A 56,583-nucleotide genomic window follows, 5' to 3' on the forward strand; every position below is an offset into this window, starting at 1 on the left:
AGACACATTCTCCACGGCGATCTCCTGTTGAGTGAGTGGTTCGATGCAGCCTCACCCTGACAGAGCGCCGGCCGCCGTTCACTCCTCATGGGATCTAAAGCCGGCAAAGACGGGCCGCCCGTGAACAAGGACGAGGTCGACGACTTGTGGGGACATCGCTGATATCTGTCGACATTCTAGGCTATCGCGATTTTGATGTCGGCAGGACAGTGGAAGGGGGCGAAGGAACGCCGCGTAACGGCTTTTCTACCGGTAGCTATTGCCGACAGGAACGGTCGACCATCACCGCCGACCGGCTCCCCCAGAAGCCCTACTTCCCCAGCTCTATCGACCGCAGCCGCGCCGCTTCCACCGCCTCGGTGAGCAGGCGCGTCAGCCGGTCCTCGCCCATCAGTACTGCAAGGGCCGCAGCCGTGGTGCCGTTGGGGCTGGTCACCTGCTGCCTGAGCACGCCCGGCTCCTCGCCGCTTTCGGCGGCCAGCGATGCGGCGCCGTAGACCGTCTGCATGGCCAAGAGCTTGGCAGTCCCGGTCGGCAGGCCGGCTTTCTCGGCGGCCACGGTCAGCCCTTCGATGAAATGGAAGATATAGGCCGGCCCCGACCCGGAGACTGCCGTCACCGCATCCATCAGGGCCTCGTCGTCGATATCGGCCACTTGCCCGCTTGCCGAAAGCAGGTCGGCGACGAAGCGTTTGGTTTCGTCGGAAACCAGCCTGTTGGAAAACACCACCATCATGCCCTTGCCGATCGCCGCCGGCGTGTTGGGCATGCAGCGCACGATCGGCGCGCGGTCGCCGAGAATACCTTCAAACGTGGCGACCGGTGTCCCGGCCGCGATGCTGAGGAAGGTGGTCCGGCCATCGTTGAAGCGGATGTAACCAGCCGTCACGTCGCGGATCACCTGCGGCTTCACCGCAATGACGACGAGAGCCGGCACGGCGTCAGCCGGGATGGCGCCGGCATCGGCGCCAACACCGCAGCCCAGTGCTTCGGCACGCTTGCGCAAGTCGGCATTGGGCTCGACCACGAACACCGCAGTCGGAGCGAGCTTGCCGGCTTTCAGCCAGCCCGAGAGCATGGCGTAGCCCATATTGCCGCAACCGGCGAGAACAAGCCTGATCGTCATCGAAAGCCTCCCATAGAGATGGCTTCCCCATAGACGTTCGCGGCAGGGCGGGGAAGCCCTGTTGGGACCGTGATCGGGCGGAAACCCCGACCTTGCGGTTGGGATGCGCATGTAGTCGCGCAGTCGCGCGGCGACCAAATTAACCTTTTATTTCCTATGCCTGTTTAGCATCGCTTAAGCAGTGGCGGTCGCTACGCCCCAGCCCGAGGGGAAGGCTCCAGAAACCATGGCTTATAGGAAAAATCGTGAACACTGGAGGAACCAGCAGTCCTTGCTGTCGCTCGTCGAGGCGGTGCGCGGCGAGGACGAAGCATCGCTGGTTTCGCTAGAGGACCGCGCAGGCCCGTCATGGCGCGAGGATGCCGCCACACGCCATCGTCTTGCCCGCTCGCGCCGCGAAGCGTGTGCCAGTCCGATCCTGTTGGCAGCCGCCGGCATAAGCCAGCCCGATCCTGATGAGCCAAAGGCCGGCACCATACTGATGGAAGAGGCTGCAGCGGCCGATGGGTTTTTCGACCCCGCTGGCCCCCTTGGCGGCCCCGATGCCGGTTCCGCCGATCACGCAGCATACCGGGCAGCGCCGCCTCCCGCTTCGCCGGTCGAGGTCGCGCGCCCAGGGCCGATCGGTGCCGTGTTGTCGGCGCTGCGCAGGCTCATGCCCGGCAGCGCGCCGGAGGAGGTGGCGTCCGGCGAGACTTCTGCCGCCACAAATTCCGGTGCAGCCATGCCGCCCGCCTTCCCTCCACAGCCGCTCTATGCCGGACAGGCACCTTATCCGCAGCAACCCGCGCCGCCGCATCCGACCTATACTCAGGCCCGGTCGAGGAAGGCAAATCAGGCCTCGGAAGCCGCCGATCAGCAAAGCCAGATCGAGGAAATCCGCGCCAGCCTGCGCGAATTCCGCGAGGCGGTTCGCGAGCTCACCGAAAACCGCACGCATCGCCGCTATTTCTGAGCGTCGAATAAAACATGCCGGTTTCGAGTTAACGGCATGGGACGGCGCATTGACGGGATTGCCCGGCTCGATTTTCGTGAAAATGCCGCGCTGCATGTCCGCCCGCAGCACATGGTTCTGGGCAACGGCCTGCATAAAAGATATCTGGAGCGCGCCGCATGGATGTTTTAACGCGGCAGGCTTACGCGATAGGCGTCGAGGGTGGTTCATGGCTGAGTTGATTGACGGAAAAAGCGTCGCCGAAGACGTGGTGCGGCGGGTCAAGGCCCTGACCGCCGAACTGGCGGAAAAGGGCGGACGGCAGCCCGGTCTCGCCGTGGTCATCGTCGGCGAGGATCCGGCGAGCCAGGTCTATGTCGCCTCCAAATCCCGCACCGCCAAGGAATGCGGCTTCCATTCGGTTCAGCACACGCTGCCGGCCGAAACCTCCGAGCCGGACCTGTTGAAGATCATCGGCCAGCTCAACGCCGATCCGGCCATCAACGGCATCCTCGTGCAGCTTCCGCTTCCCGGCCATATCGATTCCGGCAAGATCATCCAGACCATCGCGCCTGAGAAGGATGTCGACGGCTTCCACTTCATCAATGTCGGCAAGCTCGGCACCGGCGAGCTCGAGACCGCCTTCGTGCCTTGCACGCCGGCCGGCTCGATGCTGCTGATCGAACGGGTGCGCGGCAAGGACCTGTCCGGTCTCAATGCGGTCGTCGTCGGGCGTTCGAACATCGTCGGCAAACCGATGGCCAATCTTCTGCTTGCCGCCAACTGCACCGTCACCATCGCACACAGCCGGACCAGGGACCTGCCGGCGCTTGCCCGCACCGCCGATATTCTGGTCGCCGCCGTCGGCCGGTCTGAAATGGTCCGCGGCGACTGGGTCAAGCCTGGCGCCACCGTCATCGATGTCGGCATCAACCGCGTCGTCGCACCTGAAAAGGGCGAAGGCAAGACGCGCCTCGTCGGCGACGTCGCCTTTGCCGAAGCAGCGAAAGCGGCCGGCGCCATCACGCCGGTGCCTGGCGGCGTCGGACCGATGACCATTGCCATGCTGATGGCCAACACGCTAGCTTCCGCCTATCTCGCAGCCGGATTGAAACGGCCTTCCTTCTGACCAGAAAGCAGCGTCCTTGCCGAACCTCACTGTTCCCTTAGAACGGCCGGTCACCAATGATCCCGTTCAGGGCGGGCGGCAGTTCGGGTTTCTGTTGGTCGACAAGTTCTCCATGTTCTCGCTGGCCGCGGCAATCGACACGTTCCGGTCGGCGAACCGGCTGCTCGGCCGCGATTTCTATGGCTGGACTACGGTGTCGGCCGACGGCGACGCCGTCATGGCGTCCAACGGCCTGCCGCTCAAGATCGACTACGCCGTTGCCGATCTGCCGGCGGTCGATATCCTGTTCGTCTCGGTCGGGCTGACGACGGAATTTCCCGGCAAGAGCAAGGTGCTGGCGGCGCTGCGCAGCTGGGGCCGGCGCGGCAATGCGCTCGGCGCGCTTTCGGTTGGCTCTTACCTGCTTGCCGAAGCAGGCCAGCTCGATGGCTATCGCTGCACCATTCATTGGGAAAACCGCGCCGGCTTCCTCGAACGCTTTCCGGACATCAACTGCACCGGCAACGTCTTCGAGATCGACCGAAAGCGCTACACCTGCGCCGGCGGCACCACATCGATCGACCTGATGCTGGAGATCGTGCGCGGTGATTTCGGCTCGAGCCTCGCCAATGGCGTCGCCAACCAGTTCCAGCATGAGCGCATCCGCTCGGCCGGGGACCGCCAGCGCGTCGGCCCGGAACGCGACCTGACCGGCAAGTCGGAGAAGCTGCGCCGCATCGTCGAGCTGATGGCCGACCATCTCGACGAGCCGCTGTCGGCGGTGCAGCTCGCCAAGTCGGCGGGCCTGTCGGTGCGCCAGGTCGAGCGCCTGTTCCTGCGCCATCTCAGCGTGACGCCCGGGCGCTATTATATGCGGCTTAGACTCGAGCGGGCGCGCGAACTGCTGCGCCAGACCAACATGCCGATCCTCGACGTGGCGATCGCCACCGGCTTCACCTCGCATTCCTATTTTGCCCAGAGCTATCGGCTCCAATTCGGCCGGCCGCCTTCCGAGGAACGCCGCACGACCTATTGAGGGTTGCACAGAGGTGGCGCAGCTTCGTACTCCACCCGGGCTTGTGTCGCGACGCAGCGTCAAATAGCTTTCCGGCGCCGAGCGGCGGCGACTGACGGGGGGATTTTTGATGACGGGATTTGTGCAGAGCGTCGCTGCGGCGGCCCTGTTGCTGTGGACGACAGGGTTCGGCTTCGCCGCCGATCGCGTCATCGTCATTCTCGATGCCTCCGGCTCGATGTGGGCGCAGATCGACGGCAAGCCCAAGCTCGAAATCGCCCGTCAATCGCTGCGGAACGTGCTGCAATCGGTCCCGGCCGAGGAGGAAATAGGCTTCATGGCCTATGGCCATCGCGAGAAGGCCAGTTGCGACGACATCGAACTCATCGTGCCACCGCAGGCAGGCTCGGCAAGTGCGATCTCAGCCGCGGCCGACAGCTTGAAATTTCAGGGCAAGACGCCGTTGACCGCCGCGGTCAAGCAAGCGGCGGAAGCATTGAAATACACCGAGGACAAGGCGACGGTCGTGCTCATCACCGATGGCATCGAGACATGCAACGGCGATCCCTGTGCGCTCGGCAAGGAACTGGAGGCTGCTGGCGTCGACTTCACCGTCAATGTCGTCGGCTTCGGCCTGACGGCGGCCGAAGGCAAGCAGATCGGTTGCCTCGCCGACAATACCGGCGGCAAATATATCGAAGCGTCGGATGAAAAGGCATTGCAGGACGCCCTCGTCGAGACCGTCGCGCCTCCGCCACCCGCCCCTGAACCGACTCCCGCCCCGCAGCCTGCTCCCCAGCCGGCGCCCGCTCAGCCGGCGGAGTCCAATTTCGTGCCCACCGTCGTGCTTGCCGAGGGTGGCGATCCCGTCACCGACGGCAATGCCTGGGAGATCTACAAGGCGAATTCCGACGGCACGCGCGGCGATCCCGTCACCACCGAATATGGCACCTACAAAGGCAATCTGGAGCCGGGCGACTATATCGTCGTCGCGCGTGCCGGCGAGGCCAGGGCCGAACAGAAGATCACAATAGAGCCTGGCCAGGTCGCCAAACCGCACTTCAACTTGAATGCCGGCACGCTGGTCATCCACCCCAGGCCGAGCGAAGGAGCGGACGTTGATGACGGCGCGGCTGTCGTAATCGGCTATCCCGGCGTCGACACCCCGCCGACCTATTACGGTGACACGAAAGTCGTGCTGCCGGCCGGTGACCAGAAGGTGACGGTCACGATCGGCCAGGGCATGGTTATCGAGACGATCCCGCTTGCCGCCGGCAGGGTCATCGACAAGGACATCATCGTCGGCGTCGGGCGTGTCGTCGCCAACGCCTATTATGCTGCCGGCGGCGACAAGGCCGAGGGTTCGGGCATCGGCTTCAAAGTGCTCCAGGCGAAAAAGAACGTCGACGGAACCAGGCAGGAGGTGACTTATGCCTACGGTCCGGACAGCAAGTTCGATCTGCCGCCCGACGATTATGTAATGGTCGCGACGGTCGACCTTGCGGTGGCCGAGCAGCCGTTCAGCGTCAAGGTTGGCGACCATCAGGATCTGAAGATCGCGATGAACGCCGGCATGCTGACGATAACCGCGCCAGGAGCCTCGAAGATCGAGATATTCGAGGCCAGGAAGGCCATCGACGGAACCCGCAAGTCGGTCGGCTACGCCTATGATCAGAAGTATGAAGCCACCCTGTCGGCCGGTGACTACGCGGTGGTTTCGGAGAAATCGGACAACAGCTCGAAGGAAGGCACGGTAACGGTCAGAGCCGGCGCGCGAGCCGAACTGACGGTTCAATAAATCCAGTGGAGAGCAGCCATTAGCCGCTCTTACTTATTGCCGAAAAAATCACGCCGTACCGAAGGCGCTGGCGCCATGGTCGGCGCGTCCCACCAACTGCCGGAACCCGGCGAAAAGCTCGCGGCCGAAGCCGAATTCATTGCCTATGAGGTCGCTGTCCGCGGGCCGGCGCAGTGCGAAATCGCCGGCTGGCACCAGTACCTCCAGCGTCCCGGCCTCGGCGTCGAGCCTGATGATATCGCCGTCATGGATCCTGGCGATAGGCCCGTCCTCCGCCGCTTCCGGCGTCACGTGGATCGCCGCCGGCACCTTGCCTGAAGCGCCCGACATGCGGCCGTCGGTGACCAGCGCCACATGCTGGCCGCGGTCCTGCAGGATGCCGAGCACGGTGGTCAGCCTGTGCAATTCCGGCATGCCGTTGGCCTTCGGACCCTGGAACCGAATGACGGCGATGAAGTCGCCGGTCAGCGACCCCGCCGTGAACGCCTCGTTCAGGCCTTGCTGGCTGTCGAACACCTTGGCCGGCGCCTCGATGATGCGCCGCTCCGGCTTGACCGCCGATGTCTTGATGACGGCGTGGCCGAGATTGCCCGAAAGCACTTTCAGACCGCCGCTCGGCTGGAACGCCTTCTTGAACGGCGCCAGCACCTTCTCGTCCCCGCTCTCGCGCGGCGAAGCCTCGCGCACGACGCCGCCGTCGGCGCCGAGCCTGGCCTCGACCGCGTAGGGGCGCAGCCCTTCGCCCCACACCGTCTGCACATCCTCATGCAGGATGCCCGCGTCGAGCAGTTCGCGGATCAGGAAGCCGAGCCCGCCGGCGGCATGGAAGTGGTTCACATCGGCAAGGCCGTTCGGATAGACTCGCGCCAGCAGAGGCACGGCTTCCGAGATGTCGGAAATATCCTGCCAGGTAATGGCGATGCCGGCCGCCGCTGCCATGGCGATCAGGTGGATGGTGTGGTTGGTCGAACCGCCGGTGGCGTGCAGGCCGACGATACCGTTGACGATCGAGCGCTCGTCGATCATCCGCCCGACCGGCGTGTAGGCGTTGCCGAGCGCGGTGATCGCCAGCGCCCGCTTCGTCGCCTCCCTGGTCAGTGCGTCGCGCAACGGCGTGCCGGGATTGACGAAGGAAGCGCCAGGCGTGTGCAGGCCCATGATCTCCATCAGCATCTGGTTGGAATTGGCGGTACCGTAGAAAGTGCAGGTTCCCGGCCCGTGATAGGATTTTGATTCCGCTTCGAGCAGTTCGGCCCGTCCCGCCTTGCCCTCGGCATAGAGCTGGCGGATCTTGGCTTTTTCGTCGTTCGGAATGCCGGTCGTCATCGGCCCGGCCGGGATGAAGACCGCCGGCAGATGGCCGAAGGTCAGCGCCGCGATCACCAGTCCAGGCACGATCTTGTCGCAGACGCCGAGATAGACGGCGGCATCGAACATGTTGTGCGACAGGCCGATTGCCGCGGCCATGGCGATCACGTCGCGCGAGAACAGCGACAGCTCCATTCCGGGCTGGCCCTGGGTGACGCCGTCGCACATCGCCGGCACGCCGCCGGCCACCTGGGCGATGCCGCCGGCCTCGCGCGCCGCATCCTTGATCAGCCTCGGAAACGTCTCGAAAGGCTGATGCGCCGACAGCATGTCGTTATAGGAGGTGATAATGCCGAGATTCGGCACCCGGTCGCCGCCAAGCGCCACCTTTTCGGAAGGGCTGCAGACGGCAAAGCCATGGGCCAGGTTGCCGCAGGACAGCACGGCCCGGTTGGCGGTGCGGTTCGAGGCTTCGGCGATGCGGCCGAGATAGGCCTCGCGACCGGGCTTGGAGCGCTCACGGATGCGCTGGGTGATGGCTTCGATATCGCGTCTTGCGGTCATGGCGGTCGGTCCTTTCAGGCGAGGTCCCGCAAACACCTTCCGGCTGTTGCCGGGACCTGCAGCCAAGTTGAGATCAGGGTGCCCAGAAAACCTCTACGGGCTTTTGAGTGGCATCGAGCACGGCGCGAATGGGCTTTCGTGTTCCAGTTCCAAGCGCGGCCTCGAATGCGCTGCGTTTTTCCGCGCCCTCGATATGCAGCGCGATGAAGGCGGCTTTGATGATCCGCGCCAGTGACAGCGTCAGCCGTGGCTCGCCGGCGCTTGCCGCATGAACCGGAAGCACGACCCTTTGCGACGACGGATCGAGCAATCTTGCCAGGTTCTCGGCATCCGGAAAGAACGAGGCGGTGTGGCCATCAGTTCCCATGCCGAGCACAACGACGTCGAGTGGCCAGGGCAGCACTTGCAGCGCCTCGCTGTCGGAGACCGCTGCACCCTCGATACTTGCCGCGGCGTGGTAGAGCGGCACGAAATTCGCGGCGGCGGCCGCGTTCTGCAGCAGGTTGGCGGCAACCAGGCCGGCATTGGAGCGCGGCGATGAGGGCGGCACGAAGCGCTCGTCGACCAATGTTATCGTCACCTTTTCCCAGGCGATCGGAACGGTCGAAAGCGCCGCGAAGAATTTCGCCGGCGTCGTGCCGCCCGAGACCGCAAGCAGCGCCGTGCCGCGCTCGGCGATCGCCTTTGACAGACGGCCGGCGACGTGGCCGGCAAGCGCTGTGGCCAACTCCTGGCGTCCGGCAAATTCGTGCCAGTTGTAGGCGCCGCCTAATTGCTCTCGTGCCATGTCCGCCCGTCGCGTTCGATCAGCGCAATCGAGGCCGAGGGGCCCCATGTGCCGGCGGTGTAGCCTTGCGCCTCTTGCCTGCCGCTTTCCCAGGCGTCCTGGATCGGGTCGATCCATTTCCACGCCGCCTCGACCTCGTCGCGGCGCATGAACAGCGTCTGGTTGCCACGGATGACGTCCATGATCAGCCGCTCATAGGCATCGGGGGCGCGGCCGTCGAAGGATTGCGCAAAACTCATGTCGAGCGGAATCTGGCGCAGCCGCATGCCGCCCGGCCCCGGATCCTTGATCATGATGAACTGCTTGACGCCCTCGTCGGGCTGCAGCCTGATGACTAGCTGGTTGGCGGAAATCGGCCCGGCGCTCTCGCCGAAGATCGAATGCGGGATCGGCTTGAATTCGATGACGATCTCCGAAACGCGCGTCGCCAGCCGCTTGCCGGTTCGGAGGTAGAACGGCACGCCCGCCCAGCGCCAGTTGCCGATCTCGGCCTTGAGCGCAACGAAAGTCTCGGTGTTGCTGTTCTTGCCGAGTTCCTCGACATAGCCTTTCACCGGCCCGCCGGCCGAGGCGCCGGCACGATACTGCCCGCGCACCGTGTGCTTCGGCGCTTCGTTGCCGTTGATGCGCTTCAGCGCCCGCAGCACCTTCAGCTTTTCGTCACGGACGGCATCGGCGTCCATCGACGACGGCGCCTCCATCGCGACCAGGCAGAGCAGCTGCAGCATGTGGTTCTGCACCATGTCGCGCAATGCGCCGGCCTTGTCGTAATAGGTGACGCGGTCTTCCAGGCCGACAGTCTCGGCCACGGTGATCTGCACATGATCGACATTGGCGGAATTCCAAAGCGGCTCGTAGAGCGCGTTGGCAAAGCGCAGCGCCATCAAATTCTGGACCGTCTCCTTGCCGAGATAGTGGTCGATGCGGAAAATCTGGCTTTCATGGAAGTCGTCGCCGACCAGGTCGTTGAGCGCGCGCGCCGAAGCGAGATCGCGGCCGATCGGCTTTTCCAGCACGATGCGCGAATTCGGCGTGATCAGCCCGTGCTCCTTCAGCTTGTGCGAGATGTCGCCGAACAGCGCCGGCGCCACAGCCAGATAGAAAGCGCGGATGTGTTCGCTGTCGCCGATCGCCTTCTTCAGCCTGTCGAAGCCGGCACCTGTGGTTGCATCTGCCGGGATATAGGAGAGCCGCGCGAGGAACGTCTTCAGTTCCGTGGCGTCGATATCCTCCGGTTTCACATGATCGGCAATCGCCTGCCTGGCGAACGACTGGAATTCCTCGTCGGTCATCTTCGAACGCGATGTGCCGATGATGCGCGTCGGCGCGGAAAACTGGTGGTCGCGCTGCCGGTGGTACAGCGACGGCAGAAGCTTACGTTCCGAGAGGTCGCCGGTGCCGCCGAAAATGATGAAGTCGAAAGGGTCGACGGGAATGATCTGGCTGGTCATGGTCTGTCCGCTGTGACGCCGGTCGCGATAACGCGGCTGATATAATCTAATCGATTTAAACTTGCCAGTGCCATTGCGTCACATCCGCGTGTGCTCTTGACACCGGCGCTGGCCGGAGGCTTGTCGGCAAGCGATGCTTCCGGAGCCTTCGCAGTTGCAGCATAGAGCCGGATGGCAGCGAAAGCCAAAGGAGAAATCGTCGATGGACGCACATCTTTCGATGGCCTGGCCAAACGCGTCATCGATCGCTTTCAACGATGAGTGAGAAAAGCATGCGCCTCAAAAATAAGGTCGCCATCATCACTGGCGCTGCCTCGGGCTTTGGCGAGGGCATGGCCAGGCGCTTTGCCGAGGAGGGCGCGCGGGTAGTCGTCGCCGATCTGAACGCCAAGGGCGCAGAGCGCGTTGCCGGCGAGATCGGCGAAAAGGCGATCTGGACCCAGACCGACGTCTCGCTGCGGTCCGAATTCGACGACATGGTCAATGCCGCAATGAGCGCCTTCGGCCGCATCGACATCATGGTCAACAACGCCGGTTACACCCATCGCAACGGTGACATGCTGGAAGTCGACGAAGCGACCTTCGACCTGATCACATCAGTCAACATGAAGGCGATCTACCACGCAGCGCTTGCAGTGGTGCCGGTCATGGAACGGCAAGGCGGTGGCGTCATCCTGACGACGGCCTCCACGGCCGGTATCAGGCCGCGGCCTGGCCTCACCTGGTACAATGCATCGAAGGGCTGGGCGATCACCGCGACCAAATCGATGGCGGTGGAACTCGCGCCGAAGAACATCCGCGTCAACTGCCTCTGCCCAGTTGCCGGCGAGACCGGCATGCTCGCGAAATTCATGGGCGCCGACACACTCGAGATCCGCGAGAAGTTCCGCGCGTCGATCCCGCTCGGCCGGCTTTCGACGCCGCTCGACATAGCCAATGCCGCGCTTTGGCTTGCTTCGGACGAAGCGGCTTTCATCACTGGCGTGGCGCTGGAAGTCGACGGCGGACGTTGTATTTGAACGGCCGGGGCCTCCGGCGAAGGACTGGCTGATGGCTAGCGACCCGCAATCACTCTGCCGGCCCTACGCCCCGGTTTTGACGTAGCTCTTGTAAATCCAGCCGCGCTTGCCGTTGTAGACGATCTGGCACCATTGCTTGCAGCTCATCACCTGCACCGAGGTCTTGGCCGGCACGGTGAGAATGGCGGCTGCATTCTTTTTTGGGGCGGTGCGCATGGTGACGGATCTCAGGATGCGTCCGGTACCGGCAGTATTGGCTCTTCCGGAATTTGCCTTGGTGCTGTTGTCGTCTTCGCTCGAAGTCTGCGTCGGCAGTTGCGGCTTGGGCGTGGGGATGGCGGCGGTCTGCGCGCCATCGGGCCCGCTGTTTTTCGTTGAGCTGCCGGGAGCCGCGACTTTGGCAAACAATGCCGCAGCGTCGGGTTTTGCTGCCGGGTCGGCGAATGCCACCGAAGCAGACGATTTATCGGTCGCCTGCTCGGTCTGGCTTGCCAGCTGGTCGGATGCTGCCGTGGCGGCGGCCGATGCCGTCTTTGGCCCTGTCCAGCGCGGATCGTTGGGAGCCAGCGCTGGTATCTCGGCTTCCGCTGCGGCCACCGCTGGGGAAACCGCATCTGCCTTGCCCGTCGTCCGCGGCGCCGCAGCAACCTTGGCAGGCATGATCTTCGTCGTCTTGACCGGGATGGTCGGAACGATCTGCTCAGGACTTGCGGCCGCTTGTCGCTCATTTGCCGGCAATGCCAGCCACAGTGCCACCGCGGCAACGCCGAGCAGTGCGACCGTGCCAAGCGCGGCTATCACCAGATGCGCGTTCGACCGGACCCCGTGCCAGAACGTCGGCCGCATATCGTAGCCGAATTGCATCGCAAGGCGCCGTCGTTCCGGCGCGCCGAAACTGAAGGGCTCTCTCACACTTGCCACCTCCATTTGCGGGCCAATGTTCTTACGACCCATGCCGGAGAGCCGGCATTTCGATCGGCATCGGTCCCAAACCAAAAGCGGGCAGGCCCGCAAAAATTCCCCGTTCAGCTGCCCACGAGCATCATCTTTCGCCCGCGATTGTGGCATCACTGCGCCCTTGGCGGGAATTCTGCGCCCTGGTTAAGGATTCTGCAACGTCTGGTTAGATCCTGTCCCGCAACGCGTACCAGTTGAGCGCAAGGAAGAGCAGTGGCGCGCGCAAACGCCGGCCGCCGGGGAAGGGTGGAATTTTCAGGTCCTCGATCAGCTTCAGCCGGTCGCGGTTGCCGGCGACCGTCTCGGCATAAAGCTTGCCGAAAAAGTTCGACAGCATGACGCCGTGGCCGGAATAACCGCCGATCGAGGTCACATTGGGCATCACTTCGCGCACGAACGGCTTTCTCGGCACGGTGATGCCGACGTAGCCGCCCCAGCCATGAGTGATCTCGACGTCCTTCAGTGCCGGATAGATCTCAGCAATCTGCCGGCGGATGTGGATGTGGATGTCCTTGGGATCGTTGACCGCATAGATCTCGCGCCCGCCAAACAGCAGCCGCCCATCCTTCGATTTGCGGAAATAGCGCACGACGAAGCGCGAATCGTCGACCGCCTCGCCACCCGGCAGTATTTTGGAATCGGCTCCCAGCGGTACCGTCGCGCCGATGAAGGAGCCGATCGGCATAATATGCGCGGCACTCACCGGTTCGAGCGTGCCGCCATAGGCGTTGACCCCGATCAGGCATTTAGCGGCGGTGATCGTGCCCTTCGGCGTCGCAACCCTGACCTTGGCGCCGCCGGAGGTGATGCCGGTCGACGGCGTCTGCTCGAAAAGCTTTGCGCCGGCCTCTGCCGCGACTTTCGCGGTGCCGATCACCAGCTTCAGCGGATGGACATGGCCGGTGCCGGTGTCGCGGGTGCCGCCGAAATAATGCGTCGAGCCGAGCCGCTCGGCAGTCTCCGCGGCATCCATGAATGAGATGTGCGGATAACCGAACCGGTTTGCCATGATCTCGGCATGCGCCTTGTAGTCGTCGACATAGCGCTTCTTGTGCGCCACCGACATCTGGCCGGGCATATAGTCGATCTCGATCTGGTGCATCGCGGCAAAGTCGAGCAGATGCGCCTTGGCCTCTTCGGCAAGGTCGAACAGCGCCTTGGCGCGGGAAAAGCCGTATTCCGCTTCCAGTTCCTCTGCCCAGGCCCGTTGTCCGGTGCCGAGCTGGCCACCATTGCGGCCCGATGCGCCGTCACCGAAACGATGCGTTTCGATAAGCACGACATCCGCGCCTGTCGTGGCGAGATGAGCCGCCGCCGACAGGCCGGTAAAGCCGCCGCCGACAATCACCACATCGCATGTCCGGTCGCCGTCGAGCGCCGGATATTCGGGCCTTGGCCCGGCCGTGTCTTCGTACCAGGAGCGGCCGGGGGAGATTGGGGATTGGTAAGTCATGATGCTCGGCTAGGGCAGTAGGGCAGTAGGGCAGTAGGGCAGTAGGGCAGTAGGGCAGTAGGGCAGTAGGGCAGTAGGGCAGTAGGTGTCTATTCAGCCGACAGCTTGCGGATCAGAAGCCGCAAGAGCTTTCCTACGCTCTCGCTATGGGGCATCAATGACTCGACCGCCTCGCGAGAGGTAATTCCAACCCTTTGCGCGATTAAAAGGTGTGTCTCCAGTTCCTTGAGTGATCCCTGGGCGATCCTGAGAAACTGCTGGTAGGAAGCTCGGCTTTCTCGGCCGTAACCCTCGGCGATGTTGGCGGGCACCGACGTTGCTGCCCGACGCACCTGACCCGTCAGCCCGTAGATCTCGTCTTTCGGCCAAGTCCTTGTCACCTGGTAGACTGCAACTGTTAGGTCCATGGCTTGCTGCCAAACGATCAGATCCCTGTACGATGCGATCTTGTCCGTCATCCTTGCCCTACTGCCCTACTGCCATATTGCCCTACTCCCCTACTCCCCTACTCCCCTACTCCCCTACTCCCCTACTACACATTCAGCAGCAAATACTCCCTCTCCCACGGGCTGATCACTTCCATGAAGGTTTCGAATTCCGCTCGCTTGATCGCCGCATAGGTGGCGGCAAATGACTTGCCGAGCAGCGCGCCGAGTTCTTCGTCTGCCTCGAACAGGTCGACGGCTTCGAGCAGGCTGCGCGGCAGGTCGATCTGGTCCTCGTTGGCGGTCGTCAGAACCGGCGGCTCGGCCTTGATCTTGTTGGTCATGCCGATCAGTCCGCAGGCAAGCGATGCCGCCAGCGCCAGATAGGGGTTGGCATCGGAGGAGGGAATGCGGTTTTCGACGCGCCGCGCAGCCGGGTCGGAGCGGGGCACGCGGAAGGCGGTGGTGCGGTTGTCGTAGCCCCATTTGTTGTTGACCGGCGCCGAGGCCGACTGCGTCAGCCGCCGGTAGGAATTGACGTAGGGCGCAAACATCACCAGCGCGTTCGGCACATGTTTCTGCATGCCGCCGATGAAATGGAAGAAGGCCTCGGTCTCCGAGCCGTCCTCCGCCGAAAAGACGTTCTTGCCGGTCTTCTTGTCGATGATCGACTGATGGATATGCATGGCCGAACCGGGCTGCCCTTGGATCGGCTTGGCCATAAACGTGGCGTAGATCTCGTGCTTGAGCGCCGCCTCGCGGATGGTTCGCTTGAACATGAACACCTGGTCGGCGAGCTCGATCGGATCGCCGTGACGCAGATTGATTTCGAGCTGACCGGCGCCCTCCTCGTGGATCAGCGTGTCGATCTCCAGGCCCTGGCTTTCGGAGAAATGGTAGATGTCGTCGATCAATTCGTCGAATTCGTTAACCCCGGCGATCGAATAGCCGGCGCCGCCGCCGATCGGCCGCCCCGATCGACCTACCGGCGGGGTCAGCGGATAGTCCGGATCGGGGTTCTTGCGCACCAGGTAGAACTCGATCTCGGGTGCCACGACCGGCCTCAGTCCACGCTTGTCATAGGCGGCAAGCACGCGCTTCAGCACGTTGCGCGGCGTGAACTCGACCGAGCGGCCGTCCTGGTGGACGAGGTCGCAGATAACCGCCGCGGTAGGGTCCTCCTCCCACGGCACCACCGTCAGCGTCGAGAGGTCAGGCATCAGCTTGAGGTCGCCGTCGTCCTCCGGATAGTGGAAGCCGTTGCCGTCCTCCGGATAGCCGCCGGAAATCGTCGTCATGAACACCGCCGAAGGCAGCGCCAGCGAGGTGTTGGAGGTGAACTTCTTCGATGGCATCATCTTGCCGCGCGCAACCCCGGCCTGGTCGGGTGTGATGCATTCGATATCTTCGATGCCGCGCCATTCCAGCCAGGCGCTGACTTCCTTCCAGTTCTTGACGCCACGTTGGTTTTTCACGAAGGCAGGCGTGCGGGCGCGTCCTCCGCGGCTCGACGGACGGACTTCCTTTTTTGCAGGCGGCATCAATCACCAGATTTGTTGCAGATTGTGGAGTATAGCCGTTGCCGGCGACGAAAGGGAAGGGGAGCCGGCTGGCGTCCGCCTCGACTAGCCGGGGAAACACAACGACTTCCGGATAAAAACATCCTGGTCTAGGGTCGGCGTCCCGCAACGCCGCAATTGAAGACGTCGAATGCAACACAGCCGCAAACTGACAACGATCGGCTTCGATGCCGACGACACGCTGTGGCAGAACGAACAGTTCTTCCGCATGACCGAGCAGCGCCTCTCCGCGCTGCTCGCCGACCACGCCGAGGAGGATCGGATTTCGGCAAGATTGCTGGAGGCCGAGAAGCGCAACCTCGCGGTCTACGGCTTCGGCATCAAGGGATTTACGCTGTCGATGATCGAGACGGCGATCGAGGTCACCGAAGGCCAGGTGCCTGCCTCAACCATTGCTGAAATTCTCGCCGCGGGCCGCGAGATGCTCAGCCATCCGATCGAGCCGCTTCCGCATGCGCGCGAGACCGTGGAAAAGCTGGGCGGCGCTTACCGCCTGGTGCTGATCACCAAGGGCGACCTGTTCGACCAGGAACGCAAGCTGGCGCAATCCGGCCTGGGCGAGCTGTTCCATGCGGTCGAAATCGTCAGCGACAAGAGCGCGGCCACCTATAGCCGCATCTTCAGCCGCCACGGCGACGGCCCGGAAAAGGGCATGATGGTCGGCAACTCGCTCAAATCGGACGTCGTGCCGGCCATCGAAGCCGGCAGTTGGGGCATCCACGTTCCGCATGAGCTGACCTGGGTGCTGGAACATGTCGAGCCGCCGGTCTCGGCACCACGCTTTCGCCAGATAGCCAATCTCGGTGAATTGCCGGGCTTGATCGAGCGTATCGGCGAGATTGATTGATCAGGTCTGCAGTCGAGGCATAGCGGTCGGCGTCAATTGCGGCTAATTGCGATCAGCCGGTCGATCACCGGCTGCAGCCGTTCGGTGGTGATCGGCTTGACGACCACTGCATCGACGACGCTGGACAAGCCCAGGCTCTCCGGAGTGCCGGTCTTGACTGCAAGCAGGATCACCGACGGAAGCGATCTGCCTGACGCCCTTCGCAGTGCATCGATACCCGACAGCAAGGCGTCGCAGTCCCCGTTCTCCGCACCGCCGTCGAGAACGACAGTCCCGGGAATCAGCGTGTGCAAGGCCTTTGCCGCGGTTTCGGGAGTTTCCGAGATCGGTTTGAGGCCGGACCGCTCCACGATCTTTGAAACCACGACGCGGTTGATCGGTGATTTTCCGACCACCAGCACCCGAGAAAAATCCGGGAGCATCCGCGTCTCCATGTTCCGGCTAACGAAAGGCAGCTGTTTTGCAGTCTCGATATCGCGATTCGCTGGGCACATGGCGGGGCAGGCCGTTGTTCAATGTTTCAATGCAGGGTTGAAACTCGAGAGGTAATTGGCGTGAGATCACTGCTCATGTCAAGCTCAAATGGCATATCAGGAGAATATCGCAAGAAACATTAAAATTAAAATTAAGTGCTTTTCTTTGCCGCCGCCCGAAGGAGAAGTTGCCACCACAACCGGGCAGGCTTCAGCGAAGTTTGGCTTTGCGGCGCGTACGCACCAACTCGCAGCCATAGCCGGGTTGACGAAAGGTTGGATGAAGGCGAGGCAGGTCTGTCGCGAGCTTGTCGTATCGCCTCGCCGGACTACCCTTCCTCGTTGGCTAGGCACGTCTCTTTGATCGGCGGGAGATGACAATGGAACTCGTGACTCACAAGAAATTCAAAAACGGCCGGTTGATGCCATGGGGAAAGGGTACGGTCGTTACCGGCGCAAAGGGATTTGTCTACCTTTCCGGAAACACCGCGACCGCCGAGGACTACGATCCGATCGGCAAAAGCGGCGGCGGCGCCGTCGGCGATGCGGCCGCGCAGTGGCGCGCAATTCTCACCAACATCAAATTAGATCTGGAAGAGCTTGGCACTGGGCTCGAGCATCTCATCCGGCTGACCTTCTTTGTTAAGGGGCCATTTCCCGATGGCGGCGTGCTGAGCTCCCCCAATTTTCGCCTGGACGTCTTGGACGAATTCTTTGCCGTGCACTGCCCGAAGCACTGCAGCTACAACAACCCGCCGCCGTCGGAAGTTATTGGCGTTGCAGCGCTTGCGCAGCCTGATCTTGTCATTGAAATCGTTGCACTAGCAGCTCTGCCGGACTAGGCAGAGCCGCGGCGTGCGAGGTGCAATAGCATGCGTTCAAAAAGGCGCGGTGCGATAGAGTTTATCAGTCGTGGCTCCGCTGCGTGACGATGACCGGGATCAGCAGATCGCCCCAGTTGCCGTCGCCGCCATGGTGCCGTGCCGAGCGCACCAGTTCGACCGAGACGCCGGCCTCGACCGCCTTCATCACCGACTGATTGAGCCTGTGCAGATCGTTCGCCAGCATTCGGATGGTCGCCTGCTGGTCGACATTCATGCTGGTGGCCTGCTCTTCGGCCCGTTCCTTGACGCGGCTTATCGATGCCATTGGTCTTCTCCCTGTGTTGCCATGTCTGTTGTATTGCCATGCCCGTTTGAGCGTTCCCTCGGTCTGTCTGCTATTCCGCTATTCCGCCGCCGGCCTGAATTGGGCGTGCTCGGTCGATCCATGCATGGCCGTGGTCGAAGACTGGCCACCGGTGATCGCCATCGAGACGGCGTCGAAATAGCCGGTGCCGACCTCGCGTTGGTGCTTGGTGGCGGTGTAGCCATTGGCTTCCGCGGCGAATTCCGCCTCCTGCAGTTCCGAATAGGCGGCCATCTGCCGCTCCTTGTAGCCGCGGGCGAGCTCGAACATGCCGAAATTGAGCTGGTGGAAACCGGCCAGCGTAATGAACTGGAACTTGTAACCCATGGCGCCGAGTTCCTTCTGGAACCTCGCAATCGTCGCGTCGTCGAGATTCTTCTTCCAGTTGAAAGACGGCGAGCAATTATAGGCAAGCAGCTTGCCTGGATGATGCTTGCGCACACCCTCGGCAAACGTCCTGGCCTGCGCCAGATCGGGCTTGGAGGTCTCGCACCAGATCAGGTCCGCATAGGGCGCATAGGCGATGGCGCGGGCGATGCAGGGCTCGATGCCGTTGCTGACATGGTAGAAGCCCTCCGCCGTGCGGCCGGCGCCATAATCGACGAAGGGCCGGTCGCGTTCGTCGATGTCGGAGGTCAAGAGCTTTGCCGCTTCAGCGTCGGTGCGCGCCACGACCAGCGTCGGCGTTCCCATGACGTCGGCGGCAAGCCGCGCGGCGTTGAGGTTGCGGATGTGTGCGGCGGTCGGGATCAGTACCTTGCCGCCGAGATGGCCGCATTTCTTCTCCGAAGCCAGCTGGTCCTCGTAATGGACACCGGCCGCACCCGCCTCGATGAATGCCTTCATGATCTCGAAGGCGTTGAGCGGCCCGCCGAAGCCGGCTTCGGCATCGGCGACGATCGGCGCGAACCAGGTGTCGACCGACAGCCCCTTGCCTTCCGAAGTCTCGATCTGGTCGGCGCGCTGTAAGGTTCGGTTGATGCGCTTGACCAGCTCGGGCGCCGCATTGGCGGGATAGAGCGACTGGTCCGGGTACATGGCGGAAGCGGTGTTGGCATCGGCGGCGACCTGCCATCCCGACAGATAGATCGCTTTCAGCCCCGCCCGCACCTGCTGCATCGCCTGGTTGCCCGACATGGCACCCAGCGCGTTGACGAAATCTTCTTCATGGATGAGCTGCCACAGCCGGTTTGCCCCCATTTCGGCGAGGCTCTGCCGGATCTGCACCGAGCCGCGCAGCCGCTTCACCTCCTCCGGCGAATAGGGCCGTTCGATGCCATCAAAGCGGCCTTGCGGCGCCGACGGGACAAGGTTGTAAAAGTCGGTCATTGGTCACTCCAGGCGGTTTTGATGCCGGTTTTCGGAAGGCGTCGCAGAGGAAAAATGCGTGCGCCATGTGTGACATCATTTACATGCCGGCACGACGCAAGCGAGGTAAACCTCCAGGTTAGCCAGAAAATAAGAGAAAACCTGTGTTGCGTTTGACGGATGAGAGCTGTAAATTTGTCATGATTGTAAAACGCCGCCATGCCATCAGCGGATGTAAATTTCTGTCAAGGGCAGTCGATTGGCCGACCACAAAATCTTTGCCGGGCCGCGCATTCGTCGCATCCGCAACGCCAAGGGGCTGACCCAGACGGCGATGGCCGAAGGGCTCGGCATCTCGCCGTCGTATCTCAATCTCATCGAGCGCAACCAGCGGCCGCTGACGGTGCAACTGATCCTGAGACTGGCAACTGTCTACAAGGTCAACCCGCACGAATTGCAAGGCGAGGCGAGGGGGTCGGTTGCCGACTTGAAGGAAGTGTTTTCAGATCCGCTGCTGGCCGGCGAACTGCCGGGCGACCAGGAACTCATCGAGCTTGCCGAGGCGGCGCCAAACGCCTCCGCTGCCGTCATAAAGCTGTTTCGCGCCTATCGCGAGCAGGCCGAGCGGCTATCCGATCTCAACGAACTGCTCGCGCGTGACGGCAAGGCCACCGCCCTCTCCGGTGCCAGGCTGCCGATCGACGAGGTGCATGAGATTTTCGAACGCCGGCCGAACCATTTTGCCGCGCTCGAAGAGGAAGCCGAGGCATTCACGTCGGTGCTCGATCGCGGCGACGGTCTGTTCAGTGCGTTGAAGGCCTGGCTGCGGCGTGAATTCGGCATCGTCGTCAAGGTATTGCCGGTCGCCACCATGCCCAACTGGCGGCGTCGCTATGACCGTCACTCGCAGCGCCTGTTCCTGTCCGAGCGGCTGTCGCCATTCGATCAACTGCGCGAGGTGGCGATGGAGGCCTGCCTGATCCGCATGAGCGTCGCTGTCGCCGCCGAGATCCAGGTGCTGAAGCTGACCACCGACGAAGCCCGCCGGCTGGCGCGTTTCGAGCTCGGCCGCTATGCCGCGCACGCGCTGATGATGCCCTATCAGCCTTTTCACGCGGCGGCGGTCCGCGCCCGCTATGACATCGACATGTTGCGGTCGCGCTTCGGCGTTTCGTTCGAGCAGGCGGCCAACCGGCTGACCACCCTGCAGCGGCCGGGTGCGCTGGCTGTGCCGTTCTTCATGCTCGAGGTCGACAATGCCGGCAATCGCTTCCGCAAGGCGGGCAGCCACGGCTTTCCGCAAAGCCGCTTCGGCGGCGGCTGTCCGAAGCTGCCGGTCCATGCCGCCTTCGCTCAGCCCGGCCAGATCCTGGTCGAGGCAGTGGAAATGCCAGATGGCGCAGCGTTTCTCTGCATTGCCCGCACGCTCGAGGGGCCGCAGGGCTCGTTTGCCGAGCGCCCGCGGCGCACGGCGCTGTTGCTCGGCTGCGACATCGGTTTTCGCGACGAGGTCGTCTATGGAGCGGCATTGCCGGGGCCGGCCGCCATCGGCAAGACCGGACAGAGCGCCGCTGCGCTGGCTACGCCGGTCGGCCCTGCCTGCCGGCTGTGCGAACGCATCGGCTGCCTCGCCCGCGCCGAGCCACCCGTTACACGTCCGCTCGGCCTCGACGAGATGGTCACGGGACTGTCGGCGTTCGATTTCCAGTGATTCGGCTCCAGCAATATTGCGGCTGAATCTTCGACCAAAGGACCTCATCTGTTCCTGCGGCGGCAACCAGTAAGCTGGTTCGCGGTTGCCGGCCAAAATATTGGTTCGGCCAAAATATTGATTCAGCCGAATATTGATTCAGCATTGACGGTACGGTATCAAAAAAAGAACTGCGCAACGGTCGGGGGATCAATGATGGGCAGGACAGTTTTTTGGCTTGGCGCTCGCGTTTTCGGCCGATCCCGCATTGGCTGAAAAGTCCTCGGATTTCTTCAAATCCTATCAACAGTATAATGATGCCGGCAAGGCGTTCCTGGACAAGATCGATCCGAAGACCGGCGCGATAAATCTTGCCGAAGGCGTCCATCTCGACCTCAAGGACAAGTTCTATTTTCTGGACAAGAAGGACACGCTCTCCGTCCTCACCGAAGCCTGGGGCAATCCGCCCGACTCTGGTTCCGATGCCCTCGGCATGATCTTTCCAGTCTCCCATGATCCCATTGCCGACAACAATTGGGGGATAGAGCTGCGCTGGGAAAAGATCGGTTACGTCGACGACAGCGACGCCGCGTCCATCGATTACAATGAACTGCTGCGCAACATGCAGTCAGACACTCTGTCCGGCAACGATCAGAGGGTAAAGGATGGCTATGCGCCCATTACGCTGATCGGCTGGGCGTCGCCGCCGGTTTATGACGCGGCCCACAAGCGCCTGCACTGGGCCAAGGAGCTGCAATTTGGCAACGATGCCGCCCATACGCTCAACTACGACGTCCGTTTCCTTGGCAGGGAGGGCGTCTTCGTGATGAGCTATATCGCGACGGTGGAACAATTGCCGGAGATAAGGCAAAGCCTGGATGAAGTGCTTGGCCTCGCGGACTTCAATACCGGCAAGACATACGCTGATTTCGTGCCGGGCGTCGATACGGTTGCGGCGATTGGCGTCGGTGGCCTGATTGCCGGCAAGCTGGCGGCGAAAGCAGGTTTTCTGGTCGTGGCGCTGATCGCGCTGAAAAAGTTTGGCCTGCTCCTGCTGGTTCCGCTGGCCGGTCTCTGGCGCTTTATCCGCGGCAATAGGGGCACGTCGTAAAGCCATCGTCGACCGGTCGCCTCGGATCATCGCCGGGCGAGGGCGATGCGCCCTCGTCAGTGCGCCAAACGGAACATCGAACTGGATCACGCCCGGCCTTCTGCTTTGCGTTACGCGAATGAGGCACGTCTCTGTCGTCCATTGCACATCGTGCTGCTCCGAATTCGCCGACAGTCATACCCATGACCGATACCGCATCATCTCCGGTTGCCGCTTCGCCGATCGTGTCGCCGCAAGGCGAACGCGTCGGCTTCCTGCTGGTATTCCTGTCGGCGTTGATGTGGAGCTTCGGCGGCAGCATTGCGCGCTTCATCGACAACGCCGACAGCTGGACGGTGGTGTTCTGGCGCTCGGTCTGGGCCGCCGCCTTCCTGCTCTGCTTCATGGTCTGGCGCGATGGCTGGCGTGGCACGCTGAAGCTGTTTCGCGGCATGGGCCTGGCCGGCCTTGCGGTGGCGTTCTGCTTCGCCACGGCGTCGACCTCTTTCGTCGTGGCGCTTGCCTATACCACCGTCGCCAACATCCTGTTGATGCAGGCCGGCGTGCCGCTTCTGGCGGCGCTGTTTGCCTGGGCGCTGTTTCGCGAACGGGTGGCGGTGGCGACCTGGGTGGCGATCGCCGCCGTTATTGTCGGCGTCGCCATCATGGTGTCGGAATCGCTCGATGGCGCGGTGTCGCCAATCGGCGACGGGCTGGCGCTGCTCATCGCTGTCATGTTCTCGATCGCCACCGTCATCACGCGCCGCTTTGCCCATGTGCGCATGACGCCGGCGACCTGCCTCGGCACGATGCTGGCGGCCGCCTTTGCGGCATCGCAGGCGTCGGCGCTGGGCGTCTCCAGCCACGATATGGGCTTCCTCTTTGCCTTTGGCGTGATCAATCTGGGACTCGGTCTCGCCTTCTTCGCCACCGGAGCCCGGCTTGTTCCGGCCGCCGTCGCGGCGCTGCTCGGCACGTTCGAACCGATCCTTGGCCCGATCTGGGTCTGGCTCATCCATTCCGAGGTGCCGTCGGCGCGCACCATCGTCGGCGGTGCGGTCGTGGTCACCGCGCTGCTCGTCCATATCGGGCTCGAGTTCAAACGCCAGACGCGGCCCGCGCGAGCGGGCGTCACCGGTGTGCCGTCACCTAATTGATGCAGTGCGCGCGTCAAAGCGAGATGAACCATTGACAACGTCGCAGCCGCGCGGGCAGGCTGCGATCACGGCAACAACAAGACAGGCGTATCTTGCCAAGTCTCCATGCCGGTCGCATCGAGGCCGGACAATATCGTCGTCTCCCTGCCCGCGCCGTAGCGAAAGCTTCCGACGGCGTCGGAACACCACCAACGCCACGCCAGGTCTTCGCTGTCGGCTCGCCGCCGAACGATAATGGCGCCGGCAATTCGCGCTTGTCGCCTGCCTGCAAGCCCAATACCTTGAAGCAAATGCCCAGCCGCGCGGACGCCGCGACGAGCTGGCGACGGAACACTCATCAAAGGAGAATAGCATGACCCGCAAAGCGCTCTGGCTTTCGGCGACTTCGGCGTTTCTGGCAGTTTTTACCTTGGGCGCGCATGCCGAGGATCGCGTCGTCAACGTCTTCAACTGGTCGGACTATATCGACAGTTCGATCATCGACGACTTCACCAAGGAAACCGGCATCAAGGTCGTCTACGACACTTTCGATTCCAACGAGATCCTGGAAACGAAACTGCTCGCCGGCGGCAGCGGCTACGATGTCGTCGTGCCCAGCGGCAATTTCCTTGCACGACAGATCCAGGCGGGTGTGTTCCAGAAGCTCGACAAATCGAAACTGCCGAATATTTCCAACATGTGGGATGTTATTTCGGAGCGGACCAATGAATACGACCCCGGCAACGAATATTCCGTCAACTATATGTGGGGAACGGTCGGAATTGGCTACAACATCAAGAAAGTGCAGGCGGCACTTGGCTCCGACAAGATCGACAGCTGGGATGTTTTCTTCAATCCAGACACACTGAAGAAGCTCAATGATTGCGGCGTTCATGTGCTGGACTCGCCGGCGGACATGATACCGGCTGCATTGAAATATCTCGGTCTTGACCCGAACAGCACGTCTGCCGACGATATCGCCAAGGCCGAGGAGGCACTGCTCAAGATCCGGCCCTACATCCGCAAGTTCCACTCTTCCGAATACATCAACGCCCTGGCCAACGGCGATATCTGCCTGGCGGTCGGCTTCTCGGGCGACATCTTCCAGGCGCGCGATCGCGCCGATGAAGCCAAGCAGGGTGTCGAAATCGGCTACTCCGTGCCGAAGGAAGGGGCGCAGATATGGTTTGATCAGATGGCGATACCGGCCGATGCACCGCACGTCGCCGAGGCACACGAATTTCTCAACTACATGATGAGGCCGGAAGTGATCGCCAAATCATCAAATGCCGTTCTGTACGCCAACGGCAACAAGGCTTCGCAGCAGTTCATCGACAAGGCGATTCTGGAAGATCCTGCGATCTATCCCGACGCCGCGACTATGCAGAAGCTCTACACCGTTTCGCCTTACGATCCCAAGACCCAGCGCATCATCACCCGCACCTGGACCAAGATCGTCACCGGCCAATAGCAACCTGACCAGGGCCCGGCAGCCGTTGCCGGGCCGCTTTCTCATGAGGCAAGCAGCAGGACGGAGTGGGACATGAAATCGCTTGGCAGCATCCGCAGGGATTTTGCGCCATGGAACGATCCGAACGCCAAGCCATACATCCAGTTCGACAACGTCACCAAGAAATTCGGTGAGTTTACAGCGGTCAACAACCTGTCGCTGACCATTTTCGAACGCGAATTCTTTGCCTTGCTGGGGGCCTCAGGCTGCGGGAAATCGACGCTGCTCAGGATGCTCGCCGGCTTCGAGGAGCCGACCGCCGGCCGCATCCTGCTCGACGGCCAGGATCTGCGCGGCATTCCGCCCTACCGACGGCCGGTCAACATGATGTTCCAGTCCTACGCCTTGTTTCCGCACATGACGGTCGAGAACAACATTGCCTTCGGCCTCAAGCAGGAAGGCATGGCCAAGGCCGACATCGACAAGCGCGTCGCCGAGATGCTGAAGCTGGTCAAGCTCGAGCAGTTCGCCAAGCGCAAACCGCACCAATTGTCGGGCGGCCAGCGCCAGCGCGTTGCACTCGCCCGCTCGGTGGCCAAGCGGCCGAAAGTCCTGCTGCTCGACGAGCCGCTTGGTGCGCTGGACAAGAAGCTGCGCGAGGAGACCCAGTTCGAGCTGATGGACCTGCAGCAGAACCTCGGCCTCACCTTCGTCGTTGTCACCCATGATCAGGAAGAGGCGATGACGATGGCCGACCGCATCGCCATCATCGACAAGGGCGAGGTGATGCAGGTGGCGACGCCGGCCGAGGTCTACGAGGCGCCGGGTTCCCGCTTCGTCGCCGGCTTCGTCGGCAATGTGAATATGTTCGACGGCAAGATCGCGGCTGGCGAGGCCGGCAGCGCGAGCATCGATGCCGGCAACGGCATCACCATCTGGACCGAAAATGCCGGCAATGCCGCGGCCGGGACATCCGTCACCTTCGCCATCAGGCCGGAGAAGATCAAGGTGTCCTCCATAAAACCGGCCGGTGCCGTCAACGCCATCGAGGGCGAGGTCTACGACATAGCCTATCTCGGCGACATGACCGTCTATCACGTCAGGCTGAACGACGGTCAGGTGGTGCGGGCGAGCACCATGAACGCGGCACGTCTCACCGAGGACCCATTGACCTGGAACGACCGCGCCTGGGTTTCTTTCCGCCCCGACGCCGGCGTCGTCCTGACACGGTAGAGACTGATCATGTCCGCTGTCACTGCCGCAACAAGCTCTCCGGCAAGCGCTGCCGGCAAATCCGCCTTGGTCAGGCTGGGAGCGGCGTTCGTTAGCCGGCTCGTCATCATCATCCCCTACCTCTGGCTGCTGTTCTTCTTTCTCGTCCCTTTCATCATTGTCTTCAAGATTTCGCTGTCGCAGACGGCGATCGCCATGCCGCCCTACACGCCGGTGCTTGATTTCCGCAGCGGCATTTCCGGGTTTATTTCAGGATTCGGCGCACTGAATTTCGACAACTATACCTGGCTGACGCAGGATGCGCTTTACTTCAATGCCTATGTGACGAGCGTCATCGTCGCCGCCATCTCGACGGTCCTGACATTGCTGGTCGGCTATCCCATAGCCTATGGCATGGCGCGCGCCCCAGCGACGATTCGCCCGACCTTGCTGATGCTGGTGATCCTGCCGTTCTGGACCTCGTTTCTGATCCGTGTCTACGCCTGGATCGGCATCCTCAAGCCCGAGGGCCTGCTCAACCAGCTGCTGCTCGCCACCGGCATCATCAGCCAACCGCTGATCATCCTCAACACCTATACGGCGATCTTCATCGGCATCGTCTACTCCTATCTGCCGTTCATGGTGCTGCCGCTCTATTCGTCCTTGGAGAAGATGGACCATTCTCTGATCGAGGCCGCCAAGGATCTCGGCTGTCCGCCGACCAGCGCCTTTTGGAAGATCACCTTCCCCCTGTCGCTGCCCGGCGTCATCGCTGGCTGCCTGCTGGTGTTCATTCCCGCCGTCGGCGAGTTCGTCATTCCCGACCTGCTCGGCGGCTCGCAGACGCTGATGATCGGCAGGACGCTGTGGAACGAGTTCTTCGCCAACCGTGACTGGCCGGTGTCGTCCGCGGTTGCCGTCATCTTGCTGCTGCTGCTGATCGTGCCGATCATGCTCTTCCAGCGAGCCCAGGCGCGCGCCCAGGAGCAGGACCAATGAACGCGACCTGGAGCCGCTTCAACATCACGTCGATCGTGCTCGGCTTTGCCTTTCTTTACCTGCCGATCGTCCTGCTCGTCGTGTTCTCTTTCAACGAATCGAAGCTGGTCACCGTCTGGGGTGGCTTCTCGACGAAATGGTACGTGTCGCTGTTCCACAACCGGGGTCTGATGGACGCCACCTGGGTGACGGCCCGCGTCGGCGTCATCTCGGCAAGCGTGGCGACCGTGCTCGGCACGCTGGCGGCGCTCACCTTGACACGCTACACGCGCTTTCGCGGCCGGCTTCTGTTTTCCGGCATGGTGTTTGCGCCGCTGGTCATGCCGGAAGTCATCACCGGCCTGTCGCTGCTGCTGCTCTTCGTCGCCGTCGGCCTCGACCGCGGCTTTCTCACGGTGACGCTTGCCCACACCACGCTAACCATGTGCTTCGTTGCGGTGGTGGTTCAGTCGCGCCTGATCACTTTCGATCGTTCGCTGGAAGAGGCCGCGATGGACCTCGGCGCGCCACCGGTGAAGACCTTCTTCCAGATCACGCTGCCGGTCATCATGCCGGCTATCGTCTCCGGCTGGATGCTGGCCTTCACGCTGTCGCTCGACGATTTGGTTATTGCCAGCTTCACCTCGGGACCCGGCGCCACGACGCTGCCGATGAAGATCTACAGCCAGGTCCGCCTTGGCGTGACGCCGGAAATCAACGCAGCCTGCACCATCTTGATCGCGGTCGTCGCAGTTGGCGTGATCATCGCTTCGCTCGCAAACAAACGCCGCGAGGTGCAGCGCCAACGCGACGAGCAGGCCGCGCAGCGCGGTTGATGCTGCTGCTGCTTACTCTCCCGAAACGCCGCGGCTTATCGGCGAGATGAACGGCGTGCTCCAGGTGCCGCCGACGAAGAACGACGACTGATTGGGTCCCTGGCCGTTCGTCTGCGTGGCAGCCTGGCTCGGCTGGACGATGCCGCCGGACAGCGCCAGCCCGCGTCCGGCATAGGATGCGATGCCGGAAAGCCAGATCTTGTATTGCGCGGAATTCACCTCGGCCTTGTCGATGCGCGCCACGCCGTTCGAAATGCTCGCCTTGAGCTCGGCCCCGTCGATCGGCAGCGTTCCGTCCGAGACGTCGTCCAGCGCGAAGAATCCGCCCTGTTCGGTGTGCTTGAGGAACGCCGGCAGGTTAAGCCGGCTCAGCGCACCCGCGCCGAACGTCGCCGACAGCGAGCCATTGGCGTTTTCGAAAATCGAGTCCCAGGTTCTGCCAGGCCCCTTGAGGATGACCGAAACGGTTCCAGTGCCGATCGGCACCAGCCGCGTCATCCCGGCCGCGGTGCCGAAAGCGCCGCCGTCGATATCGGAAGCAAGCAGCCGGATCTCGACTTCCGTGCCGGCGGGCTTGCGGTCGAAACGGACGCTGCTCTGGACGTTGCCGCCAAAGGCGGATGCATCCGAGATGTCGAAGACGGCAAGGCCGTTCTTGACCTGGGCAGTGGCGGCGACGTCGGCAAGCTGGATGGCGCCGGCGGTGGCATGCGCCGCCGACAGCCTGAGATCGAGATTGATCCGGTCGGCGAAGCTTGTGTCGATTTCGCCCGGGCCGGTGCCGCCGGCGGATGGTACCGGCGTAAAGGCGGAGAGAAATGATCTGAGGTCGAGCGTATCGAAGGCAAGTGTGCCGGAGATCACCGGCAGTGCCTCACCATAGGTGAAGTCCAGCGCACCCATTCCCGGGTTGTTGTCGAGGGTCAGGGCCGTGTTTTCAAATTTGACGCGCCCGGCCGTCGCCGTGATCTTGCTTGAAACCGAGATCGAGCCGATTGCGGCACCGGGCGCGATGCCGGCCTGCGACCATTCGAGCACGCGTCGGAGCGAAGGTGCGGCGAATTTCGCCTGGCCGTCGAAATAGCCGTTCTCCGACATGCTGGCACGGCCGTCGAACGAAAAACTGGCCGGTGCCGCCTTGAAGGAAAATGTGGCCGGTGCTGTGCCGCCACCAAACAGCACGAGCGGGTTCGGCGATGCTGCGTCGATGGCAACACTTTCGCCGCGCCATATCCCGGTCGCCGACAGCGTCGCATTGCTATTCATCGCGGCCCAATTCGCCTGGCCGCTCAGGCTGCTCAATATCTCCTGGTCCTTGCCGCCGATGGCAGCCACTACGCGGCCGTCCCTGAACTCGACTGTGCCGAACGGATCTGTCGGCAGCTTGCCGAGATCCGGCTTGGCTGGATTTGTGTTGATCACCGCGCGGGCAGCATCGATCGAACGCGTAATGCGCCCACCGCTGGGAATCACAGGCAGGAAAAACCCGCTCGCGGTACGCTGAACCCGGATCGTCGGTCGTACCAGCCGCGCCGTCGAAAACACCACATCGCCACGCAGCGCCGCCATCGCTGAGAGGTCGACCTCGACCCGTTCGGCCTCGACCACGGGCGGCGCATCCGTCTCTGTCCATTGCGACAGCGTCACGTCGCTCAGGATCGCCCGGAAATTCGGCCAGACCTCGATACGCGGCGCGCCGTCGATGGTGACCCGGAAACCGCTCCACGCGCTCATTTCCCACGCGATACGGTCGCGTACGATGCGGGTCGAGGCGATCAACGGCAAGGCTGCGACAACCAGCGCGATGACGATGACGGCTGCGCCGATCGCCCATATTCCGCGTCGGATCAAAGGTGATGGCATATCGCCCCGTATGCTTCCATTCCGACAAAATCGCCCGACGGGTGTAACCGACGGCTGACGCATTTCAAGTCTTTATGGCCCGGCGATGGCATTTGCGCACACCCTGACCGGCGCGGTCCAACAAAATCTTGCTCTGCTGCATCGCGATATGCATAAGCGATGCAGCCTACGGAGAAACAATGATGGCTGACGACGCACCGCTCTGGATCCCGACGCAAGAGCAGATCGACGCGGCGCCGATGACCGCCTTCATGAATGCCGCGGCGAACATGGCCGGCAAGGTTTTCTCCTCCTATGCCGACCTGCATCGCTGGTCGATCGATGATCGCGAGACCTTCTGGAGCCTGGTCTGGGACTTTTGTGGCATCGTCGGCGACAAGGGCGAACGCGTGCTGGTCGATGGCGACAAGATGCCCGGCGCGACCTTCTTTCCTGAGGCAAAGCTGAACTTCGCCGAGAATCTCCTCAAGAAAACCGGGCTTGGCGACGCAATCGTCTTTCGCGGCGAGGACAAGGTCGAGCGGCGGCTGTCCTGGAACGAGCTGCATGCGCTGACCTCGCGACTGCAGCAGCTTTTCCTGTCGCTCAAGGTGAAGAAGGGCGACCGCATCGCCGCGATGATGCCCAACATGCCGGAGACCGTTGCTGCGATGCTGGCGGCCGCCTCGATCGGCGCGGTCTGGTCGTCCTGCTCCCCAGATTTCGGCGAGCAGGGAGTTCTCGACCGGTTCGGCCAGATCGAGCCTGTCGTGTTCATCGCGCCGGACGGCTACTGGTACAATGGCAAAGCGATCGAAGTCGCCGACAAGATCGCGGCCGTGGCGGGCAAGCTCGCCACCGTCCGTAAAGTCCTCATTGTCGACTATCTCGGCACCTCGCTCGACGTCGCCGCAACCATCGGCAAGGCGGCTGCGCTAGAAGAGGCGCTGTCACCCTTTGCCGCAAGGCCTGTCGCCTACGAAAGGCTGCCGTTTTCGCATCCGCTGTACATCCTGTTTTCATCGGGCACGACCGGCATTCCCAAATGCATTGTCCATTCGGCCGGCGGAACGCTGATCCAGCACGTCAAGGAAGAACGGCTGCATGCCGGCCTGCTCGACGGCGACCGCTTCTTCTACTTCACCACCTGCGGCTGGATGATGTGGAACTGGCTGGTGTCGGGCCTGGCATCGGGCGCCACCTTGCTGCTCTACGACGGCTCGCCGTTCTACCCGGACGGCAATGCGCTGTTCGACTTCGCCGATGCCGAAAAGATGACCTATTTCGGCACCTCGGCCAAATTCATCGATTCCGTGCGCAAGGCCGGCCTGAAGCCGATCCGCACGCATGATCTTTCCAGCGTGCGCACCATCTCATCGACCGGCTCGCCGCTATCGCCGGAAGATTTCCGCTTCGTCTATGAAGGCATCAAGAAGGACGTGCATCTGGCTTCGATTTCCGGCGGCACCGATATCGTCTCCTGCTTCGTGCTCGGCGTGCCGATCGAACCGGTATGGACCGGCGAGATCCAAGGGCCCGGGCTCGGCCTTGCCGTCGATGTCTGGGCCGATGACGGCCGCCCGCTCCGCCAGGAGAAGGGCGAGCTCGTCTGCACCAAGGCGTTTCCGGCAATGCCGATCGGCTTCTGGAACGACCCTGACGGCAGGAAATACAAAGCCGCCTATTTCGAACGTTTCGACGATGTCTGGTGCCACGGCGATTTCGCCGAATGGACCGTCCATGGCGGCCTGATCATCCATGGCCGTTCCGACGCCACGCTCAATCCGGGCGGTGTCAGGATCGGCACGGCGGAGATCTACAATCAGGTCGAGCAGATGCCGGAAATCCTCGAAGCGCTGTGCATCGGCCAGGATTTCGACAATGACGTGCGTGTCGTGCTGTTCGTGCGGCTGGCGGCGGGCGTTGAGCTCGATGCCGAGCTGGAAAAACGCATCCGCGCGAAAATCCGCACCGGGGCGAGCCCGCGCCACGTGCCGGCCAAGATCGTCGCCGTCAGCGATATTCCGCGAACCAAATCGGGCAAGATCACCGAGCTCGCGGTACGCGACATGGTGCACGGCCGCGCCATCAAGAACAAGGAAGCGCTCGCCAATCCCGAAGCGCTCGAGCTGTTCCGCAACCTGCCGCAGCTTGCCGACTGACCCCGGGATCCAAGGTAGGAGCTGTTTTGAGGTCTCCGGTATCGTTAACAAATTATCTCTTCGGAATTTACCTAGATTTCATGAGTGGTACACATTGGTAAATTTTCCGGCGTGCCGGTAAGGATTTGTTAAGGCCCGGCATCAATAGTCGTGCGTAACTTGAGGGAGAAATCCCGTTCCTCTTAGCCCCGAGAGGATCTGATTCGCTCAAGCCCCGTTGTGACAGCAATCCTATCATTCAAGGCGTCCTGTTGGACGCCTTTTTTCTTTGCGCAACCATAGCTAACCGGCGAGCACGCGGGTCGAGGGAAAGGCGACTTCGACCAGGGTTCCCTCGCCGGGCGTCGAGTTGATGGTGAACCGGGCCCGGTTCGCTTCGACCATCGCCTTGGTCAGCGGCAGCCCAAGACCCGTGCCGTCGCCACGGCCGCGCTTCAGCGCATTGATCTGCTTGAACGGCTTCAGCGCCTGCTCGATCTCGGACTGGCTCATGCCGATGCCGGTATCGCGCACGCGCATGACGACATCGCCGGAGATCTCGTAAGCCGTCGACACGATCACCTGGCCGCCAGCCTGCGTGTAGCGGACGGCGTTCGACAGGATGTTGAGCGCGATCTGCCGCACGCTGCGCAGATCGGCCACCACTTCCGGCAGCCGCGAGGCGAAGCTGGAGCGGATGATGACGCGTTCCCGGTTGGCTTGCGGCTGCATCATCGCCACGGTTTCGGCCAGTGTGTCGTTAAGCGACACCGCCTCATAGGCCATCTCCTGCTGGCCGGCCTCGATTTTCGAAATGTCGAGCAGGTCGTTGACCAGGTCGAGAACGTGGTTGCCCGAACGGTTGATGTCGCGCAGATAGTCGCGATAACGGTCATTGGCCACCGGCCCGAATTTCTCGTCGACCATCAGCTCGGAAAAGCCGATTATGGCGTTGAGCGGCGTGCGGATCTCGTGGCTGATGCGGGCCAGAAAATCGGTCTTCTGCGACGAAGCGCGTTCGGCGACTGCGCGCGCCTGGGTCAAGTCCTCTTCGGCCCGCTTCCACTGGGTGATATCGCGCACCACCGCACAGAAGCCGCTGTCGTTGGGCAGCCTGCCGATAGTCATGAACAGCGGAATGAAACGCCCCTGCGCCTCGCGCCCGATCACCTCGCGGCCATCGTTCATCACGCTTGCAACGCCGGGCTCCGACAACCCCTCGAGATAGTCACGCGCCGCGCGCTGGCTTTCGATCGCAAACAGCGAGACGAACGGTTTGCCGGTCACCTCGTCGCTGTCGAAGCCGAACAGCGCTTCCGCCGGACGGCTAATTGAACGGATCGTTCCGTTACGGCCGATCAGCACGACGCCGTCGGTGGCGGTGTCGATGATAGTGCGCATTTCGGCAATGCGTGCCTTGAGCTCGGAAACATCCGGCTGCGTTTGGTCTTCGGCGGCGCCATGTGGAATGGCTGCTGCCTCGTCGTCGCCGGAACGACGTACGACCAGCATCAGCGCCTTGCCGTTTCCCCAGGGCACGGAGCGTAAAATCGCATCGATCGGAAACTCCTGACCTTCGCGCGTTTTCAGCCGCAGAGCGCGGTCGCCGCCGTCCGAACTGCCGTCGTCGGCATAAGGGTCGGCAAACAGCGCGCCGAGCCCGCCGGCCTCGTCCAGGGAATTGAGCGTCGCATAGCCGGTCAAGCCGAGGAATTCGTCGTTCGCGTAATGCAGCTGATCGCCGGAATGGATAAGCACCGGCACTGGCAGCTTGCCGAGGATCGAGGTATCCGGCCCCGTGTTGTCCTCTCCGGCAAACGCCGACGGCACGAAGCCGTCGAGTTTGAGCGGTGGTGCCTGCGGCCGCTCGACGGGCGGCACCTGGCCGGCAGCATCGGCTGCGGCTGCGCTGTCCTCGGACCAATCCTCGCTGTCCTCGGCGTCACGGAAGTCTTCGGCCGTCATGCTGTCGTCGTCGCCATCCCGCGGCGCTTCGGCGACGATCGTTCGACGGTTCGTGCTGGGCTCAACGCCTTCCTGCGCCTCATCGCTGGGTTCGCGGTCGGCATAGTCGAGCAGCGATCCGGAAACAGGGCGTGTGACGGGTTCGCCGGCTTGCGCCTCTGCTTCCGCCTCATCCGGCTGCTCGCCGTCAAGTCGGGCGAGGTCCTTCTGGTCCTCGGCATCGGCCTCGGGCGGTTCGGCGGCAGCCGCCTCGCTTTCCGGACCTTGCGCCGGCATCTCACCCTTGTCCGCCAGCCCGGCTTCTTTCAGCTTTGGCTCGTCGGCCTTGCCGGCTGCCTCGACTTTCTCAACCGGCTTCTGCTTTCCGGCGCTGGGCTGCTCTTCGGCCGGGGTGCTGTCCTTCTTGAGACGCTCGCCAATCTCGCGAAACGCGCTGCGTTCCAGCGTCGACAGGCCCTTGTCGTTGGCCGGCTGCCGGTGCTCGGCCAGCCGGATCACCTTGTCGGCAAAGCGCCGCTCGGGTTTTGGCACGATGGTCAATGCCGGCACTTCGCCCCTGAACGGATCGGCGGGTTTAGGTGTCTCGGGGAGAGGTTCGACGGCTTTCGGCCCGATGGTCGCGGCAGGTTTCTCCTCGGCGACAAGGGCCATGCCGACGGCATCCGGATCGACCACCGCATCGCCGCTCCTGGCCACGCCGAAACCGCGAAAACCTTCGAAAACGCGGCTGCGGCTGTAAACCGGGAGCGCCGCCAGATCGACGGGTATCTTCAGATCGGTGCCGGCGACCGGCCACAGCACGGAGCGGCCGGACCAGGTGTCGCGCCGTTCGAGCAGGCCGGCAATCTCGCCAGAAGCATCGAGGCCATAGGCGGCCGAAACATCCTCGAAGCGGCGGCCGATCACGTCGGCGGCAGGCTTGCCGACGAGCTCGGCAAATTCCGGCGACAGGGCGCTGAAATGGCCCTCCGCGTCGGTACGCCAGACGAAACGCATGGGCGCGGCGGTGCGATCGATCGCCGAAGCGCGGTGTTCGGCCGGGGAGGCGGCTTTGGTGGCTTTTGCGGCGCTTTCCGGCGAAGTATCCGCGCTGGCTGGGGTCTCGACTTCGCCGGACACAGCTGCCCCGGGCGGGACCTGCGTGTCGTCGCCGGCATTGAAGTACCAATGGTCATGCTGCGTCGGCGTTTCGCCAACCGTGCGGTGATCGTCGGCCGCGTCGGCAGGTTCGTGCTCCGCCGATGCTGAGGTGCCTTCCATCGCTGCAAGGTCGATCTCCGCCGCGCCGCTGCTGGCGATCGGCTGCTCGTTGTCCTGGTCCGTTGGCTGGGGAAGATCGCCACCGCTCGGTGCCGCTGCCGCCTCGGTTTCCCCGCCGGCGCGTTCGCCATCGGGAGCCTCGCCGTCAAGCCGGTCCTCGTCGATCACCACCAGCAGGTGCCGCTCTTCCGTCAGCCGGGCAAGGCCCGCGGGATAGGAGCTGGACCCACCCGGAACCAGGCGCTTGACGATGCGGTCGCTCTCGTTCGCCACGTCGGCGACAAGCGCGGCCAGCGTCTCAGGCCGGATGCCGAGCGCCGAAAAGCCGTCCGATGCGGCGTCGATATTGCCCTTGGCATCGACAAAGGCGATGTAGTGGCCGTCTTCCGTAAAGCCACCGATGGCGCGGTCGGCGATCTCGGCCGCGCTGCGCGAGCCGGTCTGCGCCGCCGGCAGCGCCAGCATGATTGCTTCCTCGCCATCGGGCATGGTCACCGCGCTGGCCAGGAAACCGACGGCGCGGCTGGTCAGGCCGGTCGCCAGCCGGACCGTGATGGCACGGTCGCGGCCGATCTGCGGAAAACCGCTGGTTGCCATGATCTGGCGCCGGGCGATCAGCGGCAACCCTGCCGAGGCGCCGATGATAGCGCCGATGTCCGGATAGCCGAATACCGCCGCGCCGGGCCCGTTGGCCCAGATCACCTGCTCGAGATCTGCCGACAGAATGGCGATCGCGTCGCCTGCGGCGAAGCGCAGGCGGACGGCGTCGAGCACGGCGACGTCAAGGAAGGAGTAGTTTTCAGCCGGCATGCGCTTGGCGACCCTCACAGAGCGGGCAATTTGCGGTTAACGCTTTGTTAATAAAAGCCGACGGCGCGAAGGTCCACAAGTCATAGCGTGCAACCAGCGGAATCTCTAGGCGCGTGGTTAACGCCGCGAACCAAATATTTTATGGTGCGATGCAACAGATATGTTGCAATGCACAAAATTTGCCTTTATATTGCCATGATAGATGAACGAGACGGCATTTTGTCAAAGCCGCTGCCGCTGAAAAGGATGGAAAATGTCCAGGACCAAGACCGCTGAAACGATCGAAAACGTTGAATTCCCGAGCTTCGACGCTTCGAAGGCCACCGACCAGATCCGTGCCTTCGCCGAAAAGGGCGTTGAGCAGTCGAAAGAGGCCTACGCCAAGCTGAAGACCGGCGCCGAGGAGACCCAGAAGGCTCTGGAGTCGACCTATGAGACCGCCAAGTCCGTTTCCAGCGACCTGTCGCTCAAGACCATCGCCGCCCTGCGCGCCAATGCCGAAGCCGGCTTCTCGCATTTCGAAGCGCTGATCGGCGCCAAGTCGCTGTCGGAAGTCGTCGAGTTGCAGACCGCTTTCCTGCGCAAGCGCGTCGAAATGACCGTCGAGCAGGCTAAGGACTTCCAGGCGGTTGCTGCCAAGGCGGCCGAGGACGTATCCAAGCCGATCAAGACCGCCTTCGAGAAGGCCGTGAAAGAAATCAAGATCGCCTAATATTTGCGCACAGTTTGACGATGCATCAAAAGGTCGCATTTCGTCAGACAAATAGATGTGCGATATAGTCGTTCAAGTGAATACCCGGCGGGTGGAACCTCCTCCCTCTGCTCACCGGGGTGACCAGCCAGCACCTCCTCCCGCTGGCTCGTAACAGGAAAAGGCCGGCACCTCCTCCCGCCGGCCTTTTCTTTTGTCCGGCGGAAAATGACTCGATGCCGGAGCGAGCTTTTGCCTTGCCAAAAGCCTTGAATTAAACTCCGATAGCCCGTATGGACGCATCGCCGAACGACAGAGCGGGTCCCGAACGTTTCATCTCGATCCCGCTCAGGCAAACGTGCCGTTGTAGCTCAGATGGTTAGAGCGCCGGATTGTGGATCCGGAGGTCGCTGGTTCGATCCCAGCCAACGGTACCATTCAGCTTTCAGCCAGGTTTCTGACCAATAGCGCCGAGCGTTCACTACGATCCCGTAGCGCTCACCCGCGGTCCCGCGCCTGACGCGCGCCGCGCAGGTGATCCACGAGGGCTCTCAGCTTCGGCGCGATATTTCGTCGGCTTGGGAAATAGAGATAGAAACCCGCAAACGGCGGAAGATAGCCGTCGAGGATTGGCACGAGCTCGCCGCGGTCGAGCCAGGGGCGGAATGTATCGGCCATGCCGAACGTGATCCCGGCGCCCGCAACGGCCAGCCGGATCATCAGCCACATGTCGTTGGTCGTGATCTCGGGCGCGACTGCCACGTCGAACTCGCGCCCGTCCTCGCCGAACTCCCAGCGATAGGGCGAAACTCCCGGCGCCGGCCGCCAGCCGATGCATCGACGTGCCACAAGCTCGCGCGGATGGGCGGGTGCTCCGAACTTTTCGAGATAGCGCGGGGCGCAGACGGCCATCTGTCGCTGATCGCCCGATACCGGCACGGCAATCATGTCCTGCTCGATCACTTCGCCGAGCCTCACTCCCGCATCATAGCCTTCGGCAACGATGTCGAATTCCTCGTCGGTGACCACAATATCCAGATGCACCTCGGGAAATCTTTCTGCAAAGGACGCCAGCAATGGTCCTGACAGAAAGGCCTCTGCGATAGACGAAACCGCGATCCGCAGGCGGCCGCGCGGGCGGTCCAGCAACTCCGTGGTGGCTTCGATTGCCGCGTTCACGTCGGCGATCGCCGGTGCGACGCTCGCCAGCAGGCGCTCGCCCGCTTCGGTCAGGTTGACGCTGCGTGTCGTGCGCTGCAGCAATGCGATGCCAAGGCGCTGTTCAAGCCTGAGGATGCTCTGGCTGACCGCTGAGCGCGTCACGCCCAACCGGTCTGCCGCAGCGCGAAAATTGCGTTCCTCGGCCACGGTGACGAAGACGGCAATTGCATTGAGATCGATGTCCATTGGTTAGCCAAACTTACCATAGAGATTAACGGCGGGCGGCTTATCGCGACAATGCCATGGCTCTATCTCTGTCGCAACGGCAAGAAAGGCTTGATCCCCCGATCCAGGTCGATGCCGGCTGACCAAGGAGATACCCCATGACATCACTGCCTTCCTCCTGGAACCTGGATGGAAAGGTCGCTCTCGTGACCGGCGCGGCACGCGGAATCGGTCGTTGCACGGCGGAGCTGCTGCGTGCGCGCGGGGCCCGGATCGTGGCAAGCGATCTCAGCGACAGCGTACGCGAATTGGAAGCCGAGGATGTGGCAACGCTGGTCGGCGATGTCGCCGACGAGGACCTGGCCAGACGCTCGGTCGAACTCGCCGCGAAGCGCTTCGGACGACTGGATATCGTCGTGAACAATGCCGGTCGCACGCTCAACAAACGACTGACTGAGACCTCGGTCGACGACTATGACCGCATTCTGCAGATCAACGCGCGCGGCAGCTTCGTCACTGCCCGTGCCGCTGTGGAACTGATGGCCGCCGGCGGTGGCGGCGCGATCGTCAATGTCTCGTCGATCTCGGCGGTTGCGGCCTTCGAGACGCAGGCGGCCTATGCCTCGTCCAAGGCGGCTGTCGCACAGCTGACCAAGGTGATCGCGATCGAATACGGGCGCATGGGCATTCGCTGCAACGCCGTTGCCCCTGGCGTGATCGAAACCGACATCATGGAAGGCGTGGTGGAGAATGGCCGGGAGATGCTGCGCAGCTTCGGCGGCGCGCATCCAATCGGCCGGATCGGCCAGCCGCAAGAAGTTGCCGAGGCCATCGCCTTTCTTGCCTCGCCGGCGTCCAGCTTCATCACCGGGGCCTTGCTTCTGGTCGATGGCGGCTACACCGCCCAGTGAGCCCCCCAATAGGGCCGGCGCGCCGCGGGAGCTCACCCGCACCCAATCCCTTCACATCGTGAAAATAATCACAGACCAAAAGGATCATCTCGATGACCATGAACAGAGTTGTTCTGATCACCGGTGCCTCCAGCGGCATCGGCGCTGGCATTGCCCGCGAGCTTGGCGCGGCAGGTGCGAAGCTGATGCTCGGCGCACGCCGCACCGACCGCCTTGAAGCGCTTGCGGCCGAAATCGAGGCATCTGGTGGAACGGTTCGCGTGCGAGCGCTCGACGTCACCAGGAGGGCGGATGTCGCAGCATTCGCCGACGCAGCCCGGGCCGAATGGGGCCAGGTCGATGTCATCGTCAACAATGCGGGCGTCATGCCGCTGTCGGCCATGGCAGCCATGAAGGTCGACGAGTGGGAGCTGATGGTGGACGTCAACATCAAGGGTGTTCTGTACGGCGTCGCGGCGGTTCTGCCCGAGATGACGGCACGCGGCTCCGGTCACATCATCAATATCGGTTCCATTGGCGCACTGGCCGTCTCGCCCACGGCTGCCGTCTATTGCGCAACGAAATACGCTGTCCGCGCGATTTCCGATGGGCTCCGCCAGGAGAGTGACGATATCCGCGTAACCTGCATTCATCCTGGCGTGGTGGAAAGCGAGCTGGCGAACACGATCTCCGACGAAGCCGCTGCCGCCGCCATGAAAAGCTGGCGTGCTATTGCACTGAAACCCGATGCCGTCGCCAGGGCAGTGCGCTATGCAATCGAACAGCCCGACGATGTCGACGTCAACGAGATAGTCGTGCGTCCGACGAAGGCGGCGCATTGATGCGATCCACTTTGGCCGCAGTGCTTACGGGTATTGCCGTTGCTGTAGCTCCAACCGGCCTGACCCTTCCTGCAACTCCAATCCTTGCGGAGGAACCAATGACGCACCAAGCTCATCCCTATGTCGGAATGTGGGTCACCGAGGATCGCCATATCAGGCACGAACTCCTGGCGAACGGCCGTTATGACGAAGCGCGCGGTGACCGCGAAAGCGCCTACCGGGGACGCTATGAAGTGCACGGCAACCACATAGAATACTGGGACGATACGGGCTTCACCGCGGATGGTGAGTTCGTCGAAGGCGTCCTCTATCATGCCGGCATGATCCTTTACCGCCAGCGGTAGAGAGCCACCCTGAGACAAGCACTTCAGGGTTTCCACAAGACGCTATTGCATGCCTTGCATGAGGCGCTCGGCAGCTTGCACGGCAAGGCCCGTCACACCACATATCTCCCAGCAAGCGCGGCGGAAAGAAGCAGGACCGCAAGCAGAGTCGACATTGCAAATGGTTATCACTATATAGCGGCGGCTTTGACGGCTCGCCTCTTACATGGTGCCGGCGAGAGCGCGGTAAATGTGCTAGTCATTGCGACATCTATTGTGATCTAAAACGGCTTGAAAACCGACAAAAAGCAAATAGAAACAATAGCGCGGGTCGAACGAGTTTCCTCGAGAGAATCAGTCCTCAAGAACTAGAACGTGCTCCTTGAACCCTCCATTCCCTTCGGCTCTGTGGACCTCGGACAAGTTCGGCTTGCCGGGCGAAGCCGACTCGGCTCGAATGGCAGCACGCATCTTTTCGAAGATGCCGACGTTTATGATTACCAACCGGCATAGCCGCTAGGGAAACAGCAGTATGAGTGAACACGCAATCGAGTTCTTGCGCGGGTGGATTGGCGAAAAAGTCCACTGCCAGCCCTCGCCAGCCAGGATCGAGAAGCAGGCCGAGACCCTCGCCAGGGAATGTGCGGCCAAGGCCGCCGAAGCCGGCATACCCCTGGAGGATATCCAGGAAGAGGTCGGCGACATTCAGGAGCTCATTGCTTCGAGGCTCGAAGAGGCGGCCGAGGCCGACCAGGACGAGCAGAATTCCAACAAGCCTGCCGGCTGACGGACCGCCCCCCGGCAAAACCTGCCGGGCGAACATTGCCTGTCTGATGCAGTTGCGCGGTCTTATCGCCGCGCAGCTTTGCCAAATCTCTCCTCGAGCCATGCTTCCGGCAACGCTGGCACGAAATTGTCGTCGCGCCCGGTCATGTCTTCATTGGCGACCAGAGCATTGAGGATTGCCTCTTCCACGCTCTGAACGACGGCGTCGAAGAACGGGTTGATGTCGGCATCCGGTATATAGCCGGCGCTGACCAGCTTGCCGGCCGCGCCGCGCGCCGCATCGGCATTGGCCGTGCTGAAGGCCAGAAAAATATCGCCGGATGAATTGTATCCATAGCCGCCGGTCAGCGCGACGCCGAGCGGCAGGCGTTTCGCCAGCCGTTTCAACTGGTGCGGCATGAATGGCGCGTCGGTGGCGACGATCGCGATGATCGAGCTCTTTTCCGCTCGCGGCGTGTTGTCCCGGGTCGCCGGTTCGGCGAGTTCCGCTCCGGCTCTGATGCCACGGATCACGAGGTTCCGCCGTGCACCGAAATTCGACTGGACGAAGCAGCCGATCGTGAAACGCTCTCCATTCCAGTCGACGCTGCGCGAGGATGTGCCGGACCCTGCCTTGAAGCCGAAGGTGATCATGCCTGCGCCGCCGCCGACGCTGCCCTCTTCGATCGGCCCGCTTTCAGCCGTTTCGAGCGCGGAAAACACGTGCTCGAAGCTCACATGGTGGCCGTTGATATCGTTCAGGAAGCCGTCGTAAGTCTCGCCCGCCACCGGCAGCGCCCAGGCGCTGTCGAGCGATTGCGGCAGCACCGCCTGCATCCAGCGCAACGTTGCGTCGCGGCTGACGCCGCAGGAATGCGTGTTGGTGATGGTGATGGGAAGATTGAACGCTCCAAGTTCCTCTATCAGATGCGAGCCGGTCAGTTCGCCATTGCCATTGGCGCTGAACATCCCGGCGAACGCCGGGACGGCCAACTCGCCTCTGGGCCGTGGCAGGATCGCGGTCACGCCGGTGCGTACCGGACCCTTGCCGACGACGAGCGGCCCATCCCCTGAGATCAGTGTCGTATAGCCCACCGTCACGCCAGGCACATCGGTGATGGCGTTGAAGCGGCCCGGCGTTCCATCGAATGGGATCGCGAAGGCGCGGGCGCGCAGTTTGCCCGAGGGCATTGCAAGGTGCGGGTCGGTCATTTCACCCTCAAAGAAGTCTTGGTCACCCTCAGAAGAGCGAACCTTGGCCGCCCGGCGCCTTGAGCTTGGCCGCGGGCTTCGCAACCGTCTTCGGCCGCATCGTGCCACTGATGGCGACTGCATCGGCGGTGCCGTCGGCGAACTCCAGTGAAAGCGCCATCCCCGACACAACTTCTGCCGCGTGCTTGACCACGGCGCCGTCCACATCCTTGACCAGCGCGAAGCCTCGCGCCAGCACGGCCTTGTGCGAGAGCGTCGCCAGCAGCCGGTCGGCCTGCGTCAGTTTTCCACGCAGGCGGTCCAGCCGTCTTGAAATCGCCTGGTCCTGCCGCCGTGTCAGTGCCAGCAGTGCATCGCCTTGCAGTTTCTGCCGTCTGGCGATGGGCGCCGGTGACAGTCTGGTCGCCGTGCGTGAAAGCCGCGCCCGACGCTCGCGCACGATGGCGAAGAAAGCCGCTTGCGCACGGGCGAGGTCGCGGCGGGTCAGCGTGCGGGCTTCGTTCATGCGCCGCGACAAGGTCGCCGGCGTCAGCCGCTGCCCCAGAAGCCTGGCTCGCTTGCGCTCGACGCTGACCGACAGCGCCCGGCCGAGCCGGCTCGTCGCCTCGTCGAAGCGCCGCCGCGGCAGCGCCAGCAACTGGTCGGGCGAGGGCAGCGCCCGGGCGGCCGCGCGTGCCGCCTGCCGCTTGCGTTCGAAATTGCGCGACAGTGCGGTCTTCAACCGCGCGCCAAGGCCGGCAAGCGTCGCTTCGAGGTCGACCTTGACCGGCACGGCGATCTCGGCGGCGCCTGTCGGCGTCGGCGCCCGCACATCCGCAGCCAGATCGATCAATGTCCAGTCGGTCTCGTGGCCGACCGCGGAAATCACCGGAATACCCGAAGCGGCGACGGCCCGGGCGAGCGCTTCGTCGTTGAAGCCCCACAGATCCTCCAGGCTGCCGCCGCCGCGTGCCACGATCAACAGATCGGGCCGCGCGATGGCGCCGTCCCATGGCAGTGCGTTGAAGCCGTTGACGGCAGCGGTCACTTCCGCACCCGCCGTCTCGCCCTGCACCCGCACCGGCCAGACCAGCACGTGCAGTGGAAACCGATCCTTGATGCGGTGGATGATGTCGCGGATGACGGCGCCTGTCGGCGAGGTGACGACGCCGATGACGCAGGGCATGAACGGCAGCCTGCGCTTGCGCGCCGCATCGAACAGGCCTTCGGCCTGCAGCCGGCGCTTGCGCTCGTCCAGCAGCGCCATCAGCGCACCGGCACCGGCCGGCTCGAGATTGTCGATAACGATCTGGTAGTTCGACTTTCCGGGATAGGTGGTGAGCCGGCCGGTGGCGATCACCTCCATGCCTTCCTCCGGACGGAATTTCAGCCGGCTCATTGTGGTCTTCCACACCACGGCGTCGAGCCGCGCGCGATCGTCCTTCAGGCAGAAATAGGCATGGCCGGAGGAATGCGGTCCGCGATAGCCGGAAATCTCGCCGCGCACCCGTACATTGCCGAAGAGGTCCTCGACCGTACGCTTCAGCGCGCCGGAAATCTCGCTCACCGTATATTCGGTAGCGTTGGTGCGTGATTCGGATGCTGCGTCGCTCATCGGCCGATTGGGGGACGATTGCTGGCCGGCGTCAAGGCGGCCGTGTTCGATGTCCGCCCCAATCGCGCGATCACCAGCCCGGCAGGATCTGGTTCGGCTTGGTCCGCTTCATCTTGGCGAAGGCGAGGGCGGCGAAGTCGAACGTGCCGGTCTCCTCGCCGAGTGGCACGGAAATATTGTCGAGGCTCTCCGAAATGTGGCGCGCAAGCGCGTCGACGATCTCCGGCCGCGAGGTCTGACCGCGCATGATGCCGATGCGGCAATCGGGCAGGGCGCCGAAACCATCGGCCTCGCCCAGCACCCGCATGCCGGGCCGCAGGGCGCATTCCGGCAGCACCGAGATCGCCAGGCCGGAAAGCACCGCGGCGGCGATGACGGTGGCAGAGAAGCTGGTGAACAGGATGCGATAGTCGCGGCTCTGCTGATCGAGCACGTCGGCGGCGGCCCGCCGCCAGATGCAGTTCGGCCGGCCGAAGGCCATCGGCAGGATCGGCTGCTCATGCGTCGCATGGTTGGCCGAGGTAACCCACAGCAGCGGTTCGCGCCGCACCACTTCCGACTGGCCGCGCGCGTCGTTGTGCGTCACCAGCGCCAGGTCGAGATTGCCTCGCTTGATGTGTTCGACCAGTCCCGGCGTCGGTTCGCAGATAACGGTCAGTTCGACATGCGGGTTGGAACGGGCAAACCGCGCCATGATCTCTGGCAAGAAGCGATCGGCATAATCGTCCGGCGTGCCGATGCGGATGGTGCCTTCGAGCCGGCGGTCGTCGAAGGCGGCCAGTGTTTCCTTGTTGAGATAGAGCAGCCGCCTTGCGTAGGAGAGCAGTCTGTCGCCTTCCTCGGTCAGCCTGTTGGTGCGGCCGTCTTTTTCGAACAGCGGCTTGCCGATCCGTTCCTCCAGCCGCCGCATCTGCATCGACACCGCAGACTGGGTCCGATGCACCGCTTCCGCCGCGCGGGTAAAGCTGCCGGTGTCGACAATCGAGATGAAGGTCTGCAACTGATCGAGATCGAGCGGCGCTTTCATTGGCCTAATCCATCATTGATGCTGATGCTAAAGATTAGAAACATTCGTTGGATTAATCAATCGCGCCATGGCAAATTCCGATTGTCCACATGAAGCGAATGCATGTCGCCCAAAAGTGGGCACCGGTTTTGGGGCGACGACATGCATCATCTTAGATGAATCGAAGCCGGAATGGCCGCTGTCGCCAGCGCCCGATCGACCGGTTTCGCCCGTTCGAATGTGAAGGAGACCGACATGGCTACGTTTGATTTCGCTACCGAGACCTCGCGCATCACCTCGCGTCCGGCCGTTGCGACGCGCGTGGCCAATGCCGCTGCCAATGTTTACCGCGCCTGGAAAAACCGCCGCGCCTTTTATCGCCTCGGCGAGATGTCGGATGCCGAGCTCGCCGACATCGGCCTGACCCGCGCCGACCTGCACGTCGCTGTCGGTGTACCCTTTGGCCGCGATCCGACAGAGAGGCTTCGCGTCATCGCGGTCGAGCGCGCCGAAACGATCGAGGATATTGCCCGCAAGGTCGTGTGATCGCGTGGGTTTCGCCGTTCGGGCGCGTTGAACCTTTTTGAGGCACGACGCCACCAAGTTACGCAGGCTCCCCACTCCCTGCCGGATCCCCCCCGGCCAGCCTGCGCGCTGCCCGGTCCTCCCAGGACCGGGCTTTCTTTTTTGGGCGGCACTGATGATTGGTTGCCGGTATCTGGTCTAGCGCCGGCCCATGCCCTGCTTGAACTGGTCGAAGATCGACTCCATGCCTTTCTGGTAGTCGTCGCGCTGCTGGGCGCCTGTCTCGAACATCTTGCCGAACAGGTCGTCAAACGGATTTCTCGGCCTGCCGCTCGGATTGGCCTGCGGCTGCGGCGCCTGGGGTTGCTGCGGCGCCTGACGCGGCTGAGACTGCGGTGCGCCACCGCCGAACATGTCCTGCAGTACCTTGCCGAGCGGATTGTCACCATAAGGGTTCTGTGTTTGCTGGGGTTGGTTCTGCGGCTGCTGTGGCTGTGGTGCACCGCCGCCGAACATATCCTGCAGCACCTTGCCGAGCGGATTGTCACCATAAGGGTTCTGCGTCTGCTGCGGCCGGCTTTGCGGCTGCTGCCCGCCGCCGAACATGTCCTGCAGCACTTTGCCCAGCGGGTTGTCGCCGTAAGGGCTCTGCGTCTGTTGCGGCTGCTGTGCGCCGCCGAACATGTCCTGCAACACCTTGCCGAGCGGGTTATCCGTGGGGCCTGCAGGCTGAGGGGCCGGCACCTGGCCGCCGCCGCCCGCCTGCCGCATCATCTGCTCGATGAGCTCGCCAAGCGGATTACCGCCACCGCCTGCCGCATGCATCTGCCCGCCTAGCTGGTTGGTGGTCTGCTTGAACAGCCCGCCCATCATCATCGAGGCGATTGCCGGCAGCATCTGCTGCAACACCTGCTGGCTGACGCCGCTCGCCTGCGCGGCCTGGTTGGCGACGGCCCGCGACAGGTCCTTCGAGCCGAACAAATGGCCGAGAATGCCGTTGCCTTCATTGAGGCCCTGCGGCGAGAAGGCCCGGCTTGCATCGTCGAAATATTTGGCGTGCTGGCCGCTGGCCATCGCCGTCATGAAGGAGCCGAGCCCGTAAGGGTCCGCCGTGTTGCGCTTCAGCCCCTGCGAAAAGGCCGGCAGCAGCGCCGCGACCGCCGCCTGCGTCTGTTGCTGCGAAAGCCCGAACTGCTGGGCCAGCGCCTGCATGCCGTTGCCGTTCTGGGCCTGCGCCAGAATATCGAACAAGGAAGGCATTGATTTCTCCTCCGGGAAAATCCTCGTTGGAGAAGCCTAGTTCGTTTCCATCACCGATTGAAGCGAATTTGCCGGACCATCGGCCAAGCGGATAGCGAAGCGTTAATACGCGTATTCCATGAACACCGGCTCGATCGAGCCGCCCCAGCGTGTGTGGTAGGCCGAGAGCATCTCTTCGGCGCTGGTGGTGCCGCGCGCGACGACCTCGTCCAGCGTGTTGAGGAACGAGGTCTCGTCATAGCCGTCGCGGTTCTTGCGGCCGCGGTTCTTCAGTCCCATGCGCGAGATGACGAGCACGTCGCGGGCGATCTCGCGCAATGTCGTGTTGCGGAAGGGCGCCGAGATGCCCTGTTCCGGCACCGCGTTGCGCATTGCCAGCACTTCGTCGTAGCTCCAGCTCGAGGTCAGCGCCTCGGCCGCGTCGAGCGCAGCCGCATCGTAGAGCAGCCCGACCCAGAAGGCCGGCAGCGCGCAGATGCGCCGCCACGGCCCGCCATCGGCGCCGCGCATTTCGAGAAAGCGCTTCAGCCGCACGTCGGGAAACAGCGTTGACAGATGGTTCGCCCAGTCGCCCATCGTCGGCAGCCCGTCCGGCAGGTCGTTGCGGGCAGCACCCGCCATGAACTGGCGGAAGGTGATGTGCGTCATGTCATGGTACTGGGCGTCGCGGATGACGAAATACATCGGCACGTCGAGCGCCCATTCGACATAATCGGCAAAGCCGAAATCGGGCGAGAAGCAGAATTCGAGCAGGCCGGAGCGCTGATTGTCGGTGTCGCGCCAGATCTCGCCGCGCCAGCTCTGCAGGCCGTTCGGCCGGCTTTCGGTGAAGGGCGAGTTGGCAAACAGCGCCGTCGACAGCGGCTGCAGCTTCAGCGACACCTGCATCTTGCGGCGCATGTCGGCTTCGCTTTCGAAGTCGAGGTTCACCTGGATCGTGCAGGTCCGGTACATCATGTCGAGACCTTTGGTGCCGACCTTGGGCATGTAGCGGGTCATGATCTCGTAGCGCGATTTCGGCATCTTCGGCGTCTCGGCCAGTGACCATTTCGGGCTGCCGCCAAGGCCGAGAAAACGAATGCCCATCGGTTCGGCGATCTCGCGCACCTGCGCCAGATGCGCATTGCCTTCGCGGCAGGTCTGGTGGATCGTCTCCAGCGGCGCGCCGGACAGCTCGAACTGGCCGCCGGGCTCCAGCGAGATCGCGCCCTGGCCGGTCGGCTCGACCAGGCCGATGATGCGGCCGGCATCCATGATCGGGTCCCAGCCGAGTTTGTCCTGCATGCCTTCGAGGATGGCGCGGATGCCGCGCTCGCCGCCATAGGGCACCGGCGCATTGCCGTCGACATAGAACGGGAATTTCTCGTGCTCGGTGCCGATGCGCCATTTGTCGCGCGGCTTGTTGCCTTCGGCCAGATGCTCGACGAGTTCGTCGACGCTTTCTATCGGCCGGAAGTCGGTTGTATCGCGCGCCATAGGAGCCCTCCGCACATGACCCTGAAAATCGGCTTCGATTTTCGGAAGGGATCAGGTGCCCAATCAAATGCTACAGCGTCCTTTACGCGCCCGAAAGGACACGCGGCCACTGCCGGCGCTAGATGGACGAAATGTCAGTAGCCGATCAAGCGAAAAATCCTGAGCCAGCGGGTAATTGGAATTGATCACCAATCGCCGATTGTCGCCTGGATCAGCGCCAGTGCCGCCACCGCCGCCGTATCCGCTCGCAGGATGCGCGGCCCGAGCGGAATCGCGGTAACGAAAGGCAGCGCTCTCAGCATCTTGCGTTCCTCGTCGGAAAAGCCGCCCTCCGGTCCGACCAGCAGACCGAGCTTTCTCTCCCGCACCACCTGCAATGCCGGCAGGGGATTGTTGGTCGATGCATCCTCGTCGCAGAAGATCAGCCGCCGCTCCCGGTCCCAGCCTGCCAGCAGGCGTTCGAATTTTTCCGCTTCGCGCAGCTCCGGCACCGCCAATATGCCGCATTGCTCGGCCGCCTCGACGACATTGGCGCGCAGGCGCTCGATGCCGGGTTTTGCCACTTGTGTATGCTGGGTGATGACCGGCTGCAGGATGCCGGCGCCCATCTCCACCGCCTTTTGCACGAGGTAGTCGAGCCGCCCTTGCTTCAGTGGCGCGAAGCAATAGACGAGATCGGGCAACGGCGGCTGCGGCCGCTGCAATGCCAGCAACTTCAGGCGCAACGCCTTCTTCGACTTCGCCGCGATCGCCGCCGACCATTCGCCGTCGCGCCCGTTGAAGACCAGAATTTCGGCGCCTTCGCCGAGCCGCAGCACGTGCGAGAGATAATGGCTCTGCTGCGGGCCGACGTCGAACTCGATGTCCGGTCCAAGCCCGTCCGGCACGAACAGCCGCTGCATCTTGTAATTGGCGCGCATCGCCGAGGAATGCGGCAACGTCACCCTCGGCGTCAAGCCTCGGCGGAAGGATGCCAGACAGGCTCGTAGCCTTCCTGCAGCACCGAAACAGTTGTCGCTGGCGTGACCAGGCGGATTGGACTGTCGGTAAAACCGCCGAACCCCACCGGTTCGCCATAACCGCCGAAACTCCAGGGCAGCGCGGCGCCGTCAAACAGGACGTACGCCCTGTTTCCTGACGAGATCATCGTGCCGTCCGGCAAGTCCGCAAGCGCTTCCGGTTCCAGTCTCGTCGCCCGCCCGCCCGATGCCAGCCGCTCCTTGTGCAGGCGCTTGTCGAGCTGCGGCGCACGTGGCTCGGCAATGCCGAAGGCGTCGCCGAAACGCCGGACAAAATCCCTGGCCCGCTCGCGCCGGCAGAAGAAGCAGGGACGGTGGCCGGCGGCAAGCGCCGTCACCTCGTCGAGGAAAAACAGCTCGGTCCAGCCGGCCTTGCCGCCAGCCCGGTTGCGCCCCATCGGCTCGCGCCGCACGTTGCCGAATTCGCAGACGCAGATGATCCAGGCTTGCAGCGCCCAGCGCTTCTTCAACAGCGTTCTCGTCTCGGGGTCGTGAATGATGCCGCGATTGCCCATGAACAGGCCGCGCTCCGGCACGGCATGGATGGTGCCGAACGGGTCGATCCGGTTTTGCAGTGGCATAGGCGTTCCCTGTTGGCTGCAATGCTGGCGCCATGATATCGCTCGTTGCATCAATTTCATGTCAGCAGGTTTCGATGCGGGTCTTGGTTGTCCAGAACTTCGACAATGAGGGCCTTGGCCAGATCGGCGCGGCGCTTGTCGAGGCGGGTGCCGCTATCGACCTGCGCCGTCCCTACCGCGGCGACGCGCTGCCGCAAGATAGCGGCGGGCATGACGCCATGGTGGTGCTCGGCGGCGCGCAGAATGCGCTGGACGACGAGCTCTGTCCTTATTTTCCGGGCCTGCTCGACCTGACGCGCGACTTTGCCGAGAGGGATCGCGCGGTGCTTGGTATCTGCCTCGGCAGCCAGTTGGTCGCGCGCGCCTTTGGCGGCGAGAACCAGATCGGCGGCGCATCGGAGTTCGGCTGGCACGAAGTCGCGCTCACCGCGGCGGCGCAGGCCGATCCGGTGCTCGCTGCCTTGCCTGAAAAATTCCCGATCTTCGAATGGCACGACGACACCTTTGTCTTGCCCGAGACTGCCGTGCGGCTGGCCGGCAACGCCGTCGCCGAGAACCAGGCGTTCCGCATCGGCCGCGCCGTCTACGGCTTCCAGTTTCATTTCGAGGCCGACCGGCCGATGGTTCGCGACTGGAGCACGTCCTTCGCACCGCTGATCGCCGAACGCCATCCGGATTGGGCCGTCCGGCTCGACGACGAAATGGCCCGCAACGGACCGCAAGCCGATGCCGCCGGCCTGGCCATCGCCCGCGCCTGGGTGGCGACGATCTGACGGCCCATATAGTCAACGTATTTGGCGACGTTGCATATTTGGCACGCGGCGGCAAATCCGCCGGGGATAACGCGTTTCATCCTTGGCCTGTGTCTGTCCGCCAGCCTAAAAGGCGCGCGCTCTGCATCTTGCGTGCAACCGCGATGAACCTTTCCTGTGACCCGCGCGACACACCGCCGATACAGAACATGCCTAGAAGCGCGAAACCGTCCGACATTTGCGACGTATTTTGCGTTTCAACGCATTGGTAACCCGCTCGTGCATAGATGCAGGAAGCTCAACAAGAGATGACGTCCGTGAAAGCAGCCTTTTTGTCCTTTGTCATGTTGTCGGCTATCGTCTTGTGCGGCCTCGGCATTTATTCCGCCGACGCGGCCAACGACCACAATGCCGTTGACGGCTACGGCGTCACCGCCGCGCTTCGCTAGCCTCTCTGCTCATAATCCGACGCGTTTCCTACGCCCGCTCACCCGTCACTGTCAGGACATGCTTGTCCGCGCCGTCCACCACGAGCGCGGTGAGGTGTCCCGACTGCCAGGCGAGGGTGTCGACATTGACGCGGTTGCCGGTGATTTCGGCCTTGGGCACCGGCGTATGACCGTGCACCACGATCTTCGGATGAAGGCCGGTGTGATCGTGGAAGACCTCGCGGATCCAGATCAGGTCCTGCCGGCTCTGGCTTTCCAGCGCAACGCCGGGCCGGATGCCGGCATGGCAGAAGAAGAAGTCGCCGAACGTCACTGAGAAGGGCAGCGAGCGCAGGAACTCGACATGGTTCTGCGGCACCGCCTCGACCAGTGCGGCGTGCCCTTGCCGCAGTGCCGCATCGGCGCGGCCAAACCAGGCGCTGCTCCCACCGAGCGAGACACCATACGATAGCGCAGTCTGGATGCCGCCATAGCGCATGAACAGCCCGTCCGGATCGGGGACATCGAGAAAATCGAGAAAGCCGAGATCATGATTTCCGGCGAGCATCAGGTGACGCGGATCGCGTCTTTGCGCGTCGATCAGGAAATCGATGACGCCCCTGGAGTCCGGGCCGCGATCGACATAGTCGCCGAGATGGATCACGCGCCAATCGGCCGACAGCCTTTGACCGAGCTCCGCCTCGATCCGCCGGTGCATGGCGGTCAGCAAATCGAGCCGGCCGTGCACATCGCCGATCGCATAGAGGCGCATGCCTTGCGGTCCGCGCGCCTCGTAGAAACTGATGCCGGGCTCCGTCAATGCCTGCGTCGCCTCCATCATCATGCCGTCACGGGACTTTAGCGCCGAAGCTGATCCTTGCCCATGTCGGTGACCAGACGCTTTCCGCACAGAGCCAGCGTTATGTCCATCTCCTTGCGGATGATTTCCAGCGCCTTGGTAACGCCTTCCTTGCCGAGTGCGCCGAGGCCGTACAGGAAAGGCCGGCCGATATAGGTGCCCTTGGCGCCGAGGCACAGTGCCTTGAGCACGTCTTGGCCGGAGCGGATGCCGCCGTCCATATGCACCTCGATCGTGTCGCCGACGGCGTCGGCGATCTCTTCCAGCGCCATGATCGACGACGAGGCGCCGTCGAGCTGGCGGCCGCCATGGTTGGAAACGATGATCGCGTCGGCGCCCGTTCTGGCCGCCATCAGCGCATCTTCCCTGTCGAGTATGCCTTTCAGGATCAGCTTGCCGCCCCAGCGCTCCTTGATCCAGGCGACGTCCTTCCACGACAGATGTGGATCGAACTGCTCCTTCGTCCACGACGACAGCGAGGCGAGGTCGCCGACGCCCTTGGCATGGCCGACGATGTTGCGGAAGCTCCGGCGCTTGGTCCCGGCCATGCCGACGCACCAGCGTGGCCTGGTCGCCATCTGCCAGATGTGCTTCGGCGTCATCCGCGGCGGTGCCGAAAGCCCGTTGCGGATATCCTTGTGGCGCTGACCGAGGATCTGCAGGTCGAGCGTCAGCACCAGCGCCGAACATTTCGCCGCTTTTGCGCGATCGATCAAATCGAAGACGAAGTCCTTGTCGCGTAGCACATAGAGCTGGAACCAGAACGGCTTCCTGGTCACCGACGCGACATCCTCGATCGAGCAGATGCTCATTGTCGACAGCGTGAACGGCACACCGAATTCTTCCGCCGCCTGGGCCGCCAGCATCTCGCCGTCCGGATGCTGCATGCCGGTCATGCCGGTCGGCGCCAGCGCCACGGGCATCGTCACCTTCTCGCCGATCATGGTCGATTCCAGCGAGCGGTTGTCCATGTCGACAAGCACGCGCTGGCGGAACTTGATCTTCTGGAAATCCTCTTCGTTGGCGCGGTAGGTGCTTTCGGTCCAGGCGCCGGAATCGGCATAGTCGAAGAACATCTTCGGCACGCGGCGGCGCGCCAGGTCCTTGAGGTCGGCGATGGTGAGAATGCTGCTCATGGATCTTTTTTCCGCTGGTTCTTCGCTGGTTCGTCGTTGAATTTTCTGGGCGGTGCCTACGGCTGTTTTCTTGCCGGCTCGCCGCCACCGGGCTCGGAGCGCTGCCTGAGCCTCAGCCGCGACACGCGCTGCCAGTCGCCGCTGCGCTCGGCCTCGGCCATCGATCGTTCGACGTAGGAGATGTGGTCCATCGCCGCCTGCCGCGCCGCAGCCGGATCGCCGCCCTTGACCGCGGTGTAGATCGCCCGGTGCTGCGAAAGCAGCGCCTCGCGCGCGCCCGGCACGTTGAACACCAGCCGCCGGTTCTGGAACACGCCTTCCGACAGCAGCCGATAACAGGAGCGCAGCGTGTGCAGCAGGATGATGTTGTGCGCGCATTCGCAGATCGCGTGATGGAACTCGACGTCGATTTCCGCCTCGTCGTCGAAATTGCCGGTCCGGTGCGCCTCGTCCATACGTGCCATGATGCGGTCGAGCAGGGCCAGATCGTCCGATGTGGCACGCCGCGCCGCATATTCGGCCGCCACCGCCTCGATCTCCCGGCGGTACTCCAGATAGTCGGTCACCGCCTTGCGATGCATCGAGATCAGGTCGGTCACCGGCTTGGTGAACAGCTGGCCGATGACATCGGCGACATGGGTGCCGCCGCCTGGCCGTGTCGTCAACAGCCCGCGCCCTTCCAAGGCTTTCAAGGCATCGCGCAGGATCGGCCGCGACACCTCGAACTGGCGCGCCAGTTCGCGCTCGCCCGGCAGCCGGTCGCCGGTGCGCAGGACGCCTTCGAGGATCAGGCTCTCGATCTGCTGCACCACCTCGTCGGCGGTGCGCGAATGCTCGATCCGGGAGAAAATGTCGCTCAAACGGGATGCCTGGGGGTTGAACCGATGTCGCGCAAGATAAAGCCGGCGTCGCCAACTGGTCAAATTATTTATCCAATTCGCCGGGGGCCGGGTCCGTTTCACAGCCGCGGCGCCATATCATCTTCAGCTAAATTGGGCGTTTGCGTCCCCTGACGATTGCCTCTAGAGGGACATCATTGCCAAAGGGCTCACAGAAGCCCGGGGGACCAGCCGTGCCAGACGCCGACCCTTCCAACCTCGAATTCCAGCTGCGCGCCAAAGCCGTGGGCGGCACCGTCATGGGCTTTCCGGCGCATGAAGGTCGGCCGGGCGCGCTCGGCGAGGTCCACGCCCGGCCGCAGCCGCTGGTCGAAAAGCCGCGCGTGCTGGTGCAGCTTTCCTTCATGACCGAAGCTGGATCCGGGATCGATCAGGCCGTGCTTTCCGAATTGTCGCGACGCCTCGGCATCGCCGCGCCCGACCCTCACGCCCGCCACCACGCGATGAAATGGGGCAAGGGCTCGCTGCGCTGGGAACGCCACACGGAATTCTCGACCTATCTCTGGGAAGGCCCGCTCGCCGAAAACGGCAGGGGGCAAGAAGACACACCCTTCGGCAACGGGTTTTCGCCGCCGGGCACGGTGATTTCCGGCATCAGGCTGGAGATCCGCAAATGGACGCCGGCGAACGAAAAACTGATCGCCGGCTTCGACCCGACCAGCCTGTGCTATTCGCTGGTCGAGCGCGGCAACGCGGCCATCGTCACCGATTTCCGTCAGGATGGCGACGGCTTGACCCGCATGCTGGTGCTCGACCGCGGCCTGACCCCGGCGCGCACCGGGGCACTGTCGCAGCGGCTGATCGACATCGAGACCTACCGCACGCTGGCCATGCTTGGGCTGCCGCTGGCCCTGACGCTGTCCGGTCGCGCCCGCCGCATCGAAGACAGGCTGGCCCAGACCACGTTGGAAATGAAGGTCGCCGAGACCCGCGACAGCCAGACGCTGCTTGCCGACTTGACCGAACTGGCCGCCGAGCTGGAGGCCGATGCCGCCTCCAGCCTCTACCGCTTCGGCGCCAGCCGCGCCTATGACGGCATCGTGCGCGAACGGCTGGAGGCGCTCGACGAAGAAGCGGTGCCCGGCTACGACACCTGGGGCGGTTTTCTGCAGCGCCGCGTGGCGCCGGCGATGCGTACCTGCCGTTCGGTCGAGGAGCGTCAGGCCAACCTGTCGACGAAGCTCACCCGTGCCACCACACTGCTGCGCACCTGGGTCGACGTCGAGGTCGAGAAGCAGAACCGCGATCTTTTGGCATCGATGAACAATCGCGCCCGCCTGCAATTGCGGCTGCAGCAGACGGTGGAGGGGCTCTCGGTCGCCGCGGTTTCCTACTATGTCGTCGGCCTCATCGGCTACGTCGCCAAGGGCGCCTCGATCTTCGGCCATGCCTTCGCGCCGGAAATGGTCACCGCCGCCTCGGTGCCGCTCGCGGTCGTGCTCGTCTGGTGGGGCGTGCGCCGCGTCCGCCGCATGCACTCCGAACCAGGCAAGCAGCCGGGCGAGTAGTGTGGGGCGCAGCGGCAGATTGCCGCTGCGGAAGGCTGTCTCGGCCATAGGCCTCTCATCCCGGCCAAAGCGGCATTTGCAAGCGACCACCGTCGCTGGTAAAAGATTTTTACCAGTCGATCGAAGGAGGCTGTCGATGTCCGGCCTTGCCATGCCGAAACCAGACGACGCCACGATGCGCCGGCGCGACGAGATCGTCGCCGATATGCGCATCATGGTGCCGGGCGAGGGCGTCGTCGACGCCGCCAATGCCATGCGCGCCTTCGAGAGCGACGGGCTCACCGCATACCGGCAATTGCCGCTCGTCGTTGTACTGCCGCAAACCGTGGCCCAGGTCTCGCGGGTGCTGAAATATTGCAGCGACCGCAACATCCGCGTCGTGCCGCGCGGCTCCGGCACCTCGCTCTCCGGCGGTGCGCTGCCGCTCGAAGACGCGGTGCTGCTGGTGATGAGCCGCTTCAACCGCATCCTCGAGATCGATTTTCAGAACCGCGTCGTCGTCGCCCAGCCCGGCGTCACCAATCTCGGCATCACCACCGCCGTCGAGCAGGAGGGCTTCTATTACGCCCCCGATCCATCCTCCCAGATCGCCTGCTCGATCGGCGGCAATGTCGCGGAAAATTCCGGCGGCGTGCACTGCCTGAAATACGGTCTCACCGCCAACAATGTGCTCGGCATCGAGATGGTGCTGATGAATGGCGAGGTGGTGCGCCTCGGCGGCAGCCATCTCGACGCGGAAGGCTACGACCTGCTCGGCGTCATGACCGGCTCCGAAGGACTGCTCGGCGTCGTAACCGAGGTCACCGTACGCATCCTGAAGAAGCCGGAGACGGCGCGTGCCCTGCTGATCGGTTTCCCGACCAGCGAGCAGGCCGGCCAATGCGTTGCCGACATCATCGGCGCCGGCATCATTCCGGGCGGCATGGAGATGATGGACCGTCCGGCCATCCACGCCGCCGAGGATTTCGTCCAGGCCGGCTATCCGCTCGATGTCGAGGCGCTGCTGATCGTCGAGCTGGACGGGCCGGGTGTCGAGGTCGACCATCTGATCGGCCTGGTCGAAGCCATTGCTTTTAGGAACGGCTCGACCACATGCCGCACGTCGCAGTCGGAACAGGAGCGGCTGAGCTTCTGGGCCGGCCGCAAGGCGGCGTTCCCGGCGGTCGGCCGCATCTCGCCCGACTACTACTGCATGGACGGCACCATCCCGCGCAAGGAACTGCCGCGCGTGCTCGCCGGCATGCGCGAACTGTCGCAGAAATACGGGCTCGGCGTCGCCAATGTCTTCCACGCCGGCGACGGCAATCTGCACCCGCTCATCCTCTATGACGCCAACGTGCCGGGCGAACTCGACAAGGCGGAGAGTTTCGGCGCTGACATATTGCGGCTCTGCGTCAAGGTCGGTGGCGTGCTGACCGGAGAGCACGGGGTCGGCATCGAGAAGCGCGACCTGATGCCGGAAATGTTCAACCAGATCGACCTCGACCAGCAGATGCGCGTCAAATGCGCCTTCGACCCCAACCATCTTTTGAATCCCGGCAAGGTCTTCCCGCAATTGAGGCGATGCGCCGAGCTCGGGCGGATGCACGTGCATCGCGGGAAAGTGGCGTTTCCGGACATTCCGAGGTTTTGAGCGCGTATGTTAGCGCTTGAACACCCCCCTCTGTCCTGCCGGACTTC

General features: G+C 63.1%; 50 protein-coding genes and 1 tRNA gene. 27 read left to right on the top strand and 24 right to left on the bottom strand.

Features of this window, described 5'->3' with window-relative positions; all coding sequences use genetic code 11:
• Nucleotides 1-310 precede the first annotated feature (310 nt).
• Nucleotides 311-1,126: a pyrroline-5-carboxylate reductase gene (gene proC, locus NKI08_RS27055; RefSeq protein WP_352773922.1), complete on the bottom strand. Its 816-nt coding sequence runs from the start codon at nt 1,124-1,126 to the stop codon at nt 311-313.
• A 226-nt stretch (nt 1,127-1,352) separates the two neighbouring features.
• Between proC and NKI08_RS27060 the strand changes: the two genes are divergently transcribed.
• From NKI08_RS27060 to NKI08_RS27080, 5 genes are all read left to right on the top strand, one after another.
• Nucleotides 1,353-2,081 (top strand): hypothetical protein, encoded by a 729-nt coding sequence (locus tag NKI08_RS27060; protein ID WP_352773924.1) that lies wholly within the window; start codon nt 1,353-1,355, stop codon nt 2,079-2,081.
• Between the two features lie 36 nt (nt 2,082-2,117).
• On the top strand, nt 2,118-2,252 hold the full coding sequence (locus tag NKI08_RS27065; protein ID WP_352472722.1) for a hypothetical protein: 135 nt from the start codon (nt 2,118-2,120) through the stop codon (nt 2,250-2,252).
• Nucleotides 2,253-2,289: 37 nt separating this feature from the next.
• A complete protein-coding gene (gene folD, locus NKI08_RS27070) occupies nt 2,290-3,189 on the top strand; it encodes a bifunctional methylenetetrahydrofolate dehydrogenase/methenyltetrahydrofolate cyclohydrolase FolD (RefSeq protein WP_352472721.1) in 900 nt (299 codons plus the stop codon).
• A gap of 16 nt (nt 3,190-3,205) precedes the next feature.
• Nucleotides 3,206-4,204 (top strand): GlxA family transcriptional regulator, encoded by a 999-nt coding sequence (locus tag NKI08_RS27075; protein WP_352503600.1) that lies wholly within the window; start codon nt 3,206-3,208, stop codon nt 4,202-4,204.
• Between the two features lie 109 nt (nt 4,205-4,313).
• Nucleotides 4,314-5,981, top strand: a complete 1,668-nt coding sequence (locus NKI08_RS27080; protein ID WP_352773927.1) for a vWA domain-containing protein — start codon at nt 4,314-4,316, stop codon at nt 5,979-5,981.
• 48 nt (nt 5,982-6,029) lie between these two features.
• Here the strand turns inward: NKI08_RS27080 and edd are convergent, their stop codons facing one another.
• From edd to zwf, 3 genes are all read right to left on the bottom strand, one after another.
• Nucleotides 6,030-7,853, bottom strand: coding sequence for a phosphogluconate dehydratase (gene edd / locus NKI08_RS27085; protein ID WP_352541754.1), 1,824 nt, complete (start codon nt 7,851-7,853; stop codon nt 6,030-6,032).
• Nucleotides 7,854-7,926: 73 nt separating this feature from the next.
• Entirely contained in the window at nt 7,927-8,640 is a 714-nt protein-coding gene (gene pgl / locus NKI08_RS27090) for a 6-phosphogluconolactonase (RefSeq protein ID WP_352541755.1), read from the bottom strand.
• The gene (gene zwf / locus NKI08_RS27095) at nt 8,622-10,091 is read right to left on the bottom strand and encodes a glucose-6-phosphate dehydrogenase (RefSeq protein WP_352773930.1); all 1,470 of its coding nucleotides are present in this window, start codon (nt 10,089-10,091) and stop codon (nt 8,622-8,624) included. Before zwf ends, pgl begins: the two co-directional genes overlap by 19 nt.
• A 272-nt stretch (nt 10,092-10,363) precedes the next feature.
• Between zwf and NKI08_RS27100 the strand changes: the two genes are divergently transcribed.
• A complete protein-coding gene (locus tag NKI08_RS27100) occupies nt 10,364-11,110 on the top strand; it encodes an SDR family oxidoreductase (RefSeq protein ID WP_352503604.1) in 747 nt (248 codons plus the stop codon).
• Nucleotides 11,111-11,173: 63 nt separating this feature from the next.
• Here NKI08_RS27100 and NKI08_RS27105 read toward each other — a convergent pair whose 3' ends face one another.
• The 4 genes from NKI08_RS27105 to NKI08_RS27120 all read right to left on the bottom strand — a co-directional run bounded on the left by NKI08_RS27105 (nt 11,174) and on the right by NKI08_RS27120 (nt 15,486).
• Nucleotides 11,174-11,974, bottom strand: coding sequence for an SH3 domain-containing protein (locus NKI08_RS27105; protein WP_352503605.1), 801 nt, complete (start codon nt 11,972-11,974; stop codon nt 11,174-11,176).
• A gap of 259 nt (nt 11,975-12,233) precedes the next feature.
• Nucleotides 12,234-13,520, bottom strand: a complete 1,287-nt coding sequence (locus NKI08_RS27110) for an NAD(P)/FAD-dependent oxidoreductase (protein ID WP_352773932.1) — start codon at nt 13,518-13,520, stop codon at nt 12,234-12,236.
• Nucleotides 13,521-13,609: 89 nt separating this feature from the next.
• A complete protein-coding gene (locus NKI08_RS27115) occupies nt 13,610-13,978 on the bottom strand; it encodes a four helix bundle protein (RefSeq protein WP_352773934.1) in 369 nt (122 codons plus the stop codon).
• Nucleotides 13,979-14,052: 74 nt separating this feature from the next.
• A complete protein-coding gene (locus NKI08_RS27120; RefSeq protein WP_352457076.1) occupies nt 14,053-15,486 on the bottom strand; it encodes a glutamine synthetase family protein in 1,434 nt (477 codons plus the stop codon).
• 169 nt (nt 15,487-15,655) lie between these two features.
• Between NKI08_RS27120 and NKI08_RS27125 the strand changes: the two genes are divergently transcribed.
• Complete coding sequence (locus NKI08_RS27125) at nt 15,656-16,372, top strand: HAD family hydrolase (protein WP_352773936.1); 717 nt, start codon at nt 15,656-15,658, stop codon at nt 16,370-16,372.
• Between the two features lie 32 nt (nt 16,373-16,404).
• Here NKI08_RS27125 and NKI08_RS27130 read toward each other — a convergent pair whose 3' ends face one another.
• Nucleotides 16,405-16,794 (bottom strand): ANTAR domain-containing protein, encoded by a 390-nt coding sequence (locus NKI08_RS27130; protein ID WP_352773938.1) that lies wholly within the window; start codon nt 16,792-16,794, stop codon nt 16,405-16,407.
• 431 nt (nt 16,795-17,225) lie between these two features.
• Between NKI08_RS27130 and NKI08_RS27135 the strand changes: the two genes are divergently transcribed.
• The gene (locus NKI08_RS27135) at nt 17,226-17,687 is read left to right on the top strand and encodes a RidA family protein (RefSeq protein WP_352773940.1); all 462 of its coding nucleotides are present in this window, start codon (nt 17,226-17,228) and stop codon (nt 17,685-17,687) included.
• 64 nt (nt 17,688-17,751) lie between these two features.
• Here NKI08_RS27135 and NKI08_RS27140 read toward each other — a convergent pair whose 3' ends face one another.
• Both NKI08_RS27140 and aceA read right to left on the bottom strand, forming a co-directional pair.
• A complete protein-coding gene (locus NKI08_RS27140) occupies nt 17,752-17,994 on the bottom strand; it encodes an SMc00767 family acetate metabolism repressor (protein ID WP_023719402.1) in 243 nt (80 codons plus the stop codon).
• A 78-nt stretch (nt 17,995-18,072) separates the two neighbouring features.
• Nucleotides 18,073-19,362, bottom strand: coding sequence for an isocitrate lyase (aceA, locus tag NKI08_RS27145; protein WP_352773942.1), 1,290 nt, complete (start codon nt 19,360-19,362; stop codon nt 18,073-18,075).
• A 238-nt stretch (nt 19,363-19,600) separates the two neighbouring features.
• Here aceA and NKI08_RS27150 point away from each other — a divergent pair, with 238 nt between their 5' ends.
• From NKI08_RS27150 to NKI08_RS27180, 7 genes are all read left to right on the top strand, one after another.
• Nucleotides 19,601-21,052, top strand: a complete 1,452-nt coding sequence (locus tag NKI08_RS27150; RefSeq protein ID WP_352773944.1) for a helix-turn-helix domain-containing protein — start codon at nt 19,601-19,603, stop codon at nt 21,050-21,052.
• A gap of 217 nt (nt 21,053-21,269) precedes the next feature.
• Complete coding sequence (locus tag NKI08_RS27155; RefSeq protein ID WP_352773945.1) at nt 21,270-22,142, top strand: DUF2167 domain-containing protein; 873 nt, start codon at nt 21,270-21,272, stop codon at nt 22,140-22,142.
• A 182-nt stretch (nt 22,143-22,324) separates the two neighbouring features.
• A complete protein-coding gene (locus tag NKI08_RS27160) occupies nt 22,325-23,278 on the top strand; it encodes a DMT family transporter (protein ID WP_023677450.1) in 954 nt (317 codons plus the stop codon).
• Nucleotides 23,279-23,630: 352 nt separating this feature from the next.
• Complete coding sequence (locus NKI08_RS27165) at nt 23,631-24,728, top strand: polyamine ABC transporter substrate-binding protein (protein ID WP_352773946.1); 1,098 nt, start codon at nt 23,631-23,633, stop codon at nt 24,726-24,728.
• Between the two features lie 72 nt (nt 24,729-24,800).
• Nucleotides 24,801-25,940 (top strand): ABC transporter ATP-binding protein, encoded by a 1,140-nt coding sequence (locus tag NKI08_RS27170; protein ID WP_352773948.1) that lies wholly within the window; start codon nt 24,801-24,803, stop codon nt 25,938-25,940.
• A 9-nt stretch (nt 25,941-25,949) separates the two neighbouring features.
• Nucleotides 25,950-26,918: an ABC transporter permease subunit gene (locus NKI08_RS27175; RefSeq protein WP_352773950.1), complete on the top strand. Its 969-nt coding sequence runs from the start codon at nt 25,950-25,952 to the stop codon at nt 26,916-26,918.
• Nucleotides 26,915-27,733: an ABC transporter permease gene (locus NKI08_RS27180; RefSeq protein WP_352773952.1), complete on the top strand. Its 819-nt coding sequence runs from the start codon at nt 26,915-26,917 to the stop codon at nt 27,731-27,733. The genes NKI08_RS27175 and NKI08_RS27180 overlap by 4 nt, the downstream gene beginning before the upstream one ends.
• 12 nt (nt 27,734-27,745) lie before the next feature.
• Here the strand turns inward: NKI08_RS27180 and NKI08_RS27185 are convergent, their stop codons facing one another.
• Nucleotides 27,746-29,596 (bottom strand): AsmA family protein, encoded by a 1,851-nt coding sequence (locus NKI08_RS27185; protein WP_352773954.1) that lies wholly within the window; start codon nt 29,594-29,596, stop codon nt 27,746-27,748.
• Nucleotides 29,597-29,778: 182 nt separating this feature from the next.
• Here NKI08_RS27185 and NKI08_RS27190 point away from each other — a divergent pair, with 182 nt between their 5' ends.
• Nucleotides 29,779-31,737, top strand: a complete 1,959-nt coding sequence (locus NKI08_RS27190) for an acetoacetate--CoA ligase (RefSeq protein WP_352773956.1) — start codon at nt 29,779-29,781, stop codon at nt 31,735-31,737.
• A gap of 282 nt (nt 31,738-32,019) precedes the next feature.
• Here the strand turns inward: NKI08_RS27190 and NKI08_RS27195 are convergent, their stop codons facing one another.
• Nucleotides 32,020-35,751, bottom strand: a complete 3,732-nt coding sequence (locus NKI08_RS27195) for a PAS domain S-box protein (RefSeq protein WP_352773958.1) — start codon at nt 35,749-35,751, stop codon at nt 32,020-32,022.
• A gap of 253 nt (nt 35,752-36,004) precedes the next feature.
• Between NKI08_RS27195 and NKI08_RS27200 the strand changes: the two genes are divergently transcribed.
• Nucleotides 36,005-36,463, top strand: coding sequence for a phasin (locus NKI08_RS27200; RefSeq protein WP_254819298.1), 459 nt, complete (start codon nt 36,005-36,007; stop codon nt 36,461-36,463).
• Nucleotides 36,464-36,802: 339 nt separating this feature from the next.
• Nucleotides 36,803-36,879, top strand: a tRNA-His gene (locus NKI08_RS27205).
• 61 nt (nt 36,880-36,940) lie between these two features.
• On the opposite strand, the gene NKI08_RS27210 is transcribed toward NKI08_RS27205, so the two are convergent.
• Nucleotides 36,941-37,849 (bottom strand): LysR family transcriptional regulator, encoded by a 909-nt coding sequence (locus tag NKI08_RS27210; protein ID WP_352616690.1) that lies wholly within the window; start codon nt 37,847-37,849, stop codon nt 36,941-36,943.
• Nucleotides 37,850-37,986: 137 nt separating this feature from the next.
• Between NKI08_RS27210 and NKI08_RS27215 the strand changes: the two genes are divergently transcribed.
• From NKI08_RS27215 to NKI08_RS27230, 4 genes are all read left to right on the top strand, one after another.
• A complete protein-coding gene (locus tag NKI08_RS27215; protein WP_352616693.1) occupies nt 37,987-38,739 on the top strand; it encodes an SDR family NAD(P)-dependent oxidoreductase in 753 nt (250 codons plus the stop codon).
• A gap of 92 nt (nt 38,740-38,831) precedes the next feature.
• Nucleotides 38,832-39,560, top strand: a complete 729-nt coding sequence (locus tag NKI08_RS27220; protein ID WP_352773961.1) for an SDR family oxidoreductase — start codon at nt 38,832-38,834, stop codon at nt 39,558-39,560.
• A complete protein-coding gene (locus NKI08_RS27225; RefSeq protein ID WP_352472700.1) occupies nt 39,560-39,904 on the top strand; it encodes an Atu4866 domain-containing protein in 345 nt (114 codons plus the stop codon). Before NKI08_RS27220 ends, NKI08_RS27225 begins: the two co-directional genes overlap by 1 nt.
• Nucleotides 39,905-40,415: 511 nt before the next feature.
• Entirely contained in the window at nt 40,416-40,670 is a 255-nt protein-coding gene (locus NKI08_RS27230; protein ID WP_023719384.1) for a DUF768 domain-containing protein, read from the top strand.
• Nucleotides 40,671-40,732: 62 nt separating this feature from the next.
• Here NKI08_RS27230 and NKI08_RS27235 read toward each other — a convergent pair whose 3' ends face one another.
• From NKI08_RS27235 to NKI08_RS27245, 3 genes are all read right to left on the bottom strand, one after another.
• The gene (locus NKI08_RS27235; RefSeq protein WP_352616697.1) at nt 40,733-41,860 is read right to left on the bottom strand and encodes a DmpA family aminopeptidase; all 1,128 of its coding nucleotides are present in this window, start codon (nt 41,858-41,860) and stop codon (nt 40,733-40,735) included.
• Nucleotides 41,861-41,888: 28 nt separating this feature from the next.
• Complete coding sequence (xseA, locus tag NKI08_RS27240) at nt 41,889-43,454, bottom strand: exodeoxyribonuclease VII large subunit (protein WP_352541773.1); 1,566 nt, start codon at nt 43,452-43,454, stop codon at nt 41,889-41,891.
• Between the two features lie 70 nt (nt 43,455-43,524).
• Nucleotides 43,525-44,481: a LysR substrate-binding domain-containing protein gene (locus NKI08_RS27245; RefSeq protein WP_023680469.1), complete on the bottom strand. Its 957-nt coding sequence runs from the start codon at nt 44,479-44,481 to the stop codon at nt 43,525-43,527.
• Between the two features lie 234 nt (nt 44,482-44,715).
• Here NKI08_RS27245 and NKI08_RS27250 point away from each other — a divergent pair, with 234 nt between their 5' ends.
• Nucleotides 44,716-45,006 (top strand): DUF1127 domain-containing protein, encoded by a 291-nt coding sequence (locus tag NKI08_RS27250; protein ID WP_352616701.1) that lies wholly within the window; start codon nt 44,716-44,718, stop codon nt 45,004-45,006.
• A gap of 177 nt (nt 45,007-45,183) precedes the next feature.
• Here the strand turns inward: NKI08_RS27250 and NKI08_RS27255 are convergent, their stop codons facing one another.
• The 4 genes from NKI08_RS27255 to NKI08_RS27270 form a co-directional block, all read right to left on the bottom strand.
• Nucleotides 45,184-46,245: a DUF937 domain-containing protein gene (locus NKI08_RS27255; protein ID WP_352616703.1), complete on the bottom strand. Its 1,062-nt coding sequence runs from the start codon at nt 46,243-46,245 to the stop codon at nt 45,184-45,186.
• A 102-nt stretch (nt 46,246-46,347) separates the two neighbouring features.
• A complete protein-coding gene (locus NKI08_RS27260; RefSeq protein WP_352773963.1) occupies nt 46,348-47,721 on the bottom strand; it encodes a glutamate--cysteine ligase in 1,374 nt (457 codons plus the stop codon).
• A 185-nt stretch (nt 47,722-47,906) separates the two neighbouring features.
• Nucleotides 47,907-48,641 (bottom strand): 16S rRNA (uracil(1498)-N(3))-methyltransferase, encoded by a 735-nt coding sequence (locus NKI08_RS27265; RefSeq protein ID WP_352472734.1) that lies wholly within the window; start codon nt 48,639-48,641, stop codon nt 47,907-47,909.
• A 32-nt stretch (nt 48,642-48,673) separates the two neighbouring features.
• Nucleotides 48,674-49,321 (bottom strand): hypothetical protein, encoded by a 648-nt coding sequence (locus NKI08_RS27270; RefSeq protein ID WP_352616707.1) that lies wholly within the window; start codon nt 49,319-49,321, stop codon nt 48,674-48,676.
• A 74-nt stretch (nt 49,322-49,395) separates the two neighbouring features.
• Here NKI08_RS27270 and NKI08_RS27275 point away from each other — a divergent pair, with 74 nt between their 5' ends.
• Entirely contained in the window at nt 49,396-50,094 is a 699-nt protein-coding gene (locus tag NKI08_RS27275; protein ID WP_352472693.1) for a type 1 glutamine amidotransferase, read from the top strand.
• A gap of 287 nt (nt 50,095-50,381) precedes the next feature.
• Entirely contained in the window at nt 50,382-50,522 is a 141-nt protein-coding gene (locus NKI08_RS27280) for a hypothetical protein (protein WP_292664785.1), read from the top strand.
• Nucleotides 50,523-50,550: 28 nt separating this feature from the next.
• Here the strand turns inward: NKI08_RS27280 and NKI08_RS27285 are convergent, their stop codons facing one another.
• From NKI08_RS27285 to NKI08_RS27295, 3 genes are read right to left on the bottom strand one after another with little or no spacing between them, the layout of a single operon-like run.
• On the bottom strand, nt 50,551-51,321 hold the full coding sequence (locus tag NKI08_RS27285) for a metallophosphoesterase (protein ID WP_352616719.1): 771 nt from the start codon (nt 51,319-51,321) through the stop codon (nt 50,551-50,553).
• A 38-nt stretch (nt 51,322-51,359) separates the two neighbouring features.
• Nucleotides 51,360-52,496: an alpha-hydroxy acid oxidase gene (locus NKI08_RS27290; protein ID WP_352773966.1), complete on the bottom strand. Its 1,137-nt coding sequence runs from the start codon at nt 52,494-52,496 to the stop codon at nt 51,360-51,362.
• A 56-nt stretch (nt 52,497-52,552) separates the two neighbouring features.
• Complete coding sequence (locus NKI08_RS27295) at nt 52,553-53,356, bottom strand: FadR/GntR family transcriptional regulator (protein ID WP_352541779.1); 804 nt, start codon at nt 53,354-53,356, stop codon at nt 52,553-52,555.
• 212 nt (nt 53,357-53,568) lie between these two features.
• Between NKI08_RS27295 and NKI08_RS27300 the strand changes: the two genes are divergently transcribed.
• Both NKI08_RS27300 and NKI08_RS27305 read left to right on the top strand, forming a co-directional pair.
• A complete protein-coding gene (locus tag NKI08_RS27300; RefSeq protein WP_352472690.1) occupies nt 53,569-54,903 on the top strand; it encodes a DUF3422 family protein in 1,335 nt (444 codons plus the stop codon).
• 136 nt (nt 54,904-55,039) lie between these two features.
• Nucleotides 55,040-56,536, top strand: a complete 1,497-nt coding sequence (locus NKI08_RS27305; protein ID WP_352472689.1) for an FAD-linked oxidase C-terminal domain-containing protein — start codon at nt 55,040-55,042, stop codon at nt 56,534-56,536.
• Nucleotides 56,537-56,583 lie beyond the last annotated feature (47 nt).

The sequence above is a fragment of the Mesorhizobium sp. M0768 genome (genome assembly GCF_040320195.1).
Taxonomy (GTDB): Bacteria; Pseudomonadota; Alphaproteobacteria; order Rhizobiales; family Rhizobiaceae; genus Mesorhizobium.

Excerpts from the sequence above, each read along its gene's own strand:
- proC (WP_352773922.1), bottom strand. The coding sequence starts at position 1,126 with ATGACGATCAGGCTTGTTCTCGCCGGTTGCGGCAATATGGGCTACGCC.
- NKI08_RS27060 (WP_352773924.1), top strand. The coding sequence starts at position 1,353 with ATGGCTTATAGGAAAAATCGTGAACACTGGAGGAACCAGCAGTCCTTG.
- NKI08_RS27065 (WP_352472722.1), top strand. The coding sequence starts at position 2,118 with ATGGGACGGCGCATTGACGGGATTGCCCGGCTCGATTTTCGTGAAAAT.
- folD (WP_352472721.1), top strand. The coding sequence starts at position 2,290 with ATGGCTGAGTTGATTGACGGAAAAAGCGTCGCCGAAGACGTGGTGCGG.
- NKI08_RS27080 (WP_352773927.1), top strand. The coding sequence starts at position 4,314 with ATGACGGGATTTGTGCAGAGCGTCGCTGCGGCGGCCCTGTTGCTGTGG.
- edd (WP_352541754.1), bottom strand. The coding sequence starts at position 7,853 with ATGACCGCAAGACGCGATATCGAAGCCATCACCCAGCGCATCCGTGAG.
- pgl (WP_352541755.1), bottom strand. The coding sequence starts at position 8,640 with ATGGCACGAGAGCAATTAGGCGGCGCCTACAACTGGCACGAATTTGCC.
- zwf (WP_352773930.1), bottom strand. The coding sequence starts at position 10,091 with ATGACCAGCCAGATCATTCCCGTCGACCCTTTCGACTTCATCATTTTC.
- NKI08_RS27100 (WP_352503604.1), top strand. The coding sequence starts at position 10,364 with ATGCGCCTCAAAAATAAGGTCGCCATCATCACTGGCGCTGCCTCGGGC.
- NKI08_RS27105 (WP_352503605.1), bottom strand. The coding sequence starts at position 11,974 with ATGCAATTCGGCTACGATATGCGGCCGACGTTCTGGCACGGGGTCCGG.
- NKI08_RS27110 (WP_352773932.1), bottom strand. The coding sequence starts at position 13,520 with ATGACTTACCAATCCCCAATCTCCCCCGGCCGCTCCTGGTACGAAGAC.
- NKI08_RS27115 (WP_352773934.1), bottom strand. The coding sequence starts at position 13,978 with ATGACGGACAAGATCGCATCGTACAGGGATCTGATCGTTTGGCAGCAA.
- NKI08_RS27120 (WP_352457076.1), bottom strand. The coding sequence starts at position 15,486 with ATGCCGCCTGCAAAAAAGGAAGTCCGTCCGTCGAGCCGCGGAGGACGC.
- NKI08_RS27125 (WP_352773936.1), top strand. The coding sequence starts at position 15,656 with ATGCAACACAGCCGCAAACTGACAACGATCGGCTTCGATGCCGACGAC.
- NKI08_RS27130 (WP_352773938.1), bottom strand. The coding sequence starts at position 16,794 with ATGCTCCCGGATTTTTCTCGGGTGCTGGTGGTCGGAAAATCACCGATC.
- NKI08_RS27135 (WP_352773940.1), top strand. The coding sequence starts at position 17,226 with ATGGAACTCGTGACTCACAAGAAATTCAAAAACGGCCGGTTGATGCCA.
- NKI08_RS27140 (WP_023719402.1), bottom strand. The coding sequence starts at position 17,994 with ATGGCATCGATAAGCCGCGTCAAGGAACGGGCCGAAGAGCAGGCCACC.
- aceA (WP_352773942.1), bottom strand. The coding sequence starts at position 19,362 with ATGACCGACTTTTACAACCTTGTCCCGTCGGCGCCGCAAGGCCGCTTT.
- NKI08_RS27160 (WP_023677450.1), top strand. The coding sequence starts at position 22,325 with ATGACCGATACCGCATCATCTCCGGTTGCCGCTTCGCCGATCGTGTCG.
- NKI08_RS27165 (WP_352773946.1), top strand. The coding sequence starts at position 23,631 with ATGACCCGCAAAGCGCTCTGGCTTTCGGCGACTTCGGCGTTTCTGGCA.
- NKI08_RS27170 (WP_352773948.1), top strand. The coding sequence starts at position 24,801 with ATGAAATCGCTTGGCAGCATCCGCAGGGATTTTGCGCCATGGAACGAT.
- NKI08_RS27175 (WP_352773950.1), top strand. The coding sequence starts at position 25,950 with ATGTCCGCTGTCACTGCCGCAACAAGCTCTCCGGCAAGCGCTGCCGGC.
- NKI08_RS27180 (WP_352773952.1), top strand. The coding sequence starts at position 26,915 with ATGAACGCGACCTGGAGCCGCTTCAACATCACGTCGATCGTGCTCGGC.
- NKI08_RS27185 (WP_352773954.1), bottom strand. The coding sequence starts at position 29,596 with ATGCCATCACCTTTGATCCGACGCGGAATATGGGCGATCGGCGCAGCC.
- NKI08_RS27190 (WP_352773956.1), top strand. The coding sequence starts at position 29,779 with ATGGCTGACGACGCACCGCTCTGGATCCCGACGCAAGAGCAGATCGAC.
- NKI08_RS27195 (WP_352773958.1), bottom strand. The coding sequence starts at position 35,751 with ATGCCGGCTGAAAACTACTCCTTCCTTGACGTCGCCGTGCTCGACGCC.
- NKI08_RS27200 (WP_254819298.1), top strand. The coding sequence starts at position 36,005 with ATGTCCAGGACCAAGACCGCTGAAACGATCGAAAACGTTGAATTCCCG.
- NKI08_RS27210 (WP_352616690.1), bottom strand. The coding sequence starts at position 37,849 with ATGGACATCGATCTCAATGCAATTGCCGTCTTCGTCACCGTGGCCGAG.
- NKI08_RS27215 (WP_352616693.1), top strand. The coding sequence starts at position 37,987 with ATGACATCACTGCCTTCCTCCTGGAACCTGGATGGAAAGGTCGCTCTC.
- NKI08_RS27220 (WP_352773961.1), top strand. The coding sequence starts at position 38,832 with ATGACCATGAACAGAGTTGTTCTGATCACCGGTGCCTCCAGCGGCATC.
- NKI08_RS27225 (WP_352472700.1), top strand. The coding sequence starts at position 39,560 with ATGCGATCCACTTTGGCCGCAGTGCTTACGGGTATTGCCGTTGCTGTA.
- NKI08_RS27230 (WP_023719384.1), top strand. The coding sequence starts at position 40,416 with ATGAGTGAACACGCAATCGAGTTCTTGCGCGGGTGGATTGGCGAAAAA.
- NKI08_RS27235 (WP_352616697.1), bottom strand. The coding sequence starts at position 41,860 with ATGACCGACCCGCACCTTGCAATGCCCTCGGGCAAACTGCGCGCCCGC.
- xseA (WP_352541773.1), bottom strand. The coding sequence starts at position 43,454 with ATGAGCGACGCAGCATCCGAATCACGCACCAACGCTACCGAATATACG.
- NKI08_RS27245 (WP_023680469.1), bottom strand. The coding sequence starts at position 44,481 with ATGAAAGCGCCGCTCGATCTCGATCAGTTGCAGACCTTCATCTCGATT.
- NKI08_RS27250 (WP_352616701.1), top strand. The coding sequence starts at position 44,716 with ATGGCTACGTTTGATTTCGCTACCGAGACCTCGCGCATCACCTCGCGT.
- NKI08_RS27255 (WP_352616703.1), bottom strand. The coding sequence starts at position 46,245 with ATGCCTTCCTTGTTCGATATTCTGGCGCAGGCCCAGAACGGCAACGGC.
- NKI08_RS27260 (WP_352773963.1), bottom strand. The coding sequence starts at position 47,721 with ATGGCGCGCGATACAACCGACTTCCGGCCGATAGAAAGCGTCGACGAA.
- NKI08_RS27265 (WP_352472734.1), bottom strand. The coding sequence starts at position 48,641 with ATGCGCGCCAATTACAAGATGCAGCGGCTGTTCGTGCCGGACGGGCTT.
- NKI08_RS27270 (WP_352616707.1), bottom strand. The coding sequence starts at position 49,321 with ATGCCACTGCAAAACCGGATCGACCCGTTCGGCACCATCCATGCCGTG.
- NKI08_RS27275 (WP_352472693.1), top strand. The coding sequence starts at position 49,396 with ATGCGGGTCTTGGTTGTCCAGAACTTCGACAATGAGGGCCTTGGCCAG.
- NKI08_RS27280 (WP_292664785.1), top strand. The coding sequence starts at position 50,382 with ATGACGTCCGTGAAAGCAGCCTTTTTGTCCTTTGTCATGTTGTCGGCT.
- NKI08_RS27290 (WP_352773966.1), bottom strand. The coding sequence starts at position 52,496 with ATGAGCAGCATTCTCACCATCGCCGACCTCAAGGACCTGGCGCGCCGC.
- NKI08_RS27305 (WP_352472689.1), top strand. The coding sequence starts at position 55,040 with ATGTCCGGCCTTGCCATGCCGAAACCAGACGACGCCACGATGCGCCGG.